We start from the raw sequence: 57671 nt of genomic DNA, 5'->3' as shown, positions 1-57671 counted from the left end.
TACTTTCAATTGTATAAAAGCTAGAATTGCAACCAGAATGAATACGATATATGAAATAGTAGCAGCATATCCGAATTGCGGAGAGTATTCAAAAGAAAGTTTATAAATATACTGTGATATTGAAACGGTTGTATTAGCAGGACCACCATTGGTAAGGTTTTTTGTTTCGTCAAACAATTGTAAGGTTCCATTTGTTGACATAATAGCTGTCAAAAGTATAATCGGTCTAAGCAAAGGTATAGTTACTTTTGTAAAACGTTGTATTGCAGAAGCTCCATCTATTTTTGCAGCTTCATATATCTGAGGATCAATATTTTGCAATCCAGCCAGATAAAAAATCATATTATAACCGGTCCAGCGCCATGTTATTGCCAGAACAATAATTATTCTTGCTGTCCAGGTCTGCCCAATCCAGTTCACAGGATTGTTTAGTATACCTATATTTATAAGAACAGCATTCACAAAACCATCTAAAGCAAACATCGACCTGAAAATAATCGCATATGAAACAAGAGATGTCGCACAAGGCAAAAAAATGGCAGTTCGAAAAAGACCTTTCATTTTCAATCGGGGGTTATTTAGCATAGAGGCCAAAATAAGAGCAAGTATTAACATGACAGGAACCTGAAATATTAGGTAAATAAAGGTGTTTCCTAGAGCTGTTTTAAAAAGATTATCCTGGAATAATCTGGAATAATTATAAAAACCAACAAATTCCATAGTTCTGCCAACGCCTCTATGAAATGACAGAATCAAAGCCCTGATCATTGGATAAAAGCTCATTGCTGCAAGCAGCACAGTAGCAGGCAAAACAAATGTCCAGCTGATAATATTGCGCTTTCTAAGTAGATGACTGCTCTTTTTCAATCTCTAAACCTCCCGTTTATGGCAGGAGACCAATCTTGCGATTGGCCTCCCGTAAGAATCCCAAATTTATTTCAGCAAGCTAGTTTTAGCTTATTATTCACCCATCTGGAAAGCAACATCAGTTTGAGCTTCTGCCAAAGCCGTGTCCATATCCGTTCCAGATACAATCCTTGTTACAGCAGCACCTATACCATCTCTGGCTTCATAGTTATAAACGCCATATGATACTTGAGGAACTTTTGAAGCGAAGTCTGTAATTTTTTCGAATATTTTGTCATTGCCAAAGAATTCACTTTCAATTGCATAAGCATCACTATCACCTGCCGCCAGATAGGTAGCCAGTGCTCCTGATGAAGGAAGTATAGTTTCATACAATTCTACACTTCCGGCAAAAGTTTTTGCCAAGAAATCAATAGCAATATCAGATACATCTGATGCTGAACTTACCAGCCAGCTAGATCCGCCTTGATTACTATAATTTGTTGCATTAGGGGCATTATCTAATTTAGGTATATTGGTAATAGCCCATAACCCAGATTGATCTTCTGCACCCTGAATAGAACCGATAATCCAGCATCCATTAATTGTTCCTGCTACAGTAGAGCTTTGTATAGAACTAATATATTGATCCCAGTCGTTAACTTCAATAATAACGCCTGATTTGACCATATCAACATAAGTAGTTACTACTTCTTTAAGAACTTCATTATCTGTGAAATTTGGTTTTCCCTGATCATCAAAAAGCCAGGTGCCGGCACTTTGAAGCATTACCATTAACAAATCTGGAGATCCTGCTATGAAAGACAACATAGCTTTACCTGTTTTGTCTAAAACCTCTTTGCCTTTCTCATGATATTCACTCCAGGTGATATCTGTAAAATCTTCTATCGTAAAGCCAGCCTCTTCAATAATATCTGTTCTAATAGCTGATATGGCAGCACCATTATCAAAAGGAACACCATAATTTTTGCCATCTACTGTACTTAGAGCTACCTTAAATTGCGCAAACTGACCGAAATCTATGCCACTATTTGTCAAATCCGCAAACGTATCTGGATAGTTGATAATATTCTTTGCCAGAGCATTATCCTGCATCAGCAAAATATCAGGCAAAGTATCTTCCTGCCCTGACGAAGCGGCAGCAATAATTTTTGTTTGAATATCTTCCCATGCTGTTTCAACTATGTCGATCACGACATCAGGATTATCCCTGTTATAGATTTTAGCAGCTTCTTCCATTGCATAAAGATTGAATGCAGGATCCCAGCACCAAACTGTGATCGTTCCTGATTTTCCACCGTCTTGCGAATTATCATCTGTATCTGTACCAGCATCTGCTGTTGTTGTTGTTTCACCATTATCAGCAGCGGCAGTTGTGCTATCAGTAGCACCTCCATTGCAGCCAGCAGCAAGAGATACGAACATAGCAAAACAGATCAAAAGACTAATTAACTTCTTTTTCATTTTACTCCTCCAAATAATTTTTTTGTGATAATAAACTTCTGAAACTTACCTAAAAATACTTTTTTGTATTACCATAGATCAGCAAGCACTCGGGGACAAGCGCAACCGGTTGTTCGTATTTTCAGTCTATCAAATCATCCTTTTGTTGTCAATGCACTATCAAAAATTTCATATTTATATTTTGTTGTGCATATTTACAAGTTAATCGGTTTTTTGTAAGGCTTTTTAAACAGCATCACAGCGCAACTGCGCAAAATGTTGCGCTGTGACTTCTTTTTTCTTGTAAATTATAAACTTAACTTCATTTGCAGAAATAAAATCAATTATCTTTCACATGATTTTTTAAATATTTTTTCCTAACAACCACAAGAACAGATAAAAGCAAAAATAATGCCCCTACGTAAACTATATTTTTTTCTTCTCCTGTTTTAGCGACACCTTCGTTTTCTATCTTGTCTGCCGCTTTTTCTTCATCTTCAATCTCTATTACTGCAAATATTGAAAAACTATCTGTCTCAAAAGTTATTAGCCCATCAGATATCTGACAAGGAATAACCTCAATACTACCGTCATCCTTTATATGTATGATTGCAATTTTTTCTGCATCAAAACCCTCCGGCAAAGACATTGTAATTGTAACCTTTGACCCTGTTTGCGGTTGAACCTGAATTTGCCCGTCCAGTGTCAATGCTTTAATATCAAATAGCAGAACCTTTTCAAAAGCACCGATTTCATCCTGTATTTGCTTCAATATCGCTATGCCTCGGTCACTTGCTCTATCTATTTGTTCAATTTTCAAACTAACAGGCTGTTCGAAAGCATCTTTATCAGCCTTTGCAGCTATCGGAAAAACCGAACTATTAATAACATCAAGAGCTATTTCATCATCAGTTATTAGCTGAGGAGGAGATATAGGCGTTACTGTTTTTTCTTCTTCCTGGTTAGAATAATCATCATTTTTAGGTTCATTTTTTTTGTCCGGTTTTGGTGTCAATTCTGGGTCTGGTCCTGGACCAGGAGTCGGCGTTGGAGTTGAGTCTGAATCGGGATCCGGACTTGGGGTGGGCGTTGGATCTGGTTCTTCCACTTCATACTCTTCAATTAGAGTTAAAGAAAATTCATCAAAATCCCCCCAAGGTTCAGATCCATTGTATATAGCAGTAGCCTGAGCCCCAACTTTTAGATATCCATCTAGCACTTCTATATCTGTTAAAATCATTACAATATAGTTCGAAGCACCTCCCCAGCCTATTGTTTTGTATTCTTGAGAATCATACGAAGCATCATTGGTTTGAGCAAACAACTTATTTGTGGTCACACCATTGTCGCCCATCACTTTTCCTACAAGCTCATACCTACCAGGCACAAGTCCTTGTATTTCCTGATAAAACCTGATATTCATATTTGATGTGCCGCCAGAAAAATGTAACGCTTTTGTCCCTGATAAGGCATTGCCACTATCTGCAATAGTCGCTTCTCCTATATTGTCTGGATAGAATTTCCATATTCCGTTGTCTCCGGCTTCGAATCCTCCATTTTTCAAACCAGGTCTTTCTGGAACAACTGTCACTTCTTTCATTTGAGAATACACCGCATACTCACCATTATCACCAGCATAATTTTGCAAGGTTACAGATGCAGTTCCCGTTGAAACGCCTGTTATCATACCTGCGCTATTTACAGTTAAAATATTAGTATCAGAACTGGACCAAACCATTTTTGTTATATCCGGTTTTTCTGGCAATACATTAAAGTTTATATTATAAGTGTCATTAACCTGAACTTCTATTTCAGTATCAACAATATTTAAGTCTGTCACAGGATTTTCATTTATCAATTCTGCACCTGGTGTGAAAGCTCTCCAAACCACGGTAGGTCTGGCATTAGTATTTCTGCCTCTCATTTCGTAATTCTGAATTTCCCAGTAGAAACACCCGGTACCTCTGTTATTTGGAATATTTTTAAGTTCTTTTATCACATTTACAATCATATTATGTTTCTGATTATCTGTTGCACCATCCATGTAGTTGGCTCCAATTTCGACAATCTGAATTTCACGATTTGTATTTATGCAGAATTCTTCATATACACGGTCAAAAGTTCTGGACAGGGCTTCAATGTCCAGCGTAGGGTCACTTGCCCTTGTGTAAAAAGAAAGACCTATAATATCAAAATCTGTTACTCCTTTGTCTATTAAATTTTGATAATAGTTGACAACATTGTCTGTTTCTGCACCGTTTGCAATATGGATAATTATTTTTGTATTATTTGTCGCATCACGCACCGCTTCTATTCCCCGATTAAGTATGTGTGCCAAATTATCAATGTTCGCAATATTTGCCAAAGGCCACAACATACCATTATTGATTTCATTACCTATTTGTACCCAAGCAGGTTCAATCCCTCTTGATACCATCTCAGACATAAAATCATACGTATAATCATACAGGAGTTGCCCTACACGCTGGGCTTCTTCAAATGAAATATCATCAGTTACATTCCATGCTGCCGGAGGCGGTTGCTTACCAGGATCAGCCCAGTTATCGGCATAATGGAAGTCAATCATTACTTCCATTCCAGCAGCTTCACATTTTTCTGCATAGTCAATGATTGCTTCCTTGCCTACAGAAGAACCATTTACCCATGTGCGCAAACGTACAGCATTCATACCATAATCTTCTGTCATCATATTGTACAATTTTTTCAATTCACCATTACTGTTATAGTATGAACGATCCGCGTCTGCAGCCCATGAGATATCAGATCCGGTGGCAAACCCTTTACTCGCAGGCACTTCCCCGGTTTTTCTAAGAGACCAGTCATCTGTAGTTCCCCAGGCACCGGCACCAGCCTTAACATTCAAGCCAAAAGTGTATTGCCCTGTTTCAGTAACAACAAACTTTATTTCTGGTTTTTGCCAGTTTTGCCATCCGAGAAGAGCAGTTTCTCTCTGTTCTACAATAATGTTGTTATATTTTACATAAGAGTAAATTTCAGGATCAGTACCAGGAGATCCGCCTTGTAAATTTAACGAAAACTCATAACTTCCAGGTTCTAAATTAAGAGTCTGTTCAATTGTGAAATCCAAACCATCCGCATTGTAAAAGTGCACGCAATAAGCGCCCGTCAGTGGCGTTTCATTTGCTTTTCTGCTAGCTTGAGCACTTATTATATAATCACTCATATCTGATGATTCGAAACCAGGGTTATTTATCAGATTAGGAAACTGGACGATCACAGTGCAATTAACATTAGTATCATCGGGTAGAAGACCCTGTACTAAATAATTCCCTGCTTTTTGATTATTTACTGCCGCAAGCTGATCCTCATTCCAGACAACGTCCTGTTGTTCACTGGTTCCAGTATTAAAATATACTGTTATAGTCTGAGGCAGAATAATATTTTCTCCAAGTTCGATTTTTATTACAGGATTTTCAACAGATTCAATTTCTTTTTCTAAATCCGCACCTGTATATACCAAATTGAAAATATTGAGAGAATCAAGAGGGTATCCATCAAAATCAAACAAAGCCTGATTGTCCCAGGAAGAACCTCCATACCATTCTCCGGCATCATCAGGATCGTACTCTGCAGCGAAGCTCGTTGCCCACCCTGAGCCAAATTGCTCCCAAATCTGCTTATTGTTTTCAAGCTGATCAGGAGATCCTACCGGCAACCATGCCGGTTCCCAATAAAATACACCTATTCCATTTTCACCAACATCTGCAACCGCTTTAATGGTATCCCTAACTGCATTGGCTTGACCTTGAACAGATGCAGGGTAGCCATCAGTAAGTTCAGACGCCAAATCTATAGTATTTGTATGGCCATCTCCATCCTCCAAGGTATAAACATAAGACACTTCACCTACCATTACCATCTTGTCATATGTATCTGCGATTTCTTTAAGTTGAGATGTTAAATTGGCTAAAGTCCCGTGCCAGAAAGGATAATATGAGCTGACAAGAACATCGTAATCAACATTATTATCGAAAAGAGTTTTTGCCCAGTTTAACGGTATATTTCTGTGCGGATCAGTAAAATGTATAGCTACGAGAATTTTTTCATCTATTTCTCTAACCGCTTGACTTCCAGCCGAAAACAGTCTGCACATATCAACGTTATTGCCCACTCCAGCCATTCTACTGTTAGTTTCATTTCCAATTTGCACCATGCCTACATCCACACCGGCATCAATTAACTGTTCGACACTATCTTTTGTATACTCATATAGTGCATCAATTTTTTGATCAACTGTATAATTAGTCCATGCTTTTGGTGCTTGCTGCTTACCAGGATCTGCCCAGAAATCAGAATAATGGAAATTTACAAGCAGCTTCATACCGTATTGAGTTGCTCGCAAACCAATCTGTTCAGCGACGTCTATATCAGAATTCCCTCCGCCATAGCCGTTCCCATCAGCGTCAAAAGGATCATTCCATACACGTACGCGGATATAATTTACTCCCGCATCAGCAAGAATTTTTAAAACATCTTCTTCTTCGCCATTCCAATCATAGAATTTCACTCCACTGTTTTCCAGTGAAATTACACTTGAAATATCAGCACCCATGATGAAATCTTCACTTAAATCATCAATTTTTTCTACATATATATTAGAACCGGATACTGGATTATCAGGGTCTTTTTCCATAGACAAAACAATATCATCTAACTTTCCCCAATAATTGTTATCAACTGTTCCGCTCACAACAACAGTAACATCTGTAGATTCTTCAAGCACAAAAACCGGCGTAGTAAAAGTCTGCCAGTTATCCCACCCTGAATTTAGAATAGCCACTTCCGCCAAAACGGCTTCTCCTGCTTTCACCTGAAGTTTAAGATCCATACCCGCTTCAGAAGCAGCGGCACCTTCTGCTCTAACAGACAAAGAATATGTATCAGCATCAAGACTTATCATCTGACTAATACTAATATTTGCGGAAGTTCCCGTACCATTCCAGATATTAAGATAATTGGTATTGTTTGAAGAATACTGATTTGTTTCAACTTGAATCTGCGCTAAAGAATCAATATTCCAACCGGCCAAATCCCCTGTTTCAAAATCACCATTTTCTAGAATTGTAGCTGCATTTGCTCTAGGAGATACAATTACCGCTCCCGTGAGAACAAGCGCAATAACCAAAACAAGAGATGTCAGCATCTTTAGCCGACGTCTCAGATTGTAATTAAAATACATCCTGATCAACCTCCTGATCATCGAATATTCACTTTTAAAATAAATTTTGAATTAAACTTGATAATTGAAAGCCGCTTATCCCCATATCACAGCTTTCAGAACTACTGTTATTTGTTATTTATCTATGGTAATCACCGGTAACTTAATTTTTATATTTCTTTTTCCCAAAAAATGCGCAACCGGTTATTCGCATTGTTAGATTAGCATAATTTCAAAACACAAACAATTATTCTAATTTCTAGTTTTCGAAGGCATTCTTTTGTGCAAACGCATATTAAATCTAAAAAAAGAGCGCAATTTTTTTGCGCATATCGAATAATAAAATTAAACTACAAATAAATTGCTACTTCGTTGACTCTTTAAGCACAATTTCATAACCTAAAAGGGTTTTCTGCTTTACAGGTTTTCCTTCCACTGCATCGAGTAAAGTGCGGCAAGTTACTATGCCGAGTTCTTTGACATCAAAAGCCAGAGTTGTAATGGCCGGGGTTCTTTTTTCAAGCACACAACTATCATAAAAAGATGCAACCTTTATATCTTCGGGGATTTTTATTTTTCTGGCTTTTAAACTGTCCAGAACATTTCCACAAATATAATCATCCATACATACTATGCAGTCAGCGCCTTTATGGATTATATCGCTGACTATTTTATCTATTACTACCGAAGTATCAGCATTGAGAAAAACCATATTTTTATCATGAGGCATATTCTGATCGGCAAACGCATCAACAAACCCTTTGTATCGCGTTTTAGTGACCACATGATTTTCATTGCCTCCTATTAATGCTATGTTATGAAATCGACGCATTAAAAGAGTTGATGTCAATTCTTTACAAGCTTCGTAATGATTATTGTCCACCTGGATGACATTATCATAATATGTATTACCTATTGCAACAAAAGGTAAGTTTTTCTGTTTTAAAAATTCTACCGCTTTATCATTTACTAATGTCCTTGTGAGAATAACACCATCGACTTTATTATTGCTTACTATGCGAGAAAGCTGTGTATCACAACCTTCCGGCACTATTGTGACTAAAACATCATAATCTCTTGTTGCCGCCATATCACAAATGCCCATCATGCAAATATGAAAAAAAGGAAAATCATTAAGAGTGTACGCAGCAGGCATAACTACTCCAATATTGTAGGTTTTTGACTGCGCAAGACTCCTTGCTATAACATTTGGATGATAATTATTTTCTGTAATGTATTTTAAAATTCTCTCTCTGGTTTCCGTCCCTATACGACCTTTTCCTGAAATAGCTCTGGAAATTGTAGTTTTAGAGACACCTAGTTCCTTTGCCACATCAGAAATTGTAATTTTTTTTTGAGATTCCTTTATATTAAATTTTTTTTCCATATTTCCTCTAAACCCATTCCCCATTATTGCAAATATTCCCACAATGATTCTACTAAGAACTATAAGCCAAGTTATTAATGAAAGTTTCAGCAATATTTTTTCTGTGAATACTACTATATGACATGAACAAACGGTTGTCCATATATCTTTTGCTCTTTTCTCTAAATCACTGCTGTGCTATTATGAAGAGTAAATAATATCTAGCTAGTGCTGTGTTTTGTAAAAAACAGCATTTTCTGTTATTGCAGCATTAATTATTTGATGCAATATACATTATATAGGATCAAGAGAGGTCAAAATGCCACAGGATTCGAGTCATGATATGCCAAGGTATTTGCGCATAGCAGTAGATATTGCTGAGCGAATTGCAACAGGAAGTATTAAGCCAGGAGATAAATTAAAGGGTCGTTCTGTTTTAAGCTCCGAATTTCAGGTATCACCTGAAACCATTCGCCGGGCTATGGCTATTTTATCAGATATGAATGTCGTTAAAGTAAGTGCCGGCAGTGGAATAAAAGTGCTGGGCAAAGATCAGGCGGTCCAGTTTGTACGTAATTATCGCAGTGCAGCTTCTGTGAAAGATATGCGCAAAATGCTATATCAAAAATTTGATGATGCTGCACGCATACACGATGAAATCCGTCAGTTAAACGATAAACTGCTTGAGCAGTACCAATACCGCAGAGGAGATTTAATAAAACCGGCAGAAATTGCCGTCCCTGAAGACTCTCCTTTGATAGGAGAGAGCATTGGTAAATGCCAGGTATGGCTTCGCACAGGAGCAACCATAATCGGCATAATTAAAGAAAATCAGGTAATTGTTTCTCCTGGGCCATATTATGAATTTGCTGCAGAAGACAAACTTTTGGTAGTTGGTGATGAAGATGTTATTGAAAGAATGCGATTGTTTTTGCAAAGCGAATTATAATAATACTCACACAGTTTAGGCAATCAGATCAAGCAGCCTGTTATAAGCAGGTCAGAAGCGAAATACAAGATTCCGTGTCTTTTACAAGTGTTGTTGCGCAAAATTGACAAATATCATTCGTTCTTGTACACTTGTATACAAGAGTACAAGTGTTTAGATAATATTTTCAGAAATGCAAAATACAAGTGCGTGATATTACTGCTTGGAATCTCAAAAAACTTAGCGGGAGGATTTGTCTTTGGCTGTTTACAATATATCCATGGTCAAAAGTGGTGATCAGATTTACGAGGAATTGCGCGAAGGTATACTTACTCTCCACTACAAACCTGGCCAATTATTGAGTGAGAATGCTATTGCTGCAATGTATGAAGTTTCAAGATCTCCTATAAGAGGGGTGTTTTCCCGTCTGGCTAGTGAAAATCTACTTGAAATAAGGCCACAGAAGGGTTCTTATGTTTCTCTGATAGATTATGAGTATATACGTGAAATAATATTTATGAGAACAATGATAGAAAAAGAAATCATTGCTCAGGCTTCAAGATCGATGACCGCTGACCTAATTTTGAAGTTTGAGAATAATCTCAAAAAGCAGGCTGAGCTTGTTTCTAAGGGAATGGCTGCTGATTTGCCTGCATATTATGATCTTGATTCTGAATTCCACGAAATCTGCTTTAAGCATATTGGTCGTGAACGGCTGTGGAATATTTTGCAGGAATCACAAGTGCATTATAAACGCTTTAGAATGCTGGATATTGTTTCTCAGGATATACTTAGCAATCTTCTTGCTGAACATAGTAAGCTCTTTGAGAATATGAAAGCAGGTAAACTGCCGGCAGCAATGATGCAGTTGGAGAGTCATTTATCTGAAGGATTCAAGCGTATTGAGACGCAAGTGTTAAAAATACATCCCGAATATTTTTTCAACATATGACTGAGACAAGTTTTCTCAACGATACTAATCTAAAAAACAAACTATGCCAGCCAGAAACCACGATAAATATATACTAAATTACCAAATGGCAAAAGAGGAGAAAATTCATGAATGTAATGGAGCAAATCAAAAATTGTCGAATTGTACCGGTTATTGTTTTAAATGATGTTTCCAAGGCTGTGCCTTTGGCAAAAGCATTATTGGCAGGCGGCATAAATGTTATGGAAATAACTTTCAGAACAGCCGCAGCCAGAGATTCTATTGCTGCAGTTTCTCGTGAAGTTCCTGAAATGATTTTGGGAGCTGGAACGATTATTTCCATTGAACAAATGGACGCAGCAATAGAAGCCGGTGCTAAATTTCTTGTCTCTCCCGGTTTAGATTCTGAACTTATAAAGGCGGCAGCCGAACGCAACTGCCCTATATTACCGGGCGCTGTTACGCCAAGTGAAATTATGCAAGGACTTAAGCTAGGCGTCAAAACATTCAAATTTTTCCCGGCGGAAAATTACGGAGGGCTATCAACGCTTAAATCCTTGGGAGCACCTTTTACTGATATTTCTTTTGTCCCTACAGGAGGAATATCTGCTGAAAATGTTATTCCTTATTTTGAAAACAAGAGAGTTGCAGCAGTCGGTGGTAGCTGGATGGCTCCGGCAAGCTTGATTGATGCAGATGATTTTGCATCTATAGAGGCAAAAACTCGTGAAGCGGTTGATCTTCTTAAAAGCATAAAACTTTAATTTGAAGTATTTGGGGGGAGGTATACTTGTGAACTTAAAATTGCGATCAGCAGAATCTTGTAAATATGATCAAATTTCGCTAGGTGAAATTATGCTGCGCCTTGATCCGGGTGATGGCAGAATCCGGAACAGTAGAACTTTTACCGCCTGGGAAGGCGGTGGAGAATATAATGTTGCCCGCGGCTTGCGTAAATGTTTTAATCTGAAAACGGCAGTCGTAACTGCATTAGCAGATAATGATATCGGATATCTGATAGAGGATTTAATTTTGCAGGGAGGCGTAGATACATCTTTTATTAAATGGCTTCCCTATGATGGTATAGGCAGGAAAGTGAGAAACGGTCTTAATTTCACTGAAAAAGGCTTTGGAGTCAGAGGAGCACTGGGCGTTTCAGATCGAGCTAATACAGCTATCAGCCAGTTGCAGCCCAAAGATATTGACTGGAATTATATATTTGGTGATCTTGGAGTGCGCTGGTTGCATACAGGAGGTATTTTCGCAGCTCTTTCTCAGACTTCAGCAGAAGTTACTTTGGAAGCTGTAAAAAAAGCTAAAGAGTATGGAACAATCGTAAGTTACGACTTAAATTATAGACCGTCATTATGGAAAGATATTGGCGGTAAAAAACAAGCTCAGCAGGTAAATAAGGAAATTGCAAATTATATTGATGTAATGATCGGCAACGAGGAGGATTTTACTGCTTGTTTAGGTTTCGATGTCGAAGGCAGTGATGAAAATCTCAAAGAACTCCCTATAGAGGGTTATAGAAGGATGATTAATCAGGTTTCCCAAAATTATCCTAATTTCAAGGTTATTGCCAATACCCTGAGAACTGTTCATTCTGCAAGTTCTAATGACTGGTCGGCTATAGCATGGTGCGATGGTAAAATATATCAATCAAAAATTTATGAAAAACTTGATATATATGACAGAGTTGGTGGGGGAGATAGTTTCGCCTCCGGCTTAATATATGGTCTTATGACAGGCAGCGACATTCAAAGAGCTGTTGAATATGGAGCTGCTCATGGAGCTCTTGCTATGACAACGCCAGGCGATACCAGTATGGTACGTCTTAAGGAAGTAGAATCACTGGTGGCAGGTGCAGGTGCAAGAGTCCAGCGCTGAGCAAATACGTTCATACCGCCTGTAGATTTATCAAAAATGCTTTTCTTGTGATAATGACAAGAGAAGCATTTTTTGTTTGAGCACTATGCATAATTTTTATAATAATCTCTTTCCCTAACCGTAACGCAGGACACGAAAACTTCTTTTCAAGCAGATTTTCCTTTTTTTCTCGATAAAACATCTGTTTTTCGTGTCTATTATGATTGACAAACATCCTGAAATGAGTTTGACTTAAAGCAGATCATAAAAGAAAGAATATTATATGAAAACATAATTAAAGGAAGGTGTTTTATTTATGAAGGTATTTAATGTTGATGTTGAATCATTTGCTAAGCTTATACAGGAATGTAAAGGAAAGGTTACTATTATTACGGAAGACGGAGATCGTCTTGTAACAAATAGTTTGTTGTCAGCTTTGGTAGGCTTTTCAGCAGTGCTTAAAGTAGCTACTATGAAGGAAATTGAATTTGAATGTGAATTCCCCGAGGATCGCGTTCGTGTTCTTGACTTCATGATGCGCTATCGTGCTCCTGAAGAAAAATAATCTTAGGATTTTATATTAAAAGTTCTATGTTTAATTGATTTTTGTGGCTTTTGCTGCAAAAGTGGTTTTTTATAGATGTTGTTTATAGATTTTTTGTTAAGACCCGCTTGTGACTTTGTCATTGGCAGGGTCTTTTATATTATTCTAATGACGTTTAAATCTATTATGTTATTATGAATGTATAGACCATTAAATTGTTAACTGGAATATCTAATAAAGATTGAAACTCAAGTCATTGCGATATTAATGCAGATAAGGAGGGCGCTCTTATGTTACAGGCTATAGACTGGTACTGGCTTGGTACAATTGCCCTTAGACTATTCGTAGCAGGCATCCTGGGTGGTATTGTTGGCTTTGAGAGAGAATATTCCAATCAACCGGCAGGACTTCGTACTCATATTCTTGTATGCATTGGTTCTGCTCTTGTTATGATTACGGCAGATTATCTTTATGAATTTTATGCCGGCGCTACTTCTGTCGGAATGGATCCCTCCAGAATGGGAGCTCAGGTAATAAGCGGAATCGGCTTTCTAGGTGCAGGTACAATCTTACGAAACGGCAATAGCGTTCGTGGACTCACTACTGCAGCAGGTATATGGGCAGTCGCTTGTATTGGTCTGGCTTGCGGAGTTGGATTCTATGAAGGTGCTTTGATTGCAACAAGCCTCACTTTTATAACCTTGCTTCTTACCCATCCTTTGCAGCGTTGGCATGACAACAAACAAGGAGAGACTATCCTGATTATCCAATTGGCCAGCTTTAGTCATGATGTTTCTGAAATAATCGACAAATTATTAAAAGCAAGCGCTGCTGTTAATCAGTTTCAGATTCTGCCCGATGAAGAGGCTGGTTTCAGGCTGCGTTTAAGTCTAAAAGGATGTAAGCCTCGTGAAAAGGCCAGTCTCATTTCATCACTTGCAAAACTGCCCGATATTATTTCTATTCATGATGAACAGTCATAATAAGGGGCAGTGTTTACATTTTTTTGAGTTGTTTTGTAAATTTTATTTTAGACTTACATGTTTTTTAAGAAGTTTATGGCAACCTATGTAAAGACATATCATAGCTATTACAGGCAAAATTATGCCTCCCAGCCCAAAAACAAATTCGGAGCTGTCAGGATTCAAAATAATATGCAGCATACCTTTGGGTACCAGATCAATCCCTGTGGGAATTTCATTAGGACCTATGTTAATTCTGATGCCCAGTGGAATAAAGACCATTGCTGCCAGCATAATCAACTCAAGAATAAAATTTATGACTAGATAAAAAATAATAGGTGCAGCAATACCTAGCTTGTGAAAAACGGATAGACTGCCAAGGCTCATAGCAAAATATAACTGTGCCATCTGGTAAAAAATAACGAAAATAATATAGAGACAAAAACCAGCAATAATTTTTATGATAGTTGCTTTTGAAAAACCTGTTACCGTCATAAAATCACTGATAACTGTGCTAATGGATATAGCTTGTTTGTTAGTTACTGAAAAAATAATTGCCAAAACAGTTATTGCAGTAACAATATAACTTAAAAGCAACCAGACAAAAGATGTTAAAACCTTACTTCCTAACAAAGCACTGGCATTTGCCGGAATAGTGTGCATCAGATAACCCTCATTGCTGTAAAAACTCCGGTAATATCTGGTAACTACTACAATATAGGTTATTAGAATCTGAGCAACTGCCAAAAGAATCAGAAAAACCATTGAAGTCCCGAAAAGCCATTCAACACCAATATGTCCGGTAATTAAATTCAATGCTGCCATGACAAAAGTGCCTAGCCAGATAAAAGGTATAAGGCGTCTGGTTGCGTGAAATTCATATTTTATAAGCTTAGTGAACATTTGAACACCTCCCTGAAAATCTCGTCTATACTTTTGCCATATTGCTGTCTTATCTGATCGGTTTCTCCATGCAAAACCATTTCGCCAAAGCCCATCATGACAACCTGATCAAATATTTTTTCTACATCATAAATCAGATGAGTTGCCAGAATCATCAGGGCATCTTCTTGATAATTATTTAAAACAATATCCAAAATAGCACTTCTGGAAGCAGGATCTATTCCGCCCATAGGCTCATCAAGCATATATATACGAGCCTTTCTGGACATTACAAGAATTAACTGTAATTTTTCCTGCATACCTTTTGACATGGTTTTTATCTGCTGTTTACTATCAAGATTAAATTGTTTTAGCATATCTTCTGCCTTTTTCCGGTCAAAATCCCGATAAAAATCGCTGAAAAAATCAAAAGCTTCTTTTGGCCGCATCCAGTCACTTAAATATGTTTTTTCCGGCAAATACGAAACTATAGATTTTGTGTAGTTATCCGGATAATGTCCATCTAATCTGACTTCCCCCTGATAGTCAGATATCAGCCCGGATAATATCTTGAGCAAAGTACTTTTCCCGCAGCCGTTCGGCCCTAGCAAACCTACAATTTGTCCCGATTTAAGCTGTAATGATAAATCATTTATAACAGGCTTTTTGCCATAGCTTTTGTTCAGGTTTGCAATTTCAATTAACCCCATCATTTTCACTCCATTTCTCTTTAATCATTTCTATGAGCTCCGTCTGTTGAAAGCCAAGAGAATGCATCTGTGCAACAAATTGCTCAACACTCTGAGCAGCAAGCCGGTTTCTTACCTTGCTGATAGTTTTTTTGTCTTTCGTTATAAAACGACCGCTAGTTCTTTCTGTATACACCAGTCCCTCACGCTCCAATTCACTTAAAGCTCGTTGTACAGTATTAGGATTCACACCATATTTCAAGGCAATCTCTCTGACACTGTCTACTTTATCTCCCTCCGACCAACAACCACTGGCAATCAGATGACTGAAAAGATCAACAAGCTGGATGTATATCGGTAAATGGCTGCTGAATTCATAACTCACATAGCCGCCTCCTTTTCTTTACTTGATTAACTATTTATAGCCTAATCATGTATTATTGTTTTACTGTATTAATTACTTAGTACAATGACACAATAATACGCCCGGCTGAATTTGTCAAGTCTTTTCAACCGGTCGAAAGCAAAATTTTAATTTAAGGTTGTTCGGGGAAATAAGAACTCATTTGTTCCAGGGAAAAGTCAGAAAGCGGAAGATCTACTTTTCTACCTAGCAATGCTGATTTATAGATTGCCAAAACCATCTCAACTGCTCTTAAGCCGCCTTCGCCATCTGCAATCGGATTTTTGCCAGCCGCTGTAGAATTTATCCAATCGGAATAAAGTCCGCTATGTGGGTTTGAAATTTGTTTTAACGCAGCAAAGCCCCCCACTTGCCACTGTTTTTTCAAATATCTTCTAAGATATTGTCCTGCTATATTTTTGCCGGTTTTATCATATATTTTCATCTGAGGACGGCCTGATAATATGCCTCCCCGTATTTCACCTTCACTGCATCTGATAAAAAAAGAAGCTTCTTTGCGCGCATGATTAGTATTTGTAGTTCCTTCAAGCTGACACCAGACTCCGTCAGTCAACTGCAAAGTTGCAAAACCAATATCTTCTGCCTGCATCCGGTGCAATTGTCTATCTATCCTGCCGGTTGCATTAAGGACTTTGTTTCCAAGTAGCCAGATCATCAAATCCAGTGCATGAATACTTTGATTCATGAGTGCCCCGCCATCATGAGCCCAGGTACCACGCCAGGCCGCTTGATCATAATATGCCTGATCATGCCCCCATCTTACTTTTACATCCCCATAAAGAATTCTGCCGAATTTACCAGCTGCCAGATCCTGTTGAATCTCCTGCACAAGAGGGAAAAATCTGTAAATATGTCCAACCGCAATATTCAGATTTCTGGAAGCAGCTGTTTCTAAAAGAAGTTCTGCCTCCGGCAAAGATAATGTCAGTGGTTTTTCAAGTAGTATATGGCTTCCCGAGCGAAGTGCTTTTAGACCTATGACGGCGTGACTGCCGCTAGGAGTTGTTATAGCTGTGAGATCAGGTTTGATCTGATTTAACATTTCATCATAATCCTGATATATTTTTACGTTTTTCTGCAAATCTTTTGGCATTTTGCAAGCATTCATTATTTCTGCTGCTGCTTCTTGTCTGGTATCTACCAAGGCTGCAATTTCTATGTTATTTCTATTTTTTGCCTGATAGATGGCAGCCTTCAAATGTTTAACCGCCACTTTGCCACAGCCAATTAATGCGTATTTTTGTTTCTTCATTATCATTGCTCCTGCCTGTGTTTGTAAAAGTATTTTCGCGCTTATTATATCATAGGCACTTGGTCATTACAGACAGCTCGTGTTAGAATAAATAAAAAGATTTTGCGAGGTTCAGATGGCTTATAAATTAATGATAGTAGATGATGAAAAAGTTGTGCGCGATCGGGTTGTATCACTTATCGACTGGCAGGAAGCTGGTTTTAATGTCACTGATGCCTGTGAAAACGGATTGGAAGCAATAGACGCTATTGAAAAAAACAATCCTGATCTGATAATGACAGATATTCGAATGCCATTTATGGACGGTCTTGAACTGGCAGAATTTGTTCAGAAAAATTATCCCATGATAAAAATAGTTTTTCTGACTGGTTTTGATGATTTTAATTATGCACGTAAAGCAATAGATTTAAGCGTTATGGACTATCTTCTTAAGCCAATTACTGCAGAGGAGCTAAAAAAATCTCTGATTCGTATAAGGCAAAGACTGGATGATCAGCTTGCCGAAAGACGCGATATAAGTCAGCTCAAGGAGTATTATGAGCAAAGTGCGCCTCAGCTTCGCAGCGGTTTTTTAACTCAACTGATTAACGGCAGTATCCAGCCACAGCAAATTGCAGAAGGCAAAAAAACTCTTAACCTTCATGAATTGGAGGGCAATAATTTTAGATCTGCCGTTTTATCAATAGATAGTTCTTCTTATAATAATGGTGTTTTTTCGGAACAAGATCATTCCCTTGCCTGTTTTGGTGTTTATAATATAGCTGATGAAATATGCCGGCGCAATGAAATTGGACTTGCTTTTATGCAGGCAGATCAGGTGGCAATAATAGCCCGTGATATGCGAGAGCTTTTGGAAAGCAGTCTTGATGAAATAAGGTTGGCGGCCAACCGTTTTTTAAAATTAACACTCACGATCGGTATAAGTAGTGCTGTAAATTCTCTGGAAGACCTCAAATTAGCCTGGCAAGAGGCGATTCGGGCTTTAGACTATCATTTGGTTGTTGGTAGCGACAGGTTAATTTATCTGGAAGATCTTGAATCGGTAGATTTAAGACCGCCTGTGGTAGATAAGAAGCTGGAGCAACAACTTCTTACAGCAATTAAAGTAGGACATGAGGAAGAACTTAAAGATGCAGTCAAAAAAATCATAAAAGTAATAACATCTTCACAATGGCCGCTGGATTATGTGCGTTTCTTTTTGTCAGGCATAGCAACAGCTCTTATTTCCGAAGCTGCTGCAACAGGCGTAAGTCTTAGTGAAACTTTGCCTGTTGATCAGATGACTCAATATCTTACCCGCAGCAATCTTAGCGATCTTGAAAACTGGCTGATGGAGACAAGTACAGGTCTGATGCAGGCAATCGATAGAAACCGAAAAGACAGCTGTCAATTAATGATAGAAAAAGCAAGTGAATATATCAGGCATAATTATGCTCAGCGTGATCTTTCATTAAATAGTATCAGTAATTATCTGCACATAAGTCCAAGCTATTTTAGCGCTTTATACAAACGTGAAACAGGAGAAACCTTTGTCAGTACGCTTCTGAAAGTCAGAATGGAAAAAGCCAAAGATCTTATCATAACTACCGGTTTGAAAAATTTTGAAATAGCTGCCGAAGTAGGCTATGATGATCCTCATTATTTTAGCGTTTGCTTCAAAAAATTTTTCAACATGTCTCCTAATGATTATCGTAATACACTTACACAAAAAACATAGAAAGCCGGGGTAACTGAAATGAATTTACTATCCGGCAGATATAAAAAAACAAGCCCTGAACAAAGTCTTTTGCAAAAGCACAGGGGTTTGCTTGTTCGTTTCCGAGACTATATGCGCAATTCTTTACGCATAGACGGACTGCAATTTAGAATAACTGTTTCTTCCACAGCGATTGCGCTTCTGGCTATAGCACTTGTTTCCATGACTTTATACACAAGATACCGTGACACCGCAATTGATCGAACAATGTTGAATAATACACAATTGGTTGAGCAGGTAGGTGTAAATCTTGATTCATATTTGCTTGAAATGATTGATCTATCCAAATATATTGAAAGAGAAATGATAAATACAGGTCAAACACAAGAACTTGAGAAAATATTTGCTACTATAAGCGGAATGAGAAACGATGTTGTTACTTTATCTGTCTTTGATCAGGGAGGTAATATAATTGCATCGAATAGCGACCGGCCTCTGAAACCATCTTTGCAAGACGGTTCAGGAATTCGTGAGCAGGACTGGTTTGCTGCTGCAAGCATAAATGGTCAAAGCAATTCTTCTCAAAGCCCTTTTACAGCACCTCATGTACAAAATCTTTATTACAGCAATTATCGCTGGGTCATAAGCCATAGCAGACAGGTAAGCTGGACAGGCAAGCTAAATCTCAAGCCGGTTATTCTTCTTGTTGATATGAATTTCCGTGCTATTGAACAGCTTTGTAATCAGGTTCAGCTTGGACGCCGTGGTTATGTTTTCATTGTTGATCAAAATGGTGATATCATCTACCATCCTCAACAACAAATGCTTTATCTCGGGGTAAAAAGCGAGGCTATTGAGCAAGTAATGCCTCTTGCCGACGGCAGTCACCGCATTGAACATGAAGGCCAGGAAATATCTGCCAGCATATACACTATGAAAGAAGCCGGCTGGCGTCTGGTTGGAGTAAATTATCTTGATGATATTATCTCTAGCTCTGAAGACACCAGGCTTCTTATTATTACTCTGGTTATATTGGGAACTTTGCTTGTTTTCATGATATCAATTCAATTAGCTGCATTCATGACAAGACCTTTGAAGAAATTACAAAGAAGGATGAAAGAAGTAGAGGCAGGGGCACTTGATACAGTTGCCGATCTACAGGGCGCCTATGAAATTAAACAGCTAACCAGCTCTTTTAATGCTATGATATCTCAGATTCAGCAGCTCATGAATCAGATAATAGATGATCATACCAAGCTCAGAAAAAGTGAAATGAAAGCTTTGCAGGCACAAATAAATCCTCATTTTCTCTATAATACCCTGGACTCCATCGTCTGGCTGGCAGAAGACGGAGATAGTAAGAGTGTAATAACTATGGTAAGTGCACTGGCAAAATTTTTCAGATTGAGCATAAGTGGAGGACATGATCTCATTACAATAGCCGATGAGCTTCGTCATGCAGAGAATTATCTGATAATTCAAAGCATCCGCTACAAAGACCAGTTTGACTATACATTTGAGGCTGACAAAGAAGTTCTGAACTGTCGTACAGTTAAAATTGTTTTACAGCCAATACTGGAAAATGCTATATACCATGGAATAGAAAAGGCTGTAGATCATGGACATATACTGATAGAAGCACGTGATGCTGGTGATAAAATCTTATTAAGAGTAAGAGATAATGGTTTAGGTATGACAAAAGAAACTCTGGAACGAATTTTCCAGATAAATCCAAGCAGAACATCGGGTATAGGTGTAAAAAATGTACATCAACGTATTCAATTGTATTTTGGCAAAGAGTATGGCCTTAAAATAGAAAGTGAACCAGAAGAAGGTACGGTTGTTGATATCTGGCTGCCAAAAACGGAAGGAGAAGAAAACGAATGAGCATAAAAAATAAAACAAAGCTTTCCTTACAGCTCATAATTATATCTCTTCTTCTCTCTTTTATGTTTTTTATGAGCAGCTGCACAAACCGCCAGCAAAAAACATGGGAAATTGCTATGCTGGTTAAAACGTCAGAATCGGACTTTTTTCAGACAGTCAAAAACGGAGCTGATGCTGCAAGCAAAGAATACAATGCTAATATTGTCTTTCGCGGGCCAGAACGCGAAAGTGAAGTCGATGAGCAAATCAATATGCTTTACCAGCTTATAGAAAGAAAGCCGGATGTTATACTTCTTGCAGCTTCGGATTATGATCGTCTGGTCGAACCGGCGTCAGCTGCAATTGCAGCCGGTATACCTGTGATAACTATCGATTCTGGTATCAATCTGGATTCTGTAAGTTCGGTAATTGAAACGGATAATTTTGTTGTTGGTTCTAAAATTGGACAGGCTATGGCCAACTCTTTAGAAGGAAATGCAACTGTTTTGCTTGTAAATTTCGTTGCCGGCACAAGTACTGCTGATGCCAGGGAAGCAGGTTTCATTGATGCTGTTTCGCAATATGATAATATTGAAATTGCCGATATTGTTTATTGTAACTCTCAGGAGCAGATTGCCAGACAGCAGGTACTGGATGGTATTGAAATGAGATCAGACATCAATGTTGTTGTTGGTTTAAACGCACATTCTACTATCGGTGCCGTCCGTGCTATTCTTGATCTTAGGGAAATGGGCGAACAGGAAGACATAAAAGTTTTTGGTGTTGACAGCACGCCTGAAGAAGTTCTCTATCTGGACAGAGGAGAATTAGAGGCAACAGTTATACAAAACCCTTATGCCATGGGTTATTTCGGAGTACAGGAAGCAGTGAGACTATTGCAGGGAGAAAGCATTGAGCAAGTTATATATACAGATTCCGTACTTATAGATAGGAATAATATGTATGCTCCCGAAAATCAGAAACTGGTTTTTCCTCTTGTAGAATAGATTCAAATTAGCAATTAAAAGATTTATTATAACTGACAAATCATACAATCAAACCTGCCTTGACCAATGCTTAATGTCGATTTGTGTCTAAATTGTGACTATATCATGAAAATTTACCCATAAACAGTTATATTTTTAATGTAAGTTCAAAAAAACTATTGCTAGAATAAAACTGGAATCGAGGTGAATGTATTAATGAGCGAATTAATTCGGATGGAAGGCATCGACAAAGCTTTCCCTGGCGTACAGGCTTTAAGCCAATGTCGTTTTGAACTGCATTCCGGCGAGGTACATGCGCTGGTTGGTGAAAACGGAGCCGGGAAATCAACTATGATGAAGATACTTACGGGTGTCTACACCAAGGATGCCGGTTCGATTTTTCTCAAGGGGAAGGAAATTGAGGTCAAAAATCCCCGGGCAGCCCAGGAGATGGGTATAAATATTATCCATCAGGAGTTAAACCTTTGTCAGCATTTGACGGTTGCCCAGAATATTTTTATCGGGCGCGAATCTCGTGTTGGAAAGTCTTTTTTCTTGAATGATAAGGAAAACGAAAAAAAGGCCAAAGAAATACTTGATATGATGAATATCAACATTAGTCCTAAGGCCAAGGTTGCAAGTCTCACAGTTGCCAGACAACAGATGGTTGAGATTGCAAAGGCACTATCTTTTAATGCAGATGTTCTGATTATGGATGAACCTACTGCAGCTTTGTCAGATTCGGAAATTGTTGAGTTGTTCCGTATCATTAATGATCTTCGGGCAAAAGGTGTTGGTATTGTTTATATTTCACATAGGATGGACGAATTAAAACAAATATCTGATCGCATAACAGTTATGCGTGACGGAACCTATATAGACACTGTTAAAACAAAAGAAGTTGAAATAAAACAAATCATCAGTATGATGGTAGGTCGTGAAATTTATGTTGAAGGTCATGCCAAAGAAACTGATAAAAGCAAACCAATTGTTCTCGAGGTAAAAAACCTCAAGAGCGGCAGACATATAAAAGATGTTTCTTTTGAACTTCATCAGGGAGAAATACTTGGTTTTGCCGGACTGATGGGAGCTGGAAGAACTGAAGTGGCCAGAGCAATTTTCGGAGCCGACAAGTTTGAAAGCGGAGAAATTCTCATCAATGGCAAAAAGGTAGATATAAAATCTCCTCGTGATGCAGTTCAGCATGGTGTCGGTTATCTCTCAGAAGACCGTAAGCGCTATGGTGTTGCTCTTGGGTTAGACATAGCAACTAATACAGTTTTGGCTTCATTGCCGAATTTTACTAACAAAATAGGCTGGATTGACGAGCCGGCTATACAAAAGCAGACTACAAAAATGGTAGATGCTATGAGTACAAAAACACCCAGCAATCGTCAAAGAGTCAAAAACCTTTCTGGTGGTAATCAGCAGAAAGTTATTATAGGTAAATGGCTTACCAGAGATTGTGACATTCTGATCTTCGACGAACCTACAAGAGGTATTGATGTCGGAGCCAAGGGAGAGATTTACAAATTACTGAACGAATTGGCTGATTCAGGTAAATCTATCATCATGATCTCTTCTGAATTGCCTGAAATTCTGAGAATGAGTCATCGTGTATGTGTTATGTGCGAAGGTAGACTCACGGGAATTCTGGCAGCTAAAGAAGCTACTCAAGAATCAATTATGCACTTTGCCACAATGCGCGAAAGCGTTGCCAAAGTGACATCTGAAGAAAATAATCAGGGGGAAGCAATATGAGCGCAAAAAGTGTGAGCAGAGGCATAAAGCTTAATGCCGACACAATGCAGAAGTTTCTGGCCTTCAGTGGACTGGTGCTTTTGTATGTAGTATTTTCCGTAGTAACACCAAACTTTTTTTCGCTGAACAACACTATTGATATAATGAGAGCCTCGGCTGTTCAAGGAGTTATGGCTCTCGGTGGAACTTTTGTTATTATTACCGGCGGTATTGATCTTTCACTTGGTACGGTAATGACTTTCTCATCAGTTATCATGGGTATCCTGGTTGCTGATTATCAGGTTCCGGTTTGGCTTGGCTTAATTGCCTGTGTAATCACCGGTGCCATTTGCGGTCTTACTAATGGATTCTTTATCGCTAAGCTGAAAATACCTCCATTTATCGCAACGCTTGGTATGATGATGATAACCCGAGGTCTGTCACTGGCAACAACCGGTGCAAATAACAAATATTTTACTGATTATCCTAATTTCCGCTTAATAGCAAATGGTTCTATTCTGGATTCAGCCGTAAAGTCTATTAACTCAAACTGGACTCTGCCTGTTCCTAATGCTGTTCTGATACTTTTTGGCATGGCAATAATAGGACATCTGATTCTGAACAAAACCATATTTGGTCGCTACACCTTTGCAATGGGCAGTAATGAAGAAGCTACCAGGCTTTCCGGTGTTAACACCGTTGCCTGGAAAATGGGAGTTTATACTTTGTGTGGAGCTTTTACCGGTGTTGCAGGTATATTGATGGCTTCAAGGTTAAATTCTGCGCAGGTTGCTCAAGGAGCCGGTATGGAGCTTGATGCTTTTGCCGCAGTAGTTATCGGTGGTACATCAATGAGCGGTGGTGAAGGTACTATCGTTGGTACTATTATCGGTGCACTTCTGATGAACGTTCTGCTGAACGGTCTGCGAATTTCTATGATACCGCAAGAATGGCAGTGGGTTGCCACAGGTGCAATCGTAATTGGTGCCGTTTACATGGATATTGTACGTCGTCGTAAAAGAGGCTGATCAATTTATTTTATTAGGTAATTAAACATTTTAATTTTGTGAGCTCCTCCCATATCTGCTGGTCTGACTGTGGCCAGGTCTGACAGCCGATAAGAGGGGGTTCAGATAAGTGTTCCCAAAAACACAGTAAACATGAACAATCTGAGGAGGTTCAAGACATGAAAGCAAAGAAATTAATTGCACTCATTCTTACTTTAGCAATGGCTATGGCACTATTTGCCGGCTGTGGCGGAAGTGATACTACAACCACAACAACTACAGCAGGCGCAGAAACAACAGCTCCAGCTGACGATGATGAAACAGAAGCCACAACAACTGCGGCTGATGATGGAGAAAAACTTTATATTCCTGTTATTTCAAAAGGATTCCAGCACAAATTCTGGCAGGCAGTTATGCAGGGTGCGGAAAAAGCTGCTGATGAATTTAATGTAGACATCACATTTGAAGGTCCTCCGTCTGAAAGCGACGTTGACATTCAGGTTCAGATGCTTGAAACAGCTATGAACAACAATCCTGCCGCTCTTTGTCTGGCAGCTCTCGACACACAGGCTGTTATGCCTGCTCTCGAAAGAGCTCAGGAAATGGGCATACCTGTAATAGGTTTTGACTCAGGTGTTGATTCAGACATAATTCTTGGTACAGCTGCTACAGATAATAAAGCTGCTGCTGCAGAAGCAGGACATCAGCTGGCAAAACTGATCGGCGAAGAAGGTAAAGTTTTTGTTATTGCTCATGATCAGACTTCTCTGACAGGTATACATCGTCGTGATGGATTCCTCGAGGCTATGAAAGATTATCCTAATATCGAAGTACTTGAAACACAGTACGGTGATGGCGACCATGCTAAATCAACTGATTTGGTTAAAGCTGTTCTCCAGGCTAATCCTGATGTAAAAGGCGTCTTTGGTGCTAATGAAGGTTCAATCGCTGGTGCTATCAATGCTGTTACAGAGCTTGACCTGATTGGTAAAGTTCAGCTGGTAGGTTTCGACTCAGGTAAACTGCTGCTCGATGCTATCGAAAACGGAACAGTTGCTGGTGCAGTTTCACAGGATCCTTATGCTATCGGTTATGAAGCAGTTAAAGCTGCAGTAATGGCTATCAATGGCGAAGACGTTCCTGAAGTTATCGACACTGGCTACCGCTGGTATACAGCTGACGATCTTGGTGATCCTGAACTGCAGATCATTCTGTACGAATAAGAATAAGTTAGTTATTAAAAATTTATGGCCAATCATTGATTTATAATCAATGCAAGACTGTCTCTGAAGGTTCAATCGAACTAAAGAGGCAGTCCTTTTTAATTTTTTCTTAAAACTGCATTCACCCGGCGGTATTCACGAGGACTATACTCCATTTTTTGCTTAAAAACTCTGGAAAAATAAAATTCATCATCATAACCCATATCTGTTGCAATCTCTGCTATTGTTAGATTTGTCAAAAGAAGTTTCAATGAAGCCTGCTGGATCAATTTACCTTGTATATACTGATTCAAAGTTATTCCATGTGCATTTCTAAATTTACGTCTTATGGTTTCATACGACATGTTTAATTCCTTGCAAACGATTTTGGCTGATAATCTTGCCGAAAGATTATTATCAACATAGGCATATATATGCTGATATTCACCTGCCAGAATCATTCTTGGTCTCAGATCTGGTAATTGACTACGGATAAACTGTGCAAGAGATTCATAAGCAATAGCTTTCAGACCAAGCAAATCTGGCAAAAACCCTTCATGGTACATTTTTACTATCTGCTGAAGCTTGTCTTCATCAAGCGGGAGCTCAAAACAACTGTTTATGCCCTCAAGAATTTCTGTATTCGCATATCTTAAAGAAAAATGAAAGTAAAACTTTTCAATTCTTTTGGCGGTTCTAAGATTAACTTTTGTGTATGGAGGTATCAGATACATATGTCCCGGCAGCAGATCTATTCTGCCATTTTGTGTTTCCAGCCAGCCATGATCTGCTATCATATAATATAGTCGGCCAAAAGGGGACATGACATCAAACTGATTCCATTGTTGATTGCCGATAAAATGACCATGATCAAGTAACTCAAGTGCAAGCTGATTTAAATGACTTGTTAACTGCTTATTTCTTTCGATTCCTCTTGAGTCTCGATAAAAATCAGGCCGATTATCCAATTCCATTTTATCCATTTTCATTCTCCGAAAAAAAGGTTGCTATTGCTCAATCATAATTAACTGCATTAATTGAATGTTACCTAATTGTCGGACAATTAATACTATTAATTGTTTTTTTGCCAACTAAACCGTATATTCCATGATTATACCAAATAATCCATGTTTATATGCATCTAATAATTTAAAATGGGATGAGAGTGGTCAAAATGACCAGAAAACTACTGGCTTTGCAAGTTGTGTTAGCAGACATCTTACAGCAGGCAAAAATGCCTTTCACCCAAAAAAATTTTATCAGTCAAACATAACTGCAGCTAATATTAGGAGGTTTAACATGCCACAAGTGAAAAACGAACCTGTGAACAAACTGATTGGACGCATGCCGAAAATTGGTATCCGCCCTTGCATTGACGGACGTCGTCGCGGCGTACGTGAATCATTGGAAGAACGTACAATGAATATGGCAAAAACAGCAGCCGAGCTGATCAGCAGTAATCTACGTCATGCTAATGGCTTACCTGTAGAATGCGTTATCGCAGATACATGTATAGGCGGAGTTGCAGAAGCAGCTATGTGCGAAGATAAATTTGCTGCTGAGAATGTAACAGCTACTCTTACTGTTACTCCTTGCTGGTGCTATGGCCTTGAGACAATGGATATGAATCCACTCACCATAAAAGCTGTCTGGGGATTTAACGGAACAGAGCGTCCCGGTGCTGTATATCTGGCAGCTGTTATGTCAGCACATGCACAGCGCAAATTACCTGCATTCTCAATTTATGGACGTGATGTTCAGGATTCAGCTGATACAAGTGTTCCTGAAGATGTTAAAGATAAAATTCTGCTTTGGGCTAAAGCAGCTTTAGCCGCAGGAACGATGAAGGGTAAATCATACGTTAATATTGGTGGAACATGTATGGGTATTGCCGGTTCTTATATTGATGCTCAAATGTTCCAGGAATATTTCGGTATTCGTACTGAATGGCTTGATCAGGTAGAGATCGAACGCCGTATTGCCAATAATATTTTTGATCAGGAAGAATTCAAAAAAGCTGTTGCCTGGCGTGAAGAATACTGTAAAGAGGGTTGGGACAGCAATGACGGCAGCCCTTATCAGCATAGCCGTGAAGAAAAAGACGAAGAATGGCTTCGTGTTATCAAACAAACTTTGATTATCCGCGATATAATGATTGGCAATCCAAAGCTTGCCGAGATAGGCTTTGAGGAAGAAGCTTGCGGACGTAATGCTATTGCCGGCGGTGTTCAGGGTCAGCGCCAATGGACAGATCATTTCCCCAATCATGACTTCTCAGAAGCAATTTTGTGTTCTTCTTATGACTGGAATGGCATACGTGAGCCAATGGTTGTTGCAACAGAAAATGATACTTTAAATGCTATGTCAATGCTGCTGGGACATCTTGTTGCTGACAGTGCTTCTGTTTTTGCAGATGTCCGCACATACTGGAGTCCGGAAGCAATAGAACGCGTTACAGGCTGGAAGCCTGAAGGCAAAGCTCAAGAAGGCTTTATACATCTTATCAACTCCGGTGCTGCATCTCTCGACGGTTGCGGCAAAATGAAGGATGACAATGGCAATCCTGTCATGAAAGCTTTCTGGGAAATCACCAGTGAAGATGCAGACGCTTGTCTGGCAGCAACACAGTGGTGTCCGGCTGACAATGGTTATTTCCGTGGCGGCGGTTATTCGTCTTTCTTTGAAACTCAGGCCGAAATGCCTATTACGATGGTACGTGTTAATAAAATAGAAGGGCAAGGACCGGTTCTTCAGATCGCTGAAGGATACACCACTGTATTGCCAGATGAAGTAAATCAGACTTTACAGGCAAGAACGAATCCTACCTGGCCGACAACATGGTTTGTCCCTCGCACAACAGGCGAAGGTGCATTTAAAGATGTTTACAGTGTAATGGCAAACTGGGGTGCTAATCATGGTTCTTTTAACTATGGACATATCGGAGACAAGTTAATAACTCTAGCCAGTATGTTGAGAATACCTGTATCAATGCATAATGTTGAAGCTGATCGAATCTATCGCCCACACGCTTGGTCTGCATTTGGAACTGTCGAAAACGAAAGCGCAGATTATCGTGCTTGTGAAACTTACGGACCTCTGTTTGGTTAATAAATCTCAAATCTGAACAGTTGCAAAAACTGGGAGAGCAGGTGTTAAATGCTTTCCCAGTTTTTTTGCCCTAATGGTTACATGTGTGCAAAGCAGTTCTTTACATGCCTTGCAGCAAAATTGCGTTAGTATTTAGCCTTTGACAGATAAAATATTATCTCAGAATAGTCTGGAGTATATATAATTACTGTATTTTTATTAGGATTATAATATAATTCAATCCCGACACTGTCATCCCAGGCTGCTTCAGGCGCATTAGATTCCATTACACTTGCATAACCAGAATAGCCTCCATCTTGATAAAAGAAATCATATGTCATGTAGTCAGGGGAATCAGGATAATCAATATACAAAACACCCTTTTCATCTTCTGTTAGCCACATACCTGCACGAAAAGTACTGTAGTCAATATCTTGTGCATCATACCCGGTCTTTTCCCAAGAGAAAAATACCGGCCGATAACTATCTTTGACACTATTATTTGAATTTTGAGCGGCTTCTTCCTTTTTGTCTGCTTCTTCTATATCTGAAATTATATCATCTACAATACTCTGAGCTTGTTCTTTTTTATATTCCAGATCTTCATCTTTTTCCTCTATATCAGGTTTTTCTTCTTTTTGGTCTGGCACTTCAATCTTTTCATCGCTCTCATTATCATCTTTTTTCTCTTGATTTTCTTTTTCATTATTCTGAACAGGTGTTTGAGCGTAAGAATCATTAAAGTTCAACAATTGTGTAGGCACTATTGACTTTTCTGCTTTTTCTGAGCCTCTATTAGCAGTCTTCCTTGGGATAATGGGCAAACCCATAGCCATACTTGATGCCGCAAAACTTATAACTAATACGAGGACAAAAGCAGCAGAAAGAATTATTTTCTTCTGCTTGTCTGATTGCTTTTTACTATTTTCAGATTTAATCCTATCTCCATCTGTCGGTAAATCTATCTCCCCCATCCACTGAGCAGTTGAACCATCTTCAGGATTATATCCAATCACTTTTTGGACAGGATTCCCATAACAATCCACTGTTTTTTCCAGTGAGTATTTTATTTGATTTCCACCGGCAAAATTATTTTCTGCTTGCTGCTGAGGTGAATAAACTTTTTCATTCTCCTTAACATCCTTTGCATTATTATTTAGATGATTGCTTTCATTCATAAGCCGTATCCTCCTTTTTCGATTTTAACAATAGTTACTGATTTGATTCAAGATTGAATTGGCTCTTTTTGAACATTATTAAAATCATGATTATTTTGAGGAATTGTATTTTGCTGCTCAGGCTGATTAATTGATCCTCCTTGCACAAACTGCGGAGCCGAATAAAATTGCGGTGGTTGTTGCATCTGAGGTTGTGAACCGGTAGCAAATTGCTGCGGCTGCGGTTGCGCTCCAAAAGGATTTGGCTGCTGATAATTTGGGTATACAAAAGATTGTCCATAAGGCTGTGGCACTACATGTGGTGTTTGTTCAAACCGAGGTGTCTGCTGCATAAATTGCGGTGGCATTGCCTGTGGTGCTTGTTCAAACTGAGGTGTCTGCTGCATAAATTGCGGTGGCATCGCCTGTGGTGCTTGTTCAAACTGAGGTGTTTGCTGCATAAATTGCGGTGGCATCGCCTGTGGTGCCTGTTCAAACTGAGGTGCCTGCTGCATAAATTGCGGCGGCACTGCCTGTGGTGCCTGTTCAAACTGAGGTGTTTGCTGCATAAATTGCGGCGGCACTGCCTGTGGTGCTTGTTCAAGCTGAGGTGCCTGCTGCATAAATTGCGGCGGCATTGCTTGAGGAGCCTGTTCAAACTGAGGATAATACGCATTATTCATTTGATTTACATTTTCAGGTACCTTCCGACCGCTATTGGCAGGCGCAAGTGCTGCCACACCCACAGGTTCAGCTCTATATCCCCAACCGCTTGCTTCCGGGGCAGCAGGAGGAGTGTTATATCCCATACCAATCGGCGGAAGCACAGGAGGGGTCTGATGGGCATATCCATATTGCTCAGGATAGTAATTTACTGCTTCCATACTGTGTCCGTAAGCATTGCTATAGCCTGCTCCTAATTCTTGTAGTTTAGCAATTCTGTCATTGGTATCAGGGTGAGTTGAATTTAATTGGGCAAAAAAACCTTTTTCAGAAGAACTATCTTCAAAACTATCAAGAACAACTGCCAAAGCATTTCCATATCCTAGATCATAAGCAAACTTATCAGCTTCAAATTCATTTTGCCTGCTTGTATGCATTACCAAAAGCATTCCGATTTTTGTCCAGCACCACATAGCAAAAACCAGCAACAGATCAATAAATATTTTGCCTATCAAGGTTGCCAGACTATCAAGTGCTATCGCCAAGAAAAACATTATTGCTCCAATAATTATGCGGTAAATGACAAAAATAGCACTCATAAGCATATTTCCTACAGAAATAAGCAGCAGCAAATCCGTATCTTTATGCGCTAAATGTCCGAACTCATGTGCTAGTGTACCCTTTATCTGATCATCAGTGTAGCTCATAAAACCTTTTGTTATACAGATTGTTTTTCTGCCTGTAGCAAAAGCATTAGGGGAAGAATCATTACTCATAAAGAGCTGCACATCCCCTGAAATACTTGGATCAAGCTGTTTTGCTCTTGCATAGACTTCCTGAAAAAGAGGATTGAGTCTATCCATATAATCTTTGCGTTTTATTTTCTTACAGCCATATTGCATACGCAAAATCCATTCTCCCAAGGGAGAAAGAGCAATCGCCAGACTGGCAGCATAGAGAAGAATAGCAAAAAATGCCATACTTATGTCGGAAAATCCGCCAAATAGGGCTATGTAGATTATTAGATTTAAAACCAGATAAATTATAGACCCGGTATTTTGTTTTCTCATTAAATTTTTTGCAAAGTCAACCAGATACATTTTTTGCCTCCATAAAACTGCAAATAAATATTCTCAAACATATTTAAATGCTAACTTATTGTCTGTCGCAGATCATTTAAAATGAAATAGCATTGTAATAAATTTTATTTGTAAAATAATTATTCAGGTATAGAAAATTTTCACATTGCTTTGTAGGCATCTATGAAGTTGAAATTAATGGCATTTATCCGCAGCAATAATTATTTTTACTGAAAAGCCTTTCCCCAAAGAGGTTTCCGAAGAAATTTCAAAAATAAAATTTTGCGGGAAATAAGACATTAATCTTTTCTTAACATTGCTCAATGCAATATGCGATATTCCAGAAACATTACTCTCGTTTTTTGTTTGAGTTTCAAGCGTTTTTTTCAGATCACATAGCTCCTGTTCAGATATGCCTTTACCATTATCATAAATTTCTATAAAGATAACTTTTTGATCTTCTGAGAAATTTGCTTGCGATATTCTGAAACTATTATTTTGAGATATGTTATTGTTTACGGTATATTTTTGCTTTTCTTCCCACATAGCTTTAGTTTCTATGAAAAGATCACCAAATTTAATTATTTTTGCTGTAATTAATATTTTGCCCTGTTTTTGCGTTTCTATTAGCCCATGTATCATAGAATTTTCAATAATCGGCTGTAGAAGCATTCTTGGCATTTTATTATCCATTAAACGATCATCTAGATTCATTTCCAACAAAATTCTGTTTTGATATCTTATATTCATTATTTCAACATATGTTTGCAAAAGCTCAAATTCATCCCAGGCATTGACCCAGTCATCTTCATTATAGGCATAGCTTATAAGTGCAGAGAGCCCCGAACACATAAAACGGGCCTTTTCCAGTTCTCCTTTTGAAATAAGAATCTTTATTATGTTAATGCTGTTTACTGTAAAATGTGCATTAATCTGTTTCTTTAACGCATAAATGATTGCTTTTTGATTTTCCAGTTCAGCATCAAGAACTCGATTATTTGCCTCCTGAATAAGCCTATTTTTTTTCTCAATTCTTATTAGAAGCTTATTAATCTGGTACACAAGTTTATCAAAATCAGGATTGTTGATCGGTTCTAAAAGTTCTGGTTCTGCTGTTATCTCCAGATCAGATATCTGTTCTATCACATATATCATCGGTTTGAATAATTGGCGATGAATAACAACTCCATATGTTGCTATAATCATTAAGAATATTATAGTTGTTACAATCGTAGCAAAAGTAAAAAAAAGCATTGAATTTTCAAAAGATGTCGAGGTTGTTGCTACGAGCATATCATATCCTGAGATGCCTATTCGGCTTTTTACATAAAAAGGTATATCCTGCTCAATCACTTCGACTGACTGATTCAAGTATTCAGGGAAGTTTGAAAGAACAATTTCATTATCTGATACCAGTACAACATGAAAAGTTTCTTCCAGATAATATTCCGATAATTGATTAAGCCAGGTCGTTTCATCAATCAGCAAAGCAATTCCGCCTGATTTTTCGCTATTTTCATCACTGATTTTATAGCCATACCCTATGAGATTCTGCTCGTCGGCAGTAAGAGTTATATGGCTCAAATAATCATAATTATCAAGAAGATTGCCTACTCTTTTGCAGGCGGTATTACCAAGATTGCCATAAAAACGATAAAAAGTTTCATTTTTATTATACAAAATCAAACTGTTCAAAAGAGTCATCTGATCAAGTGTGCTGTCCATATCTGACTGGATGAGGCCTGCAAGCTCAAAATAATTAGCATTACTATCTGTCAGAACCATCTCTTGTATTTTTTTATTTTGTGCCAGTAAAAGTGTTAACTGTTCTACTCTGGCAAATTCACTGCCCAGATCGCCTATAATCTGATTCGAAATGCTCTTTAGCTGCGCTTCTGTTGTCTCTCTGATATTTTTTGCCACTATCAGGTAGAAAAATGCCCAAATGATTATTATCAATATAAGCATAATTAAAGCAGCAAGAATAAATCTCGATTTGAGATCTGTTTTTTTACTGGTTTTATAATAGCCTTTACTGAACACATTTTGCATTTTATATATTTTTTCCCTGTCTTTTTTTCTTGATTTTTCAGAATAAAGCAGAAAAATCTTCTCTGTATTTGCCAGGAGGCATACCATAGTAATCTTTAAAAACTTTACAAAAATAAAAATAATCTGAATAGCCACAACAGATTGCTATTTCCTTAAAAGCCTTGGTTGTTGTTTTTACCAGTCTGGCTGCTTCATGCATTCTCAATTCAGTAATAAACAGAGTCAAGGTTGTTCCATAATGCCTGGCAAAAAGATTGCAAATATAATTGGGACTGATGTGGAAAAGGTTGCTTAAATAATCAAGAGTCATTTTTTTTGTATAATTATTCTTCACATATTGAATTAACCCATCAAAGGCTTCCGATCCTGTTGTTTTTTCCAGATCTGTTCCCGATTGCGTTCCAGCTGACAATTTTTTACTTATTTTTTTTAATAGCATTTCTATTTCATCGATATTCACAGGTTTTAGCAAGTAGTCAAATCCGCCACTTAAGAAAAACTTTTTTGCATCCTGAAATGTTCCGTAGGCACTTAACATAACAATTTCAGCAGTTATCTGTTTGCTGCGAAGACTGCTAAGAAGCTCAACACCGCTTAGACCAGGCATTCTGAGATCACTGAATATTACTTCAGGTTGCAATTTCTCGATTTCAAAAATTGCTTTCTGAGGATCGGTTTGTGATCCTATAACTTCAAAGCCATTATCAAGCCATGGTACGGTTTGTTTAAGATCCTCTATAATATAATGGTCATCATCGATCAGATATACTCCGTGCATTAAAGAGAGCCTCCGCATATAAAATGTTTTTATCAATTATTTATTTTATAGTATAATTATTAAACATTCTCTTATATACAGTATATTATTTTTGTTTTTTGAACAACAGAATTATAATTATTTTTTGAGGTAGAAGGGTGATCAGAAAATTTCGTATCCGCGCATTTTGGCTATGCCTTGTTATTATACTTGCTTCATTTATAGTAGGTGGGTGTAGCATTATTGACAAATTTGTTTCGCCTTCTTCAGATGATAATGCAAATAATTTTGCCAATGAACCTCTGGCAATCGTGATGCGTTCTGATTCCTTGGTCAGAGATGTTAAAACAAATAATTATAAATTATGGCTGGAAGAAAACATTAAACGTAAGATAGATTTGATTTTAATTTCTCCTGCACAGATAAATACTTACCTTGATATATTACTTTATTCCGAAAGCACTGATATTGATGCATTTTTTTCTTTATCCGATCAGAACAGCCGTCTGGAAACAATTGCAAAAGTTAATCAATATGGTTAGGAAGGCAAAATTATGCCACTAAATGAATATATTGACCAATCAGATTTGGTTCTTGATTGTTTCAGTCAAGTGCAAGAATATGATCTTGCAAATTATATCTCGCATTCGGATGGCAATATTTATTATATGCCGGGAATAGATCTTTCTAATCAACATTCTGTCGATCAGATTTTGTGGATTAATCAAAAATGGCTGGCAAATCTAAATCTTGAAATACCAAGAACTATTGACGATTTAATAAATGTTTTAAGAGCTTTTCGCGACAATGATCCTAATGGCAATGGTATCAAGGATGAGCTTCCCTTAGTAGGTTCTTTTGAGAGTCTTGGACTAAGGTCTTATGATTTTCTGATAAATTCTTTTGTCTACAATGATGTTGATAATTCAAGATTTTACTTAGAAGAAGGCAATCTTGTTTTTGCCCCCGTTTCTGATGGATGGCGAAAAGCAATGATTTATCTGAACCAGTTATATTCTGAAGATCTTTTACACAGTTCAAATTTTGATTTCACCAAAAATCAGCTTATGCAGCTGGTAAACGATCCTCGTTCCCTTGTTGGGGCTTTAACCTGTTCCAGCGTTACTGAAATAATGCTTTCTAACTCGCCCGAAATCATTGGTGCTTTTGTTCAGGTTCCGCCTTTATCTTTTGATAATAAAAAGGCAAATATTGTCAGAAAAACTGCTCTTCCCTCTGTTCATGGATTTATTCTAAATTCTTCAGACCAGGCTGAACAAGTTTTTGAGCTTTTTGAATTAATGTATAGCGAAGATGCTTTCTTAAGAGGAAGATATGGCCAGTATAATGTGGACTGGCAGCATGCAAATGAAAATGACCTCGATCTCTATGGTTCACAAGCTCTGATAAAGGTTAACAGACCGCTTGATGAAAAACCGCAAAACAGTCATCTGCGTGATACAGGACCTTATTGGGGATATGCAAAATATATTGATGGTATTTCATGGAATGGCATACAGGCAGACTCTACTTATATGGATGCCAGAACCTATATGGTATACAGCAAGTTTTTTCCGCAGGAATACTTGATTTCCTTAAATTTTTCTGATGATAATAATTTCTACATGGAAACAAAAATAAAAATTATAGATAATATTGTTTTAAAAAGCATTTCCGATTTTGTCTCTGGTAAAGTAAATCCTAAAAACGATAAAAGTTGGTCTGATTATCTGAAAAAACTTGAAAACCAAGATTTATCCGAAATCATTTCAGCTGCAGAAAAATCATGGTATGGCATAAGTAATGAGGTTGGCGAATGAAAATATATTTTAGATTTTTAATTGCAATTGTTGTATTTTGTTTTTCTTGTTTTTTTATTGCTGGTTGTCTGGAACAAAAAAAAGTCGATTCAGATCCTTTTGAACAATGGAAAATAGAGGCAGCACTTGATGAGTATGAAGATCCGGAAGAACTTTATCAGGCAGCGTTAAAAGAAGATACCCTGATTATTTACTCAATTTCGACCAGAATGATGGACGTTAAAGAGTCTTTTGAAAAAGAATATCCGGGCTTAACAGTTTTTATTTATGATATGAGAACCGGAGATCTTTTTGACATGCTAAAAGAAAATCACGCCTCTCAAAATTATGTCTGTGATATTATTTTTGCAAGTAATAATAACGGCGACATGTATAATGAACTTTTTTTGGAAGGTCTTTTGCAAAATTATGTGCCACCTGATATAGGTGCGCACATTAAGCCTGAAGATTCAGATATTATGCTGAATGTTTTGATTGAAATAATGCAATTATTCTATAATAGCGATTTATATGAACAGTCTCCTGTTTCAAACTGGTGGCAGATAACCGAATCAAGATTTTATAACCGAATCATCATGAGCAATCCTCATAAGTCAATCAGCACATTAGGTATTCTTAGTGTAATTTATCAAGATGAAGAGATTCTGATGGAATCCTATACAAATTACTTTGGTCATAACTATGATCAAGAAGAGCCTATAGGCAAGTATTTCCTAAGACTTCTGGCTGCGCAAAACCCTGTTATTATAAATTCAAGTGACGAAGCTGTTGAATTATTGGGAAGCCCGGGACAGAATGATTATGACCTGGCTTTTATTCTTTCCAGTAAAGCAAGGGAGTCTGCTTTAGGCTACCGCATTGAACCTATTTTCGAAATAGAACCTTTCACTGGAACATATTCTCCTAATTGTGTAATGATTGCATCAGGTTCACCCAATATAAACAGTGCCAAGTTATTTATTCGTTGGCTAATGGGAGAATCAGATGGTCAGGGGGAAGGATATAAACCCTATCTACAAAGAGGTGCATGGTCTGTAAGAGATGATATCGACAGTGATGATCCTTTGCGGATAGATGATATAAAAACTGTCCAAATAGACACAGATTTCATCTTTTTTCAGAGAGAAGAGATCTTATCTTTCTGGAACGAAGTGTCAAATACGCAATCCTCTCCATAAATTTGTGAATATTTTCTATACATTGTTCTTTCGTTTATTTGTAATATTTCTCATGATAAGTATATATTGGTTTTAGCTTGTTTTATAAGTATTTACTGATTTTACCAAGGGGAGTAAAAATGGCACAAAACACTAAAAATATTACTAAAAAAACTACTAAATTTCCGGTAGAGCGTAAAATAATTCTGCTGATGGTTTTTGCTTTGCTGGCAGGCATGTTTTTTTCCATAGTTAGACTTGCTATTGTTGAAAAACCGGAAGAGGTTTCTTTCAAAGGAATTCTCAATTGGCTTTCTGGCAAAGCCGAAATGAAAGCTCTTGATTTGCCTGTAGATAAAGACGGCAATAATCTTTACGGTAATCTTCCAGAAAATATAGACAATGGCGGATTTTTTACAAGTCAGGGTGATCGCCTGTTTTTCTCTAATCTGGAGGATGACGGCAAATTGTATACTGCTAAAATAGGCCAAAAAGCATACGCTTTGACAGATTTTGCTGTTGCTAATCTAAATGTTTGCGGTGACAGGCTGTTTTTCACTGATCTGAGTGCTTGTCTTTTTGAACAGATAGATCTTGACACAAAATCAGATAATTTTGGTAAGCTGAAAGAAACTTATCTGATGAAAGCCGATAGTCCTTTAGCAGCGATCGAGCATGCTAATGAGAATGATGCCAATATCACTTTTGGTGGCAGCTTATATTGTGTTACCGGGATACTTTCACTAAATGAAAATTCTGATGATTTTGATGATATCGAAATTTTTAAGACTACTGATAATTTTCATTATAAAATGTATTTGATGCAAGGCGAATTAGTATCAGTTTGTATCAAAAATAATGCTTCTACCGGACTGGAAAAATTTGGCAAAGCTCAACTGTCCGCACAAAACATACCTGGGGAGAAAGTTTCGCTGTCAAACACTACTAATTCATATAAGTATTCATTTTCAGAGCTGGATTCTTCTTTTGTCGTTTTTAATCAGGAGGGAAATATTCAGGATATTGATTTATTAGATGATCCTGCCTCTAAAGTTATAGACATGAAAATTTATGATGAAATCGCCTATATTGAGGTAGAAACACAAGAAGGTAATATTTTTACAAACGCAAATAAAAGGATAATTGTTCGTTATGATTTAAAAGAAAATATAGTAAAAGATATTTTTGATGCTTATAATATGCAAAGTGACGGTGATAAACTTTATTTTATTGACAATACTGATCAAATCATCTACGAACATATACCCAATACCGATATCATGCGGCCTGTATCAAGAGCTAAATGTACCGGCACATTTCAATTAATTGACGGCAAAATTATTTATTATGAGTATGATGCCTCAGGAAATCCTGTAAGAATAGTATTGAGAAAAGAATATCGCAGTTCCGTAGACAATGATCCTCTTATAAATGATGCTCAACCTTCGGATAGTATGGGGGAATGGGATCTTTATAGTCAGAAATATGAGCAAATAAAAAACGATTATAAAATACGACAGAGAATTGGTGAAGACATTTATCAGTGGGATTTTTTTGATTATATCTGGGTTCTTGATGAAGAAGAAATTGAAGAGGAAGAGGAAAATTTTCGAGGAGTAGGAGGTGTCTGGATAAGCAGAAGATTGCCTATTCCTTATCCTTATCCTGATCCTAAGCGTAAACCTACGCCTAAAAAAATTACAAATATAGATGGAGATAATATACCTCCTTATAATGAAGGTCCAGGTAACTTACCAAATGACCCATCTAATGACTCACCAGACAATTCACCTATTGAAACCAAACCGGCAGGCGAAACTATTCCTCCGGATAATTCGGATAATTCTACTGATAATAAGGATATAAAAGGACTTATGCCATCAACTCCAGATCTTGCTCTAGAAGTTATTTTACATACTCTTCAGGGTTATGATTATGGCAGTAGTTTAATCAATAATTATTATTCATCTGAAAATTATGAAAAACTTCTTGACTATTATCCTGATGATGGAAGATTGCAAGTAGAAAGTGCTTTTGATGAGCACATTGGTATGTTAACTGAACTTACAGGCGATAGTGCTAACAGCAAAGACGTAGTAGATTCTATAACATTTAATATTTTGCTGGCAGATTTCTATATTGCAGACGTCGAGTATGACGATGATAATGATATTTTTGCTACAGTTAAAGTAATCTCTACTAAAAGAACTGATCTTGGTGCGCTTTTGGAATCAGGGATGGATCCTGAGACTCTCGTTATGGAAAAAATACGAGAGAATCCAGAATTACTTAATGAGCTGGCTACCTATACTGACGAGCAATTATATCTTTGGGCAGCCGAATTATTTATTGATTTGATGTACGATGCAGAAAGCAAAGGATTTGTTTCTACAGAAACGGTTGAGTATGAAGTAACAATGATGTGGGATTCTAAAGCTGGTTGGGTTGCAAAATCAATTTCTGAAGTTTTTGATATACTAGTCTGGCTTTAATTGTTGGGAGATACTATAATGATTTGTCAAAATTGTAATTACGAAAATAGTAACAATGCTTTGTTTTGTAATGGTTGTAAAAAACCTTTGTATAATGATCCAAGATTTTTATATGCTCCTCCGCCGGGGTTTATGTTTGACCAGGCAAGCGGACTTTTTTACCAACCTTCGATAGAGAAGGATCCACAAGGTAATTCCTATCAGGTTATAAACTGGTTTCACTCACCAAGTGGTCAATTCAAGCAAACAAGTCAACCTTTAACATATGATCCCAAATCAACCTTTTCTTCTTCAGCACCTGTTAACCCAGCCGTAGCTCCTACAGCTGATATAAATCATAATATTAACCCGGTCAATCCGGTCAATCCGGTCAATCCAGGTAGTCCAGGTAGTCCAGGTAGTCCAGGTAGTCCAGTTAATATGTCTGACAAATCTCAAATCGGGGCAGTTCCCGAAGGTAAGAAGCAAAACAAAAAAAATGCTGCAATTATAGCGGTCAGTGTAATTGTTCTGGCTTTGCTGGCCGGTCATTTGGTCGGTTTTTATAAGCTGCCGTTATTACCTGCTCTTGCAGATACTGCAGAGAAATCATCGTCAGAAAAAAACGAAAAAGAAACTTCGGAGATTATTTTGGCAACGCTCGATCTTGATAAAGTTTCAACTAACGATGACAATCAGGATGATAATTCAAAAGCAAATGATTCTGATAACGATTCTGATAACGACATAGAAGAATCAGAAGATAGCAAACCTGTTGAAACCAGCGAGAAAAAAGATACATCTGAAACTGTTTCCAGTGATATTGTAGTTGATTCACCGGTACCCCTAAAAATCATAGAAGGGGGTTTTCAAAATACTGTTTTGTCCTCAGAAATTTCAGGAGGTACAATTTGGATTGACTTTAACCCGGTAGATAGCAATTATCCTGAAATGAAAATCTGCCCGATAATAGTCTTTTATGCAAATTCAGCCAGTGCATTTTCTGGAGATGCCTTAAATGAATATGCTGACAGGATCAAAGAAGCGTCTTTTTATATAGATGATTATAACCTGTCGCTTAATTCCTGCAATGAACATCATGCTGTAGGTGCAGATGTTTTAGGGGATATAGGTAATATGCTCTATGCTTTAGTAGTGCGTTACAATGAATATTATGAAATCTATGATTATGCCGTGCTGGAAATAGATTTGAGAAATGCCTGAGATTTATTCTTTGCCTGACTGGTTTTTTGCCTCCTGTTAAATGATATAATACTTGCTTGTAAAGATTATAAATTCGACAGGGGGTTTTTATTTTGGATTTCTCCGATATTGCAAATTCTTCTTTTATGTATTTACTAGGTTTAATAGTTGCTGTTTTTATAACCTTTCTTTCCTTTTCTTTTTTATTCAAGGCTTGGCGTGCAGGTATAAAGAAGGGAATTGCTCCGGCCTTAATGTGGCGTGTGATTAGATCAAGTGTTGTTTTCACCGTTATCCCTTCTATCGCGATTTTACTTGGTTTGATAACTATGGCAGGAGGTCTTGGCGTGCCGCTTCCATGGATGCGTCTTTCTGTCATAGGTTCAGTTCAGTATGAACTTATCGCTGCAGATAGTGCAGCCAGAGCTTCGGGACTTCCAGAACTCCTTTTAAGTTATATGACTCCAGAAATATTTGCTTCAATAGTTATTGTTATGACTGTTTGCATTCTTGCCGGACCTCTGTTTAATCTCTTTTTCCTTAAAAGCTATCTGGGGAAAGTTAAGAATATGCAGCAAAAAGATAATACCTGGGGCAAACTGGTTGTAGCATCTTTGTTTATGGGTATGATCTGCACATTTCTTGGCAATCCGATAATCACAATCAGGCAGAGTCCTCGCGCTGGTTGGATAGCTTTGATTGTTATGATAATAGCTGCTATTGTCTATGCTTTCTGTGATTATATGGTTCGAAGCAAAAAGCAAAAATGGCTTGATGGCTTTGCTTTGCCGATCAGTATGATTTCAGGTATGATCGTTGCTGGGTTTATTGGTTGATGCAGAAAGGTTGGATGTTTTAAATGAAGGACAATAATCTAAAGAGCGCATATAGTGAGAGCATTCATTTTGTCGGTCGTTTATGGACCGGTCTTGCAATTATTCTTCTTCTGGCAATACCTGCTGCTTTTTGTGCTTATTATCAGGTTTGGCCAAATAGCGAAGCAATTATTGCCGGTCTTATAAGCGTTGCTGTTATATATATTCCCATAGGTGCTATTGAGGCAATAACTTTTGGACCTATTCTAGGAGGTGGAGCCTCCTATCTTGCCTTTATAACAGGAAATCTGACAAATCTCAAAATACCTTGTGCCATTAATGCTCTGGATCAGGCGAAAGTTGAACAGAACAGTGAAGAAGGGGAAATTCTTTCTACTTTATCTGTTGCTGCCTCTTCAATTACGACAAATCTTATTCTCATTCTAGGGGTTTTAATGTTGATCCCTCTTACCCCTGTTTTACAGTCACCTGTGCTTGCTCCGGCTTTTGCCAATGTTATACCCGCTTTGTTTGGAGCTTTAGGGTATATGTTTATTTCCCGTAATTGGAAATTATCAATTTTACCGCTGGCATTTATAATCATTCTTTTCTTGAGTCTGCCTGTTAATATAGCAAACAGTATAAGCGGCGGCCTCATACCTATAACTGTTCTTATTACAATTGCCGGCGCAAGATTTTTATATAAAAAGAAATTAATATAGAAAGCTTTTACTATTTAAGGGTGTATTATGAATTCTGAATTTAATAAAAAAGAAATTCCGGGAAGCAAAAAAATTTTTTCAGGAAAATCAGATGCTCAGAAAGAAAAAGAGATTGCTGAACATTTGTCTGCGATGATTGCCTGTCCAACTGTATCTTTGGAGAGTGGTGGAAAAGAAGAAGCATTCGTAGAATTATATGAGCTTTTGCAAAAAATCTATCCTTTAACACATAGCAGACTGCAGACATATAAAATTACAGGTTTTAGCAGGGTTCTCCGCTGGCAAGGGAAAAAAAGTTCCAAACCTGCTATCTTGATGGCACATCAGGATGTAGTTGAGGCGACCGGAAACTGGAAATATGATCCTTTTGCCGGAACTATTGCAGAAGGTTATGTTTGGGGGCGCGGTACGGTTGATGATAAAGGTTGCCTTTGTGCATTGCTGCAAGCCGTTGAAAACCTGCTCAAAGAGGATTTTGAACCGGAGCAGGATATCTATCTGGTTATGTCTCATAACGAAGAAATAATGGGCAATGGAGCACCTTTAATTGTCGAATGGATGAGGGAAAATGAGATCAGCCCGGCTTTTGTTCTTGATGAAGGAGGTGCTATTGTCGATAATGTACTGCCCTCTGTTGAAGGTCAAACCGCTATGATAGGAACATGTGAAAAAGGATATATAAATATCAGGTTTACTGCTCGGTCTCAAGGAGGACATGCAAGTACGCCTCCCAAAGTATCTCCTTTAGGCAGGTTAGCCAGGTTAATTGCTGAGATAGAAAACACTCCTCCATTTCCGGCCAGACTTAACACTGTCACACGTGAGCTTTTTTCCTGTCTGGCACCAAAAATGAAATCGCCTCTCAAAATTGTATTCGGCAATCTTTGGCTTTTCGCTCCTATTCTTCCGCTATTATTAAAAAAAAGTGGGGGAGAGGCAAGAGCAATGGTTATGACTACCTGCGCTTTTACAATGGCTCAAGGAAGCGGGGCAGCAAATGTTTTGCCGGAAACAGCTTCTGTGACAGCTAATTTGCGTGTAGCAGTTCATCAAACTACTGAAGAGGTTATAGCTAGTCTGGAAAAAATCGCAGCTAAACTTGACATTGATTGCGAAGTCCTTTATAAGCATAATCCCAGCCCAATTTCTTCTTTGAATAATGATCAAGCTTTATTTATGAAAGAGGCAATATCTGAAATTTTTGGTGATATTACTATTGCGCCCTATACTATGCTTGCCGCCAGTGATTCTCATCACTTCAATGACATTTGCCCCTCTGTTTATCGCTTCACGCCTTTTCACCTGACCAAAGAGTTGCGTTCAGGAATGCATGGGCTTGATGAAAAACTACCCGTTTCAGAACTCTGCCGGGCAGTTGATTTCTATGAAAAATTAATTGAAAAATACAGGTAGTTAGCAATTACAGGTATTTTGCATAGATATTTTAATCTTTATCTATTAATTGATGCGTTGCCGCTATTTATCACTCTTTCTTATTTCTAATAATTGAGCATATCGATTGAAAAATAATTTACTACCGATTACAAGAAAAGTAATAACAGTTAAAGCAAGACTGCCCATAATAGCCAACATGATGCCTATCTGATAACGGATTGCCGTTGTCGGCAAGGTACCGGAAAGAATCTGTCCGGTCATCATCCCCGGAAGCGAAATAATACCCATTCCCAGCATTGAATTTATTGTGGGCAAAAGTGCTGTGTCAAAAGCTTGATTGATAAGAGGTTTTGTCGCCTCTATTGGTGTTGCTCCAAGCATTAGGCTATTCTCAATAAAATCACGCTTATCTGACATGTCGCTATAAAGTCTATTGAGTGCCAATGTTATGCCAGTCATTGAATTACCGACAATCATGCCACTTATAGGTATAATATACTGCGGTTCATACCACGGATTGACCTGAACTACTGCGATTATAAATATAAGCACAGATATTAAACTACCGCCAAAAAGTGCTGCTGCAATTAGAATTTTCATTTTTGCAGAAATAATATAAGGAACTCTTTTAAAAATATTCCAGGTTGCAAAACCCAGCATGATCAAAAGCATAATCGAACTTAGCCACCAGCTGGGATTGTTAAAGACATAAAGCAGCCAGTATCCCATTAACATGAGCTGGATTGTCATTCTAATCGAAGCCAGTAGAATAAGTCTCTCACGGCGAATGCCACGCCAACGGACTATCAGAAGCAAAATTATAACAAAAACGTAGGCAATACCCAGCTGCCAGAAAGAAAGATTCATTACATCATTCACTAAGTATTCTGCCTCCTTCCATTTGAATAAGATGATCTGTATATTCCTCTACTTTATCAAAAGAATGTGTTACCATTATCAGTTGCTTTTTTCTTTCACGAATAAATTCGACAAGCCTTGACATTATTATTGCCTCATTATTGGGATCAAGAGCAGATCCTGGCTCATCCAGGAGATATACCTCCGAATCAAGCAGCAATACTCTCGCCAGACATAATCTTTGCTTTTCACCACCGGATAATTTCTTTACTTCTGCTGACAGATCAAGTTTTAACTGCATTTTAATCAACATTTCATTTAGCGCATCATCAGAAGGAGTCTCTCGATGCTGCATTTTAAAACCAATCAATAGATTATCTTTAACATTGCCTTCATAGATAACAGCGGTCTGAGGCAACATCGTAACTTGCCTGCGCAAGTTAATTGTATCTATATTCTGTAGATCTTCACCTTTATACTCAATAGTACCAGAATCAGGCACTTCCATTTTATTTAACATTCTCAGCAAAGTCGATTTACCACATCCAGAGGGGCCTGTTAAGCAAGTAATGGATCTGTCTATTTTCAGATGATCTATATTAAGAATTTTTTTGAAAATCAAATTCCGGATTTCAAACATTCTTGCCTCCCGGTTCCAGATCACCTCTGAAAACAGCCTGGAAGACCAGAGAAACAGAGCCCGCAAGAGGTGATCTTTCTCTGAATTTTGATATTCCTATATGTACCGATTTACCTCTTCTTTGAAAAATACCAGAATTGACATTTTTTTCAATTGTTGCAATTTCTTTTTCAACTAATACCGCACCTTCATGTCCCAGCAAAACTACATCAGGGTCTAAAGTATTAACAATATTTATTAATCCTATAGTTAAAGCTCTAATATATTCGTCCTGCCAGCTCTTTAATAAAACTTTGCTTTTTTGACTTTTTTTCACTAGAGCTTCCACAGAAGTTGTTTTTGTCGCCGAAAAAACTTTTGGTAAGCTTAAATAAGCTTCCAGACATCCTCTTTGCCCGCAATTGCATTTAGGGCCATCCATATTTATACTTATATGTCCTATTTCACCGGCATACCCTTCGCTGCCCTGAAAAATTCTACCATAAGCTATTATTCCTGCTCCAATACCATTTGAAAGTCCCAAATATATACAATGCTGTTGATCCCGAGCTGCTCCATACAGATGTTCCGCCCATGCTGCTGCATTCATATCATTATCCAACCATACAGGCATTTTGAATTGAACAGAAAGTAATGCTTTTATATCTATCATTTCTATGCCATAAAAATTGGGAGGATCAAGCAACAATCCCTTTTTTATATCAAGCGGACCAATTGAGCATAATCCTATACCCAGAATTTTCATGTTTTTCCAGCTTCTTTGCAGGTCATTTTTTATACTTTCTGTTATTTTTGCAAAAGTATAAATCAAAAGATTCTTGTTTTTTTCTGCGCCATACTCATCTGAAAGTTCTAGAGATTCCTTCCAGGTTTGATAAACATTCCCTGTTATATCAGCTATTACAGCCTGAACATTATCTCTTGATAAATATATACCTATGGCAGCAAATCTTTCTGGAACAATTTTCAAAAAAAGAGATTTTCTCCCGGCGGATCTACCTTCATCGATCGAATCTGATTCCGAAATTGCCGTCTCCGTTACCAATCCTTCTTCCAGCAATTCATTGACTATATTACTGATAGCCATTTTGCTAAGACCCAGATACCTGGTAAGATCCATTCGGGTAGCCTGTCCATTTATGGATAGATACCGAAAGATACCGGCTCTGTTTGAACTGCGTATATATTGAAGATTCTTTGCTTTTCGAGTTGTTCGTTCTGATTTTGTCATAGTAAACTTCCTTCACAATTATACAAAATGTCTTACTTAGTATTTTAGCAGAAAAGTTAGTAGTATAGATTTTAGATCAATCTATTTATTATCATAAATATCTCAGATTTAATTGTAGCATAAGCATAAACAGATATTTTCATATTTGTAAAAAGTGTTTACAAATATGACTGGTTTTGTTATTCTTTGTCTGGAGATATTTGTGTATTTAGATTTTTTGCAAGGAGTTATTATCGTGGTAAAGAAACCGGTTATTGTTATTTTTGGAGCAGGTAATATAGGCAGAGGTTTTATTGGTCAGATTTTTTCTCAGTCTGGTTATGATGTTATTTTTGTTGATGCGGCCGAAACTCTGGTAGCGAAATTAAATAAAGAAAGGTATTATCCTTTACAGCTTATTAGCAATGATACTGACACGACTTCTAAAATCGGTCCTGTTAGCGCGATAATGATCCAAAAACAAAAGGATGTTAATAAAGCTATCTTACAGGCTGATATTATCGCCACTGCTGTAGGAGTTCCTATTTTGCCTTTGATTGCCAAGCCACTTGCAGAAGCTTTCGCTAATAGGAAAAAAGAAGGTAATTATAAGGCTGTAGATATACTTGTTTGTGAAAATAAGATTGGAGCAGGGGATTATCTTAGATCATTAATAGCAGAACAGAATCCTGATCTTAAAATGATGCTCGAAAATAAAGTTGGTTTTGTTGAAACTTCTATCGGCAGAATGGTTCCTGTACTTTCAGAAAAGGACAAAAAAAATAATCCTCTTCTTATTCGCAGTGAGCCATATTCTGATCTGCCGGTTGATGCTGCCGGTTTTAAGGCAGAAATACCTCAGATAAAAAACATTATGGCTTTTACTCCTTTTCACTTTTATCATCAGAGAAAATTATACATTCATAATATGGGACATGCTTTGACTGCTTTTCTCGGCTATCTATCAGGTTATAGCACTATCGCACAGGCAATAGAAGATAAAAATATTCAGAAATCAGTTAGAACAGCGATGCAGCAGGTGGGCATGGCATTGTCAACGGAATATCTGATAGACTATGAACAGATTGATCTTCATATTGAGGATCTTATTAGCAGGTTTGGTAATCATAAACTGCAAGATACGGTTATCAGAGTAGGACGTGATCCTTTACGTAAATTAGCTGCAGATGACAGGCTGGCAGGGGCTTTGCATTATGTCCTAAAACATAATGGTAGACCTTCCGAAATAGCTTTAGGTATAGCTGCAGCAATTTGCTTTGATGCAGAAAATGATCCAACGGTGGAGCAAATGAAAGCCTGGCTTTCAAATTATGGCACGGAAGATTTTTTACAAAAGCATTGTGGTCTTAAGTCTTCGCCGATACTTGATTATTGGCGAACTCAAGTAATAGCACAAGTAAATTTAATTAAATCGGAGGGCAAAATGACTGAAAAAATTTTCCTGACAGATACTGAAAAGAATAAATCAGAGATATCCTTTGAATCATCTCCATCTGATTCAGCCTCGGAAGTAATTGTCGCAGGACACCTTTGTCTTGATCTGCTTCCGACCTTTGATCCAGAACATACAACATCTTTTTCCGAAATGTTTGTACCGGGAAGATTAAATCATGTCGGAGAATCTGTTCTGTCCAGCGGTGGTACTGTGTCGAATACAGGTATAGCGCTGAGACAATTAGGTTTTTCAACAGGATTAATGGCTAAAATTGGAGATGATCTTTTCGGACAAGGTTTACTTAAGGCGCTTGATAGTTTTAAATCAGGTCTGCAGTTAATTATAGATCCAGAAAGCAGTACATCTTATTCATACGTTATAGCACCGCCGGGAGTAGACCGTATGTTTTTGCATCATCCTGGTGCTAATGATACGTTCTGCAGTGATGATCTGGACTATGATCTTATTGCCAAATCAAAACTTTTCCATTTTGGATATCCTCCTTTGATGCGTAAAATGTATGAAGATAATGGTGTTGATCTATCGAAAATGTTTAGTCAGATTAAAGAAAGAGGAGTTACTACTTCTCTTGACATGGCCTACCCTGATCCTGATTCTGACGCCGGAAAAGCAGATTGGCTGCAGGTTATGCAAAAAACTTTACCATATACAGATATTTTTCTGCCCAGTATAGAAGAACTCGTATATATGTTAAATAGAAAACTTTTTGACAGTATAGTAGAGCAAAGCAGAGAGAGCGGTAAAAGTTTTATCTCTTTGTTTGATATGAGCATTTTACCTGATATGGCAGATAAAGTACTAGAGATGGGTTGTGCTGTTGTCATTATAAAAATGGGTTTTAAAGGATTGTATATGAAAACAGCAACTGCAGATAGATTGAATAAATGTGGCAAAGGCGGTCCGAAAACAATTAGTCAGTGGAGTGAAAAATCACTATTTGCACCTAGTTTTCTGGTGACAAAAATAGCATCGACTACAGGAGCTGGTGATGCCAGCATAGCAGGAGTTCTCTCCGGGATATTAAACGGGCAAAGTGCTGCAAGTTCATTACAGCTAGGTTGTGCAGCCGCCGCTCAAAAGATACAGATAAGACAGTCTTTCGGCGGTATAGACCATATTGACCAGTTGCTGATCAAAATTATGGATTGGCCGCATGAAGATGTAAAAGATATTCCTTCAAGCTGGCAATTTAATTCAAAAAACAGAATCTGGCTTGCCTGATCTATGAAAAACCAAAAAGCCCTATGTGTCATGATATAAAACACATAGGGCTTTTTTATTTGGTCTTTGTTTTTTAATTATGCCTTGCTGCTACGTTCTTTTTTGATATTATCGACATAAACGGCAATCAGAATTACAACACCTTTAACTATATATTGCCAGAAAGAATTAACATTAAGCAGATTCAAACCATTATTGAGAACGCCTATTACAAGACCACCAATAACTGTTCCGCCTATTTTACCAACACCACCACTCATACTGGTTCCACCAAGAACAACAGCCGCTATAGCGTCCATCTCAGCGCCGTCGCCTGCAGTAGGCTGTCCGGAAAACATACGTGATGCCAGAACAATACCTGCAACACCTGCCATCAAACCACTAAAAGCATAAGCAAAAAAGAGTACTCTTCCTGTTTTAATTCCAGAAAAGTTAGCAGCTTGTCTATTCCCGCCAACAGCATAAATATGTCTGCCTAGTTTGCTTCTATTCATTATAAAATAAGCAACTATCAGAATAACCACAAGATATATTACAGGGGTTGGTACCACTCCAACATAGCCTGCACCGATGAAATTGAAATTATCCGACATAACCCTGATCGGCTGTCCGCCTGTATAAACATATGCAGCCCCCCTGGCTATATTCATTGTAGAAAGAGTCACAATGAAAGGAGGTATGGTTGTCTTTGAAATAACAAGGCCATTAAATGAACCGACTGCCAGTCCGGTCAGCAAACCAGCTATTACAGCTACAGGAACTGATGTTTCGTTAAAAGCTATCAGTCCTCCTGTCACTACACCTGAAAAGGCGATAGTTGAACCTACAGAAAGGTCAATGCCTCCTAGAATTATGATCATTGTCATAGGCAGTGCAAGATATAAATTGGTTGACAACTGTCTTAATACATTCAAAAGATTTTTTGATGTTAAAAAAACATCGGTTCTAAGGGTTAACAGAACACATAAAAGCAAAAAGCCAATTAGTATTCCTAGATTCTCTCTTAAAAATTGCAGGATTGACAATAAAAATCTTACTACAATGTTTTTACGATTTCCTGCTTTTGTTACGCTAGCAGCTGACATATAATAAAACCTCCACTTATTTTATTAAAATTAAATACTCAGTATTGTTACATGGCAGAAGTAGCCAGATGCATTATTTTCTCCTGAGATAAATCATTACGATCCAGACATCCTGCGACTATACCATTACTCATAACAACCACGCGGTCACTCATATTTATTACTTCCGGCAATTCCGAAGATACCATAATAATAGAAACACCCTGTTTGGCTAGATCATTCATAATAGAATAAATCTCTGCTTTTGCTCCAACATCAACGCCTCTTGTCGGTTCGTCCAGGATCAAAATTTTAGGAGCTGTTGCCAGCCATCTGCCAATAACAACTTTTTGTTGATTCCCACCACTAAGATTACCCACAACCTGACGAAGACTTGGGGTCTTGATAGACATATCATCAACATATTTTTGGGCTATATCTATTTCTTTTTGAGAATTTACAAATACACCTTTGATAAAATGCTGAAGAACTTTGATAGTTGTGTTAAACTGAACACTTTGCTGTAAAAACAAAGCTTCCTCTTTGCGGCTTTCTGGTACTAAAGCTAAACCATTTTGCATAGCTATTTCCGGATTCTTAATCTCTTTTTTCTCATTATTGATTATAATTTCGCCAGATTCTATCGGATCTACCCCAAAAATACAGCGCATCACTTCACTTCTGCCTGCACCTACTAATCCGGCAAAGCCAAGTATTTCACCTTTTTTAAGATCAAAATTAATATTTTTGAGAAAATTACCACTATTAAGGTCTTTTACTTCCAAAATAGTTTCATCTGTTGCCGAATATGTTCTTGTATAATAATTGGTCAGAGATCTTCCAACCATCATGGATATCAATTCATTGTTATCTGTTTCGGCTGTTACTTTTGTTCCAACATATTCGCCGTCCCTCATTACCGTAACACGATCAGATATTGTATTTAATTCAGACATTCTATGAGAAATGTATATAATACCTACTCCTTCAGATTTTAATCTGCGGATAGTTTCGAAAAGATAATCTACTTCTTTTTCAGAAAGAGAGGATGTCGGCTCATCCATGACCAGTATTTTGGCATTTACGGAGATGGCCTTAATTATTTCTATCATCTGCTGATTTGCAGTGGTTAGATTACCAAGTTTGCTTGTTGCTTTTATATTCAGACCATATGAATCCAGTAGTTCCTGTGCCTGATCATTCATTTGTGTATAATCAATCATGCGTAAAGCGTTGATCGGTTCTCTTCCAAGAAAGATATTCTCTGCTACAGACATATAGGGCACCAGAACAAGTTCCTGATGAATAATACTGATTTTGTTTTTCTTAGCATCAGCAACATTGTTAATAATTACTTTTTTGCCCTCGATGTATATATCGCCCTGGTCTACATTATATATGCCTCCAAGAACTTTGATCAGAGTTGATTTACCTGCACCGTTTTCACCCAAAAGTGCATGCACCTCTCCGGCTTGTAACTCGAAATCAACATTTTTCAGAGCATATACACCTGGAAATTGTTTATGTATATTTTTCATTTGAAGAAGGACTTTACTCTCCAAAGATGCACCTACTTTCTTTTTATCTTTCAACACGGAAGCGTTCTATCCGGCAGCAGCCAGATAAAACGCCTCGGATGATAACTTACTTAGAAGATTTATCTGTAATTCTAAACCTTAGGTTTTAAGAATTACTGCCAGCCTTCTGTACCGTACTGTTCTACATTATCATTGTTGATGAGGAATGTAGGAACTGGTACTCTTTCTTCAAAAGCTTCTCCCTTAAGAACCTGGTAAGCAACGTCTACTGACATTTCACCAATTGATATTGGTGATTGAGCTCCTGAACCAGCAAACTGTCCGCCTGTTGCGATTTCAGCTTTTGCTTCAGGTGAACCGTCAACACCATAGATCAGAATGTCAGGAAGATTTGCAGCCTTACAAGCAGCAAGTGCTCCCAGAGCTGTAGGATCATTACCGCCCATGATGGCTATAATGTCAGGATTTGCCTGAAGAATATCTTCTGTAATTTCCAGTGAAGTCTGCAGATCGCCTCTTGCATCCTGCTGAGCAACGATTTCAAAACCAGCGCCATCGATTGCTTCCATGAATCCAGCAATACGGTCATTGATTGAATTCATTGTTGGAGAATCAAGAACAACAATTTTTCCGCCTTCTGGGAAACGTTCTACTAGATCAAGTCCACAAACATAACCAGCATTTTTATTGTCTGAACCAACATATGCAGTTACAAATTCCATGTCTTTAACTTCTGTATCAAAGTTGATTATGGGGATATCTTCTGCTTTTAATGATTCGAGAGCAGGACGTACGCCTTCCCAGTCAACAGGATTAAGGAATATAGCGTCTATACCCTGTGTAATCATATCTTCAATCTGATTGATCTGTTTTGCTACGTCCATAGCAGGATCAGTTGTGATCAGAATGTCACCATTTGCTTCTACCTTATCACGGATTGATTTTTCCAGAATAATGAAGAATGGGTTATTCATTGTCATACAGGTATAACCAAATGTATACTGCTGATCTCCACCATCTGCTGCGGTGGTTTCTTCTGAGTCGTCGGCTGCGGTGGTTTCTGCAGGAGCAGTTGTTGTAGTGGTATCAGATGAACCTCCACAAGCTGCGAGAGAAACCAGCATAATCATAGCAAGAATAAGAGCTACTAGCTTTTTCATTTTTTTTCCTCCTTCAAAAAATCAAACTAATGTTACTGTCGTAAATTATGCTTTAAAAAAAGAGGTAAGTTAATTGTCTGTTGTCACTTATTCTTTATGACATTTATCACTTTTTATAGTTACATTTATGACATATATTGTTCACATTTGTAACAAATCCCTATTCCTCCAAAACTGCGCTAAGATCTTTTTTCAAAATTTTAATATTGTCTTCTATATCCAAATCACCAGCAATAATAGTGAAAATATGCTGATCCATAAGATTTTTAAGTGTTGAATATTTTTTGAAATGAGGATCCAGATATGACTGTTCTATTATCTCTGCTATAAGTTCAGCATTAACAAATTTATTTTCCAGAACTTCTGGGTGATCCGATTGATAAATGTTATCAACTACAGGTTTCAATGCCGGTAAAGCATATGTTTCCTGCCAAATCAATTCCTGTGCCTGCGGGTTATTAGTCATATACTGTACAAACTCAAAAGCCATGTCTTTATTTTTTGATCGTGAACTTATTCCCAGCTGTACTGTGAACAGTTTTGAAGATCTTTGACCATGAGGGCCTTCAGGAACAGGTATAGCTTCCCATTCAAAATTCTCATATTTTAGTATTCTATATGGGTATGTACCGTATGCGCGATATTCCGGCAAATTAAACATCTTAAAAGCTACCTGCCCTCGATCAAACATAGATTCTTTTATTACTATGCCCTGATTTAATTGATGAAGATTTTTCATATATTCTATTACTTCAATAAGTCTGTCATCCTTAAAAGCGATTCTGCTGCCGTCATAAGGAAAAAGTCTTTTATCATTTGTATAGAAAGCATTTTCCCAACTATAATTATAAACGCCAAATTGATCTGGTCTGCCATCTCCGTTAAGATCCTTGGTTACTTTTTTGCAAACATCATAGAATTTTTCCCATGTCCAGTTTTCTTCATCAATCTGTATATTTTCCTGCTCAAGTAAGGTTTTATTTGCCACCATAAAGGTAGGTGCAACTACAAAAGGCAAGGTATACTGCTTACCATAGTACTGTCCGGCTTCTAAAGCCCGCTGGTAAAAATCCTCTTTTCTAAAAGTTTCAGATTGGTTAATATAGGGATTTAAATCCTCAAAAAGCCCAATAAATGAATATGTACTGAAATCTTCCTCAAGCACAAGAAAAACATCTGCTTCTTTACCTAACAATACATTCTGTGCCAGCCATTCTGAATAATTTTGAATCATCTGTCCACTGCGGAATTTTATTTTAACATTTTTATCTGCATATTCTTCTTCGAACATTTCTGCAATTATATCGTAAATTTTATATGCATTTTTTTGTGGTACATTCCAGCTTGTTCCAGAATACAAGGCTACTTCTATGGTTATTTCCTGAAAACGATTATGTCTATCATATCCAATAATAGCCAGCAACAAAGTTAAGCTGGCAATTATTATCAAAGAAGTTATTATTTTTCGTATCTTACTATTCTTCGAAAAAAAAGCAAAATAAAAAAACACTTCTTTTTTTATTTCTTTTTTCCCATCTTCATTAGTCGCTATCATGATCTGTTTCCTTCAGCATCAAACTTGACTGCAAAGCAAAAATCTCAATTTGTGTACGATCACGAAGATCTAGTTTTTTCAAAATCATACTTATATAGTTACGAACTGTCCCTTCACTAAAATTAAGTATTTTTGTTATTTCTTTATTAGACAGACCTCTGCCAATAAGCTGTATTATTTTTATTTCATTTTTGCTTAGTTCATTTATATTTAATTCATCCTTTTGCGCTGTTTGTGATACAGGCATCGTTTTTGCCAATTTGCCAAACATCGAAAAAACTTTTTTTGCTATATCTGGGTCTACTGATACTCCGTGATTATGAACAGTTTCAATTGCTTTTACAAGATCGCCTTTTGTTGTTCCTTTGAGCATAAAACCATCTGCACCATTTTTAAGAGCATCATATATATACTCATCATCATCAAAAGTTGTCAAAACAATTATTTTCATATTTTTATATTTTTCTTTGATTATTTTTATACATTCTATTCCATTTATTTCCGGCATCCTTATATCCATGAGAATTACATCAGGTTTAAATTCATTTGCCATTTGGATAGCTTCTTTCCCATTAGATGCTGACCCACAGACATTTATTTCGGGCTGGGCTTCCATTATTAATGTCAGACTTTCTCTGAACAACTCCTGGTCATCTACTATTAACAAGTTAATCATATGCTTTCCCCCATCTTACCGGCATTTGTGCCTGCATGGTAAATCCTTGATCTTTGCTGGTATCAAACTGAACTGATCCGCCAAGCAATTTTATTCTTTCTTCTATATGTGTTAAACCAAAACCTTTTTCTACCATGTCACAACCTTTACCATTATCTGTTATTAGAAGATTTAAATCATAATATTTAAAATTAAGGTTTATATCAATATGGCTGGCCTGCCCATGCCTGATCGAATTAGTAATGCTCTCTTGAATTATTCTGTATATTGTCTGCTCTTCGTCGTCTTGCATATTCATGATGCTGCCTTCGATTTTTAAATCTATTTTAACGTCGGACATACTGCTTATATCCTCTATTAACTTTTCGATTGCCGGCACAAGTGCATATTTCTCTATAGTGTCTATCTTTAATTCACGTACAGATCTTCTTACGTCAACCAAACCTTTTCGTGCCACATCTCTTATTTTTCTCATTTGTTTTTTTGCTATATCGGTATCAATACTAAGTAATGCCATACTAGCTTCTATACCTGTAGTTATACTTGTAAGAGAATGTCCCAGAATATCATGTATTTCCCTTGCCAGTCTATTTCTTTCTTTTATTTTTGCCATGGCTATTGATTCTTTTGTAAAAATCTCCAGTTTATCGTTTGCTATTTTTAACTCTTCTACTTTTTCCTGTAAAATACTGTTTAGTTTTATATATTCTTTATTTTCTTTTATTTTTGATTGAATTAGCAAAGAGAAGAAGAGGATGAAAAATATCTGATTAACAGATTCTAATAAGTTTTTTATAGCATACATTGATATTCTGGTTCCCTCAGAATAATAGTTAAGGTAGTCTTGTAAGGAAACAACGTTCATTCTGACAGTTAACAGATCATAATCCATCATAATAAAAACTGCCAAAGTAAATACCAATAGGGAGACTCTCATACTAATAGTACTTACATATAAAAAAATACTGGCTATTACAAGCAAATATAATCCTTTATAACTAAAATTTAGATAATAGGTTATGAGACTGCACAGAATAATATCAAAAATATATAATGTCATCAGCATCCACTGTTTCTGATAATTTATTAAAATATTTCTGGCGATATGTGTCAGTATCATAAGAGCAAAAAAAGAAAAAGCATATGTTGGTATTTGCCATGGTATTGTAGGCAGATATTTTGCTGTTTCCAGAAAACTTCTTGCTTCATAATCTCTGCAAATTTCATGTGTTGTTATATACATGGTAAAAGAAAGAAATCCTATCATGGCAAAATTAATAAGAAACATCATTAAATACAGCCACTGCAATCTGGATTGTTTTATTCTAAGACTATCAGATATTGCTTCCATTTAACTCTTTCTCCATTAATTGTTCTCCAAATTTTGCCTTTTCTACTTATTTTTCACCTTGTATTAATAAATTTTACCTTCCGGTAAGCCATTTGCTATTTCTTCTGCCAAATCATATAGCCATCCGAATCTCTCGGCTAAGCGTAAAGTTGTAAATTTGGGTCTCACTTCCTTACCATAAGCAATAGCATCAAAAGTGTCTTGTCTACTGTATCCTAATTGATCAGGTCTGACAGGTCCTCCCATTGCCATAATTTTGTCACGGGCATAAGGCAATAAAGTTTTGAATCTATGGATATAATTATATCCATATAATTCCATTGCTTTTTCTATTTGCCTTTTCTGATAATCCCATTCTTTCCCCTGAGGAGGATATGCAGTGTTTTTTGCAATCGCCTGATCTGCAAGAGGTCCATATACTCTTTTTACTTCTTTTTCCCATAAATCAGCAGCTAAATGTGGTCTTTGAGCAGGAAGAGAATCATTTTCAAACAGACGCAAATACATTGTCATTCCTATCAATGTCCCTATTCCTACTTTGTCACCATGCAGACTGCCTTGCTTATGCTGTTGAATATCTCTCATTTCCAACAAATGTGATATATGATGATCTGATCCTGATGCAGGTCTTGATGTGCCCATCATCTGCATAGCAATACCTGTTAATGACAATGTATCCATTAGATTTA

General features: G+C 37.5%; 45 protein-coding genes (2 of these 45 cut by a window edge). 22 read left to right on the top strand and 23 right to left on the bottom strand.

Translation table 11 applies throughout. The features are described from left to right. From AC0KSB_RS09220 to AC0KSB_RS09205, 4 genes are all read right to left on the bottom strand, one after another. On the bottom strand, window positions 1-867 hold the 5' portion of the coding sequence (locus AC0KSB_RS09220; protein ID WP_472308521.1) for a carbohydrate ABC transporter permease. 18 nt of this gene lie to the left of the window's left edge; 867 of the gene's 885 nt are visible here — the first part of the coding sequence; the start codon lies at window positions 865-867; its stop codon lies off the left edge, out of view. A gap of 93 nt (window positions 868-960) precedes the next feature. After that, entirely contained in the window at window positions 961-2331 is a 1371-nt protein-coding gene (locus AC0KSB_RS09215) for an ABC transporter substrate-binding protein (protein WP_472308519.1), read from the bottom strand. Between the two features lie 319 nt (window positions 2332-2650). Continuing rightward, window positions 2651-7531: a glycosyl hydrolase 53 family protein gene (locus tag AC0KSB_RS09210; protein WP_472308517.1), complete on the bottom strand. Its 4881-nt coding sequence runs from the start codon at window positions 7529-7531 to the stop codon at window positions 2651-2653. A gap of 343 nt (window positions 7532-7874) precedes the next feature. Beyond that, entirely contained in the window at window positions 7875-8897 is a 1023-nt protein-coding gene (locus AC0KSB_RS09205) for a LacI family DNA-binding transcriptional regulator (RefSeq protein WP_472308515.1), read from the bottom strand. Between the two features lie 298 nt (window positions 8898-9195). On the opposite strand from AC0KSB_RS09205, the gene AC0KSB_RS09200 reads away from it, so the two are divergent. The 6 genes from AC0KSB_RS09200 to AC0KSB_RS09175 all read left to right on the top strand — a co-directional run bounded on the left by AC0KSB_RS09200 (window position 9196) and on the right by AC0KSB_RS09175 (window position 14131). Continuing rightward, on the top strand, window positions 9196-9825 hold the full coding sequence (locus AC0KSB_RS09200; RefSeq protein WP_472308513.1) for a GntR family transcriptional regulator: 630 nt from the start codon (window positions 9196-9198) through the stop codon (window positions 9823-9825). Between the two features lie 238 nt (window positions 9826-10063). Then, window positions 10064-10756 (top strand): GntR family transcriptional regulator, encoded by a 693-nt coding sequence (locus tag AC0KSB_RS09195; protein ID WP_472308511.1) that lies wholly within the window; start codon window positions 10064-10066, stop codon window positions 10754-10756. 107 nt (window positions 10757-10863) lie between these two features. Beyond that, window positions 10864-11499: a bifunctional 4-hydroxy-2-oxoglutarate aldolase/2-dehydro-3-deoxy-phosphogluconate aldolase gene (gene eda / locus AC0KSB_RS09190; protein ID WP_472308509.1), complete on the top strand. Its 636-nt coding sequence runs from the start codon at window positions 10864-10866 to the stop codon at window positions 11497-11499. Between the two features lie 28 nt (window positions 11500-11527). Then, entirely contained in the window at window positions 11528-12625 is a 1098-nt protein-coding gene (locus AC0KSB_RS09185; RefSeq protein ID WP_472308507.1) for a sugar kinase, read from the top strand. A 295-nt stretch (window positions 12626-12920) separates the two neighbouring features. Continuing rightward, window positions 12921-13169 carry a hypothetical protein gene (locus tag AC0KSB_RS09180; protein ID WP_472308505.1) on the top strand — a complete coding sequence of 83 codons (249 nt, stop codon included), beginning with the start codon at window positions 12921-12923 and terminating at the stop codon, window positions 13167-13169. A gap of 269 nt (window positions 13170-13438) precedes the next feature. Continuing rightward, complete coding sequence (locus tag AC0KSB_RS09175) at window positions 13439-14131, top strand: MgtC/SapB family protein (RefSeq protein WP_472308503.1); 693 nt, start codon at window positions 13439-13441, stop codon at window positions 14129-14131. Window positions 14132-14173: 42 nt separating this feature from the next. Here the strand turns inward: AC0KSB_RS09175 and AC0KSB_RS09170 are convergent, their stop codons facing one another. From AC0KSB_RS09170 to AC0KSB_RS09155, 4 genes are all read right to left on the bottom strand, one after another. Then, window positions 14174-15013, bottom strand: a complete 840-nt coding sequence (locus AC0KSB_RS09170; RefSeq protein WP_472308501.1) for a hypothetical protein — start codon at window positions 15011-15013, stop codon at window positions 14174-14176. Beyond that, window positions 14995-15705, bottom strand: a complete 711-nt coding sequence (locus AC0KSB_RS09165; protein WP_472308499.1) for an ABC transporter ATP-binding protein — start codon at window positions 15703-15705, stop codon at window positions 14995-14997. The genes AC0KSB_RS09170 and AC0KSB_RS09165 overlap by 19 nt, the downstream gene beginning before the upstream one ends. Next, window positions 15689-16066 carry a GntR family transcriptional regulator gene (locus AC0KSB_RS09160; RefSeq protein WP_472308497.1) on the bottom strand — a complete coding sequence of 126 codons (378 nt, stop codon included), beginning with the start codon at window positions 16064-16066 and terminating at the stop codon, window positions 15689-15691. Before AC0KSB_RS09160 ends, AC0KSB_RS09165 begins: the two co-directional genes overlap by 17 nt. 151 nt (window positions 16067-16217) lie before the next feature. Further along, the gene (locus AC0KSB_RS09155) at window positions 16218-17357 is read right to left on the bottom strand and encodes a Gfo/Idh/MocA family protein (protein WP_472308495.1); all 1140 of its coding nucleotides are present in this window, start codon (window positions 17355-17357) and stop codon (window positions 16218-16220) included. Window positions 17358-17472: 115 nt separating this feature from the next. Here AC0KSB_RS09155 and AC0KSB_RS09150 point away from each other — a divergent pair, with 115 nt between their 5' ends. The 6 genes from AC0KSB_RS09150 to AC0KSB_RS09125 all read left to right on the top strand — a co-directional run bounded on the left by AC0KSB_RS09150 (window position 17473) and on the right by AC0KSB_RS09125 (window position 25875). Further along, complete coding sequence (locus AC0KSB_RS09150) at window positions 17473-19074, top strand: response regulator (protein WP_472308493.1); 1602 nt, start codon at window positions 17473-17475, stop codon at window positions 19072-19074. A gap of 18 nt (window positions 19075-19092) precedes the next feature. Beyond that, window positions 19093-20940, top strand: a complete 1848-nt coding sequence (locus tag AC0KSB_RS09145; protein WP_472308491.1) for a sensor histidine kinase — start codon at window positions 19093-19095, stop codon at window positions 20938-20940. After that, a complete protein-coding gene (locus AC0KSB_RS09140) occupies window positions 20937-21926 on the top strand; it encodes a substrate-binding domain-containing protein (protein ID WP_472308489.1) in 990 nt (329 codons plus the stop codon). Before AC0KSB_RS09145 ends, AC0KSB_RS09140 begins: the two co-directional genes overlap by 4 nt. Before the next feature lie 195 nt (window positions 21927-22121). Then, window positions 22122-23666, top strand: a complete 1545-nt coding sequence (locus AC0KSB_RS09135; RefSeq protein ID WP_472308487.1) for a sugar ABC transporter ATP-binding protein — start codon at window positions 22122-22124, stop codon at window positions 23664-23666. Beyond that, a complete protein-coding gene (locus AC0KSB_RS09130; RefSeq protein ID WP_472308485.1) occupies window positions 23663-24673 on the top strand; it encodes an ABC transporter permease in 1011 nt (336 codons plus the stop codon). Before AC0KSB_RS09135 ends, AC0KSB_RS09130 begins: the two co-directional genes overlap by 4 nt. Before the next feature lie 158 nt (window positions 24674-24831). Continuing rightward, the gene (locus AC0KSB_RS09125; RefSeq protein WP_472308483.1) at window positions 24832-25875 is read left to right on the top strand and encodes a substrate-binding domain-containing protein; all 1044 of its coding nucleotides are present in this window, start codon (window positions 24832-24834) and stop codon (window positions 25873-25875) included. Between the two features lie 98 nt (window positions 25876-25973). On the opposite strand, the gene AC0KSB_RS09120 is transcribed toward AC0KSB_RS09125, so the two are convergent. Continuing rightward, window positions 25974-26837 carry a helix-turn-helix transcriptional regulator gene (locus tag AC0KSB_RS09120; protein ID WP_472308481.1) on the bottom strand — a complete coding sequence of 288 codons (864 nt, stop codon included), beginning with the start codon at window positions 26835-26837 and terminating at the stop codon, window positions 25974-25976. A 316-nt stretch (window positions 26838-27153) separates the two neighbouring features. Between AC0KSB_RS09120 and AC0KSB_RS09115 the strand changes: the two genes are divergently transcribed. Further along, the gene (locus AC0KSB_RS09115) at window positions 27154-28962 is read left to right on the top strand and encodes an L-fucose isomerase (protein ID WP_472308479.1); all 1809 of its coding nucleotides are present in this window, start codon (window positions 27154-27156) and stop codon (window positions 28960-28962) included. A gap of 125 nt (window positions 28963-29087) precedes the next feature. Here AC0KSB_RS09115 and AC0KSB_RS09110 read toward each other — a convergent pair whose 3' ends face one another. The 4 genes from AC0KSB_RS09110 to AC0KSB_RS09095 form a co-directional block, all read right to left on the bottom strand. Next, window positions 29088-30119, bottom strand: a complete 1032-nt coding sequence (locus tag AC0KSB_RS09110; RefSeq protein ID WP_472308477.1) for a hypothetical protein — start codon at window positions 30117-30119, stop codon at window positions 29088-29090. Window positions 30120-30166: 47 nt separating this feature from the next. Continuing rightward, complete coding sequence (locus AC0KSB_RS09105; RefSeq protein WP_472308475.1) at window positions 30167-31861, bottom strand: zinc metalloprotease HtpX; 1695 nt, start codon at window positions 31859-31861, stop codon at window positions 30167-30169. A gap of 174 nt (window positions 31862-32035) precedes the next feature. Beyond that, a complete protein-coding gene (locus AC0KSB_RS09100) occupies window positions 32036-33892 on the bottom strand; it encodes a sensor histidine kinase (RefSeq protein ID WP_472308473.1) in 1857 nt (618 codons plus the stop codon). A gap of 37 nt (window positions 33893-33929) precedes the next feature. After that, window positions 33930-34670, bottom strand: a complete 741-nt coding sequence (locus AC0KSB_RS09095) for a response regulator transcription factor (RefSeq protein WP_472308471.1) — start codon at window positions 34668-34670, stop codon at window positions 33930-33932. Window positions 34671-34807: 137 nt separating this feature from the next. On the opposite strand from AC0KSB_RS09095, the gene AC0KSB_RS09090 reads away from it, so the two are divergent. From AC0KSB_RS09090 to AC0KSB_RS09055, 8 genes are all read left to right on the top strand, one after another. Next, complete coding sequence (locus AC0KSB_RS09090) at window positions 34808-35191, top strand: hypothetical protein (RefSeq protein ID WP_472308469.1); 384 nt, start codon at window positions 34808-34810, stop codon at window positions 35189-35191. A 12-nt stretch (window positions 35192-35203) separates the two neighbouring features. Beyond that, complete coding sequence (locus tag AC0KSB_RS09085; RefSeq protein WP_472308467.1) at window positions 35204-36469, top strand: type 2 periplasmic-binding domain-containing protein; 1266 nt, start codon at window positions 35204-35206, stop codon at window positions 36467-36469. Further along, window positions 36466-37647, top strand: coding sequence for an ABC transporter substrate-binding protein (locus tag AC0KSB_RS09080; RefSeq protein WP_472308465.1), 1182 nt, complete (start codon window positions 36466-36468; stop codon window positions 37645-37647). Before AC0KSB_RS09085 ends, AC0KSB_RS09080 begins: the two co-directional genes overlap by 4 nt. Before the next feature lie 119 nt (window positions 37648-37766). Continuing rightward, a complete protein-coding gene (locus AC0KSB_RS09075) occupies window positions 37767-40118 on the top strand; it encodes a DUF5050 domain-containing protein (protein WP_472308463.1) in 2352 nt (783 codons plus the stop codon). A gap of 18 nt (window positions 40119-40136) precedes the next feature. Continuing rightward, entirely contained in the window at window positions 40137-41321 is a 1185-nt protein-coding gene (locus tag AC0KSB_RS09070) for a hypothetical protein (RefSeq protein WP_472308461.1), read from the top strand. Between the two features lie 92 nt (window positions 41322-41413). After that, window positions 41414-42136: a DUF5058 family protein gene (locus AC0KSB_RS09065; protein ID WP_472308459.1), complete on the top strand. Its 723-nt coding sequence runs from the start codon at window positions 41414-41416 to the stop codon at window positions 42134-42136. Between the two features lie 23 nt (window positions 42137-42159). After that, entirely contained in the window at window positions 42160-42837 is a 678-nt protein-coding gene (locus tag AC0KSB_RS09060) for a hypothetical protein (RefSeq protein WP_472308457.1), read from the top strand. A 27-nt stretch (window positions 42838-42864) separates the two neighbouring features. Then, entirely contained in the window at window positions 42865-44250 is a 1386-nt protein-coding gene (locus AC0KSB_RS09055; protein ID WP_472308455.1) for a M20/M25/M40 family metallo-hydrolase, read from the top strand. A gap of 63 nt (window positions 44251-44313) precedes the next feature. Here the strand turns inward: AC0KSB_RS09055 and AC0KSB_RS09050 are convergent, their stop codons facing one another. Genes AC0KSB_RS09050 through AC0KSB_RS09040 form a run of 3 tightly spaced genes read right to left on the bottom strand, consistent with a single transcriptional unit; the run spans window position 44314 to window position 46961 of the window. Then, window positions 44314-45111 (bottom strand): ABC transporter permease, encoded by a 798-nt coding sequence (locus AC0KSB_RS09050; RefSeq protein ID WP_472308453.1) that lies wholly within the window; start codon window positions 45109-45111, stop codon window positions 44314-44316. Continuing rightward, window positions 45104-45730, bottom strand: a complete 627-nt coding sequence (locus AC0KSB_RS09045; protein ID WP_472308451.1) for an ABC transporter ATP-binding protein — start codon at window positions 45728-45730, stop codon at window positions 45104-45106. Before AC0KSB_RS09045 ends, AC0KSB_RS09050 begins: the two co-directional genes overlap by 8 nt. Further along, window positions 45723-46961: an ROK family transcriptional regulator gene (locus AC0KSB_RS09040; RefSeq protein ID WP_472308449.1), complete on the bottom strand. Its 1239-nt coding sequence runs from the start codon at window positions 46959-46961 to the stop codon at window positions 45723-45725. The genes AC0KSB_RS09045 and AC0KSB_RS09040 overlap by 8 nt, the downstream gene beginning before the upstream one ends. Window positions 46962-47196: 235 nt before the next feature. Here AC0KSB_RS09040 and AC0KSB_RS09035 point away from each other — a divergent pair, with 235 nt between their 5' ends. Then, the gene (locus tag AC0KSB_RS09035) at window positions 47197-49638 is read left to right on the top strand and encodes a PfkB family carbohydrate kinase (RefSeq protein ID WP_472308447.1); all 2442 of its coding nucleotides are present in this window, start codon (window positions 47197-47199) and stop codon (window positions 49636-49638) included. 77 nt (window positions 49639-49715) lie between these two features. On the opposite strand, the gene AC0KSB_RS09030 is transcribed toward AC0KSB_RS09035, so the two are convergent. From AC0KSB_RS09030 to AC0KSB_RS09000, 7 genes are all read right to left on the bottom strand, one after another. Continuing rightward, a complete protein-coding gene (locus tag AC0KSB_RS09030; RefSeq protein WP_472308445.1) occupies window positions 49716-50723 on the bottom strand; it encodes an ABC transporter permease in 1008 nt (335 codons plus the stop codon). Window positions 50724-50770: 47 nt separating this feature from the next. Beyond that, window positions 50771-52240 carry a sugar ABC transporter ATP-binding protein gene (locus tag AC0KSB_RS09025; RefSeq protein WP_472308769.1) on the bottom strand — a complete coding sequence of 490 codons (1470 nt, stop codon included), beginning with the start codon at window positions 52238-52240 and terminating at the stop codon, window positions 50771-50773. Between the two features lie 152 nt (window positions 52241-52392). Then, complete coding sequence (locus AC0KSB_RS09020) at window positions 52393-53400, bottom strand: substrate-binding domain-containing protein (protein ID WP_472308443.1); 1008 nt, start codon at window positions 53398-53400, stop codon at window positions 52393-52395. 160 nt (window positions 53401-53560) lie between these two features. After that, window positions 53561-54955: an extracellular solute-binding protein gene (locus AC0KSB_RS09015; protein ID WP_472308441.1), complete on the bottom strand. Its 1395-nt coding sequence runs from the start codon at window positions 54953-54955 to the stop codon at window positions 53561-53563. Beyond that, window positions 54942-55631 (bottom strand): response regulator transcription factor, encoded by a 690-nt coding sequence (locus tag AC0KSB_RS09010; protein WP_472308439.1) that lies wholly within the window; start codon window positions 55629-55631, stop codon window positions 54942-54944. Before AC0KSB_RS09010 ends, AC0KSB_RS09015 begins: the two co-directional genes overlap by 14 nt. Beyond that, a complete protein-coding gene (locus AC0KSB_RS09005; RefSeq protein WP_472308437.1) occupies window positions 55624-56982 on the bottom strand; it encodes a sensor histidine kinase in 1359 nt (452 codons plus the stop codon). Before AC0KSB_RS09005 ends, AC0KSB_RS09010 begins: the two co-directional genes overlap by 8 nt. A gap of 63 nt (window positions 56983-57045) precedes the next feature. Beyond that, a protein-coding gene (locus AC0KSB_RS09000) for a sn-glycerol-1-phosphate dehydrogenase (RefSeq protein ID WP_472308435.1) crosses the window boundary here: on the bottom strand, window positions 57046-57671 show its final stretch. It continues 829 nt past the right edge of the window; 626 of the gene's 1455 nt are visible here — the last part of the coding sequence; its start codon lies off the right edge, out of view — the gene reads right to left on this strand; it ends in the stop codon at window positions 57046-57048.

The sequence above is a fragment of the Ercella succinigenes genome (assembly GCF_900002895.1).
Note: the sequence above shows the minus strand (reverse complement) of the source record. Positions and strands in the feature narration are given on the sequence as shown.

Excerpts from the sequence above, each read along its gene's own strand:
- AC0KSB_RS09130 (WP_472308485.1), top strand. The coding sequence starts at position 23,663 with ATGAGCGCAAAAAGTGTGAGCAGAGGCATAAAGCTTAATGCCGACACA.
- AC0KSB_RS09085 (WP_472308467.1), top strand. The coding sequence starts at position 35,204 with ATGCCACTAAATGAATATATTGACCAATCAGATTTGGTTCTTGATTGT.
- AC0KSB_RS09055 (WP_472308455.1), top strand. The coding sequence starts at position 42,865 with ATGAATTCTGAATTTAATAAAAAAGAAATTCCGGGAAGCAAAAAAATT.
- AC0KSB_RS09095 (WP_472308471.1), bottom strand. The coding sequence starts at position 34,670 with ATGCACGGAGTATATCTGATCGATGATGACCATTATATTATAGAGGAT.
- AC0KSB_RS09070 (WP_472308461.1), top strand. The coding sequence starts at position 40,137 with ATGATTTGTCAAAATTGTAATTACGAAAATAGTAACAATGCTTTGTTT.
- AC0KSB_RS09180 (WP_472308505.1), top strand. The coding sequence starts at position 12,921 with ATGAAGGTATTTAATGTTGATGTTGAATCATTTGCTAAGCTTATACAG.
- AC0KSB_RS09075 (WP_472308463.1), top strand. The coding sequence starts at position 37,767 with ATGGCACAAAACACTAAAAATATTACTAAAAAAACTACTAAATTTCCG.
- AC0KSB_RS09215 (WP_472308519.1), bottom strand. The coding sequence starts at position 2,331 with ATGAAAAAGAAGTTAATTAGTCTTTTGATCTGTTTTGCTATGTTCGTA.
- AC0KSB_RS09010 (WP_472308439.1), bottom strand. The coding sequence starts at position 55,631 with ATGATTAACTTGTTAATAGTAGATGACCAGGAGTTGTTCAGAGAAAGT.
- AC0KSB_RS09200 (WP_472308513.1), top strand. The coding sequence starts at position 9,196 with ATGCCACAGGATTCGAGTCATGATATGCCAAGGTATTTGCGCATAGCA.
- AC0KSB_RS09120 (WP_472308481.1), bottom strand. The coding sequence starts at position 26,837 with ATGGATAAAATGGAATTGGATAATCGGCCTGATTTTTATCGAGACTCA.
- AC0KSB_RS09125 (WP_472308483.1), top strand. The coding sequence starts at position 24,832 with ATGAAAGCAAAGAAATTAATTGCACTCATTCTTACTTTAGCAATGGCT.
- AC0KSB_RS09025 (WP_472308769.1), bottom strand. The coding sequence starts at position 52,240 with ATGAAAAATATACATAAACAATTTCCAGGTGTATATGCTCTGAAAAAT.
- AC0KSB_RS09150 (WP_472308493.1), top strand. The coding sequence starts at position 17,473 with ATGGCTTATAAATTAATGATAGTAGATGATGAAAAAGTTGTGCGCGAT.
- AC0KSB_RS09210 (WP_472308517.1), bottom strand. The coding sequence starts at position 7,531 with ATGTATTTTAATTACAATCTGAGACGTCGGCTAAAGATGCTGACATCT.
- AC0KSB_RS09080 (WP_472308465.1), top strand. The coding sequence starts at position 36,466 with ATGAAAATATATTTTAGATTTTTAATTGCAATTGTTGTATTTTGTTTT.
- AC0KSB_RS09030 (WP_472308445.1), bottom strand. The coding sequence starts at position 50,723 with ATGTCAGCTGCTAGCGTAACAAAAGCAGGAAATCGTAAAAACATTGTA.
- AC0KSB_RS09140 (WP_472308489.1), top strand. The coding sequence starts at position 20,937 with ATGAGCATAAAAAATAAAACAAAGCTTTCCTTACAGCTCATAATTATA.
- AC0KSB_RS09060 (WP_472308457.1), top strand. The coding sequence starts at position 42,160 with ATGAAGGACAATAATCTAAAGAGCGCATATAGTGAGAGCATTCATTTT.
- AC0KSB_RS09110 (WP_472308477.1), bottom strand. The coding sequence starts at position 30,119 with ATGAATGAAAGCAATCATCTAAATAATAATGCAAAGGATGTTAAGGAG.
- AC0KSB_RS09165 (WP_472308499.1), bottom strand. The coding sequence starts at position 15,705 with ATGATGGGGTTAATTGAAATTGCAAACCTGAACAAAAGCTATGGCAAA.
- AC0KSB_RS09170 (WP_472308501.1), bottom strand. The coding sequence starts at position 15,013 with ATGTTCACTAAGCTTATAAAATATGAATTTCACGCAACCAGACGCCTT.
- AC0KSB_RS09100 (WP_472308473.1), bottom strand. The coding sequence starts at position 33,892 with ATGCAAAATGTGTTCAGTAAAGGCTATTATAAAACCAGTAAAAAAACA.
- AC0KSB_RS09015 (WP_472308441.1), bottom strand. The coding sequence starts at position 54,955 with ATGATAGCGACTAATGAAGATGGGAAAAAAGAAATAAAAAAAGAAGTG.
- AC0KSB_RS09020 (WP_472308443.1), bottom strand. The coding sequence starts at position 53,400 with ATGAAAAAGCTAGTAGCTCTTATTCTTGCTATGATTATGCTGGTTTCT.
- AC0KSB_RS09145 (WP_472308491.1), top strand. The coding sequence starts at position 19,093 with ATGAATTTACTATCCGGCAGATATAAAAAAACAAGCCCTGAACAAAGT.
- AC0KSB_RS09005 (WP_472308437.1), bottom strand. The coding sequence starts at position 56,982 with ATGGAAGCAATATCTGATAGTCTTAGAATAAAACAATCCAGATTGCAG.
- AC0KSB_RS09175 (WP_472308503.1), top strand. The coding sequence starts at position 13,439 with ATGTTACAGGCTATAGACTGGTACTGGCTTGGTACAATTGCCCTTAGA.
- AC0KSB_RS09115 (WP_472308479.1), top strand. The coding sequence starts at position 27,154 with ATGCCACAAGTGAAAAACGAACCTGTGAACAAACTGATTGGACGCATG.
- eda (WP_472308509.1), top strand. The coding sequence starts at position 10,864 with ATGAATGTAATGGAGCAAATCAAAAATTGTCGAATTGTACCGGTTATT.
- AC0KSB_RS09045 (WP_472308451.1), bottom strand. The coding sequence starts at position 45,730 with ATGTTTGAAATCCGGAATTTGATTTTCAAAAAAATTCTTAATATAGAT.
- AC0KSB_RS09135 (WP_472308487.1), top strand. The coding sequence starts at position 22,122 with ATGAGCGAATTAATTCGGATGGAAGGCATCGACAAAGCTTTCCCTGGC.
- AC0KSB_RS09205 (WP_472308515.1), bottom strand. The coding sequence starts at position 8,897 with ATGGAAAAAAAATTTAATATAAAGGAATCTCAAAAAAAAATTACAATT.
- AC0KSB_RS09105 (WP_472308475.1), bottom strand. The coding sequence starts at position 31,861 with ATGTATCTGGTTGACTTTGCAAAAAATTTAATGAGAAAACAAAATACC.
- AC0KSB_RS09040 (WP_472308449.1), bottom strand. The coding sequence starts at position 46,961 with ATGACAAAATCAGAACGAACAACTCGAAAAGCAAAGAATCTTCAATAT.
- AC0KSB_RS09155 (WP_472308495.1), bottom strand. The coding sequence starts at position 17,357 with ATGAAGAAACAAAAATACGCATTAATTGGCTGTGGCAAAGTGGCGGTT.